The 57,671-nt window shown below is 33.5% G+C and carries 46 protein-coding genes (1 of these 46 running past the window's edge); 29 read left to right on the forward strand and 17 right to left on the reverse strand.

Features of this window, described 5'->3' with window-relative positions:
- Positions 1 to 185: 185 nt before the first annotated feature.
- The 5 genes from APR43_RS09705 to APR43_RS09725 all read left to right on the forward strand — a co-directional run bounded on the left by APR43_RS09705 (position 186) and on the right by APR43_RS09725 (position 5,039).
- Positions 186 to 674: a nuclear transport factor 2 family protein gene (locus APR43_RS09705; RefSeq protein ID WP_053469927.1), complete on the forward strand. Its 489-nt coding sequence runs from the start codon at positions 186 to 188 to the stop codon at positions 672 to 674.
- A gap of 263 nt (positions 675 to 937) precedes the next feature.
- On the forward strand, positions 938 to 2,320 hold the full coding sequence (locus APR43_RS09710; protein ID WP_053469926.1) for an ammonium transporter: 1,383 nt from the start codon (positions 938 to 940) through the stop codon (positions 2,318 to 2,320).
- Positions 2,321 to 3,153: 833 nt separating this feature from the next.
- The gene (gene trmB / locus APR43_RS09715; RefSeq protein WP_053469925.1) at positions 3,154 to 3,831 is read left to right on the forward strand and encodes a tRNA (guanosine(46)-N7)-methyltransferase TrmB; all 678 of its coding nucleotides are present in this window, start codon (positions 3,154 to 3,156) and stop codon (positions 3,829 to 3,831) included.
- A 40-nt stretch (positions 3,832 to 3,871) separates the two neighbouring features.
- The gene (locus APR43_RS09720) at positions 3,872 to 4,510 is read left to right on the forward strand and encodes a LysE family transporter (protein ID WP_053469924.1); all 639 of its coding nucleotides are present in this window, start codon (positions 3,872 to 3,874) and stop codon (positions 4,508 to 4,510) included.
- Between the two features lie 202 nt (positions 4,511 to 4,712).
- Positions 4,713 to 5,039, forward strand: a complete 327-nt coding sequence (locus APR43_RS09725; RefSeq protein WP_053469923.1) for an MGMT family protein — start codon at positions 4,713 to 4,715, stop codon at positions 5,037 to 5,039.
- Between the two features lie 221 nt (positions 5,040 to 5,260).
- On the opposite strand, the gene APR43_RS09730 is transcribed toward APR43_RS09725, so the two are convergent.
- Together APR43_RS09730 and APR43_RS09735 are read right to left on the reverse strand one after the other, a co-directional pair.
- On the reverse strand, positions 5,261 to 6,586 hold the full coding sequence (locus APR43_RS09730; RefSeq protein ID WP_053469922.1) for a sensor histidine kinase: 1,326 nt from the start codon (positions 6,584 to 6,586) through the stop codon (positions 5,261 to 5,263).
- A 207-nt stretch (positions 6,587 to 6,793) separates the two neighbouring features.
- Positions 6,794 to 8,149, reverse strand: coding sequence for a sigma-54-dependent transcriptional regulator (locus APR43_RS09735; protein ID WP_053470134.1), 1,356 nt, complete (start codon positions 8,147 to 8,149; stop codon positions 6,794 to 6,796).
- 158 nt (positions 8,150 to 8,307) lie between these two features.
- On the opposite strand from APR43_RS09735, the gene APR43_RS09740 reads away from it, so the two are divergent.
- The 3 genes from APR43_RS09740 to APR43_RS09755 all read left to right on the forward strand — a co-directional run bounded on the left by APR43_RS09740 (position 8,308) and on the right by APR43_RS09755 (position 13,004).
- Positions 8,308 to 9,552, forward strand: coding sequence for an efflux RND transporter periplasmic adaptor subunit (locus tag APR43_RS09740; RefSeq protein WP_082356341.1), 1,245 nt, complete (start codon positions 8,308 to 8,310; stop codon positions 9,550 to 9,552).
- 181 nt (positions 9,553 to 9,733) lie between these two features.
- Positions 9,734 to 10,441 carry an ABC transporter ATP-binding protein gene (locus tag APR43_RS09745; protein ID WP_053469920.1) on the forward strand — a complete coding sequence of 236 codons (708 nt, stop codon included), beginning with the start codon at positions 9,734 to 9,736 and terminating at the stop codon, positions 10,439 to 10,441.
- Between the two features lie 136 nt (positions 10,442 to 10,577).
- On the forward strand, positions 10,578 to 13,004 hold the full coding sequence (locus tag APR43_RS09755) for an ABC transporter permease (RefSeq protein ID WP_053469918.1): 2,427 nt from the start codon (positions 10,578 to 10,580) through the stop codon (positions 13,002 to 13,004).
- 64 nt (positions 13,005 to 13,068) lie between these two features.
- Here the strand turns inward: APR43_RS09755 and APR43_RS09760 are convergent, their stop codons facing one another.
- Positions 13,069 to 14,688, reverse strand: coding sequence for a murein L,D-transpeptidase (locus APR43_RS09760; protein WP_053469917.1), 1,620 nt, complete (start codon positions 14,686 to 14,688; stop codon positions 13,069 to 13,071).
- 417 nt (positions 14,689 to 15,105) lie between these two features.
- On the opposite strand from APR43_RS09760, the gene APR43_RS09765 reads away from it, so the two are divergent.
- From APR43_RS09765 to APR43_RS09780, 4 genes are all read left to right on the forward strand, one after another.
- Positions 15,106 to 16,236: an Mrp/NBP35 family ATP-binding protein gene (locus APR43_RS09765; protein WP_053469916.1), complete on the forward strand. Its 1,131-nt coding sequence runs from the start codon at positions 15,106 to 15,108 to the stop codon at positions 16,234 to 16,236.
- Between the two features lie 75 nt (positions 16,237 to 16,311).
- On the forward strand, positions 16,312 to 16,551 hold the full coding sequence (locus APR43_RS09770; protein WP_053469915.1) for a NifU family protein: 240 nt from the start codon (positions 16,312 to 16,314) through the stop codon (positions 16,549 to 16,551).
- A gap of 217 nt (positions 16,552 to 16,768) precedes the next feature.
- The gene (locus APR43_RS09775) at positions 16,769 to 17,248 is read left to right on the forward strand and encodes a hypothetical protein (protein ID WP_053469914.1); all 480 of its coding nucleotides are present in this window, start codon (positions 16,769 to 16,771) and stop codon (positions 17,246 to 17,248) included.
- A 58-nt stretch (positions 17,249 to 17,306) separates the two neighbouring features.
- Positions 17,307 to 17,624 carry a 2Fe-2S iron-sulfur cluster-binding protein gene (locus tag APR43_RS09780; protein ID WP_012023404.1) on the forward strand — a complete coding sequence of 106 codons (318 nt, stop codon included), beginning with the start codon at positions 17,307 to 17,309 and terminating at the stop codon, positions 17,622 to 17,624.
- Positions 17,625 to 17,806: 182 nt separating this feature from the next.
- Here the strand turns inward: APR43_RS09780 and APR43_RS09785 are convergent, their stop codons facing one another.
- The 4 genes from APR43_RS09785 to APR43_RS09800 form a co-directional block, all read right to left on the reverse strand.
- On the reverse strand, positions 17,807 to 18,796 hold the full coding sequence (locus tag APR43_RS09785) for an aspartate-semialdehyde dehydrogenase (RefSeq protein ID WP_053469913.1): 990 nt from the start codon (positions 18,794 to 18,796) through the stop codon (positions 17,807 to 17,809).
- Positions 18,797 to 18,918: 122 nt separating this feature from the next.
- A complete protein-coding gene (locus APR43_RS09790; RefSeq protein WP_053469912.1) occupies positions 18,919 to 19,626 on the reverse strand; it encodes a hypothetical protein in 708 nt (235 codons plus the stop codon).
- 101 nt (positions 19,627 to 19,727) lie between these two features.
- Positions 19,728 to 20,108, reverse strand: a complete 381-nt coding sequence (gene mscL, locus APR43_RS09795; protein WP_053469911.1) for a large conductance mechanosensitive channel protein MscL — start codon at positions 20,106 to 20,108, stop codon at positions 19,728 to 19,730.
- A gap of 68 nt (positions 20,109 to 20,176) precedes the next feature.
- Positions 20,177 to 22,645 carry a bifunctional UDP-N-acetylmuramoyl-tripeptide:D-alanyl-D-alanine ligase/alanine racemase gene (locus APR43_RS09800; RefSeq protein WP_053469910.1) on the reverse strand — a complete coding sequence of 823 codons (2,469 nt, stop codon included), beginning with the start codon at positions 22,643 to 22,645 and terminating at the stop codon, positions 20,177 to 20,179.
- A gap of 328 nt (positions 22,646 to 22,973) precedes the next feature.
- Between APR43_RS09800 and APR43_RS09805 the strand changes: the two genes are divergently transcribed.
- Positions 22,974 to 23,579: a hypothetical protein gene (locus APR43_RS09805; protein WP_053471480.1), complete on the forward strand. Its 606-nt coding sequence runs from the start codon at positions 22,974 to 22,976 to the stop codon at positions 23,577 to 23,579.
- Here the strand turns inward: APR43_RS09805 and APR43_RS09810 are convergent.
- Positions 23,574 to 24,281: a porin family protein gene (locus tag APR43_RS09810; protein WP_053471481.1), complete on the reverse strand. Its 708-nt coding sequence runs from the start codon at positions 24,279 to 24,281 to the stop codon at positions 23,574 to 23,576. The two genes, APR43_RS09805 and APR43_RS09810, sit on opposite strands and share 6 nt — an antisense overlap.
- 214 nt (positions 24,282 to 24,495) lie before the next feature.
- Between APR43_RS09810 and APR43_RS09815 the strand changes: the two genes are divergently transcribed.
- The 4 genes from APR43_RS09815 to APR43_RS09830 all read left to right on the forward strand — a co-directional run bounded on the left by APR43_RS09815 (position 24,496) and on the right by APR43_RS09830 (position 30,971).
- Entirely contained in the window at positions 24,496 to 24,849 is a 354-nt protein-coding gene (locus APR43_RS09815) for a hypothetical protein (protein ID WP_053471482.1), read from the forward strand.
- Positions 24,850 to 25,000: 151 nt separating this feature from the next.
- Complete coding sequence (locus tag APR43_RS09820; protein ID WP_053471483.1) at positions 25,001 to 27,208, forward strand: TonB-dependent receptor; 2,208 nt, start codon at positions 25,001 to 25,003, stop codon at positions 27,206 to 27,208.
- Between the two features lie 259 nt (positions 27,209 to 27,467).
- Positions 27,468 to 29,576: a prolyl oligopeptidase family serine peptidase gene (locus APR43_RS09825; protein WP_053471484.1), complete on the forward strand. Its 2,109-nt coding sequence runs from the start codon at positions 27,468 to 27,470 to the stop codon at positions 29,574 to 29,576.
- A gap of 402 nt (positions 29,577 to 29,978) precedes the next feature.
- Positions 29,979 to 30,971 carry a Gfo/Idh/MocA family protein gene (locus tag APR43_RS09830; RefSeq protein ID WP_053471485.1) on the forward strand — a complete coding sequence of 331 codons (993 nt, stop codon included), beginning with the start codon at positions 29,979 to 29,981 and terminating at the stop codon, positions 30,969 to 30,971.
- Positions 30,972 to 31,284: 313 nt separating this feature from the next.
- Here APR43_RS09830 and APR43_RS09835 read toward each other — a convergent pair whose 3' ends face one another.
- Positions 31,285 to 32,256 (reverse strand): outer membrane beta-barrel protein, encoded by a 972-nt coding sequence (locus tag APR43_RS09835; RefSeq protein WP_053471486.1) that lies wholly within the window; start codon positions 32,254 to 32,256, stop codon positions 31,285 to 31,287.
- A gap of 177 nt (positions 32,257 to 32,433) precedes the next feature.
- Positions 32,434 to 36,972 (reverse strand): DNA polymerase III subunit alpha, encoded by a 4,539-nt coding sequence (gene dnaE / locus APR43_RS09840; protein WP_053471487.1) that lies wholly within the window; start codon positions 36,970 to 36,972, stop codon positions 32,434 to 32,436.
- Positions 36,973 to 37,307: 335 nt separating this feature from the next.
- Between dnaE and APR43_RS09845 the strand changes: the two genes are divergently transcribed.
- The 6 genes from APR43_RS09845 to leuB all read left to right on the forward strand — a co-directional run bounded on the left by APR43_RS09845 (position 37,308) and on the right by leuB (position 44,731).
- Positions 37,308 to 38,111 carry an SDR family oxidoreductase gene (locus APR43_RS09845; RefSeq protein WP_053471488.1) on the forward strand — a complete coding sequence of 268 codons (804 nt, stop codon included), beginning with the start codon at positions 37,308 to 37,310 and terminating at the stop codon, positions 38,109 to 38,111.
- Between the two features lie 71 nt (positions 38,112 to 38,182).
- Complete coding sequence (locus APR43_RS09850) at positions 38,183 to 39,100, forward strand: helix-turn-helix domain-containing protein (protein ID WP_053471489.1); 918 nt, start codon at positions 38,183 to 38,185, stop codon at positions 39,098 to 39,100.
- A gap of 518 nt (positions 39,101 to 39,618) precedes the next feature.
- Complete coding sequence (leuC, locus tag APR43_RS09855; RefSeq protein WP_053471490.1) at positions 39,619 to 41,013, forward strand: 3-isopropylmalate dehydratase large subunit; 1,395 nt, start codon at positions 39,619 to 39,621, stop codon at positions 41,011 to 41,013.
- 165 nt (positions 41,014 to 41,178) lie between these two features.
- The gene (leuD, locus tag APR43_RS09860) at positions 41,179 to 41,775 is read left to right on the forward strand and encodes a 3-isopropylmalate dehydratase small subunit (RefSeq protein WP_053471491.1); all 597 of its coding nucleotides are present in this window, start codon (positions 41,179 to 41,181) and stop codon (positions 41,773 to 41,775) included.
- Between the two features lie 257 nt (positions 41,776 to 42,032).
- On the forward strand, positions 42,033 to 43,556 hold the full coding sequence (locus tag APR43_RS09865; RefSeq protein ID WP_053471492.1) for an alpha-isopropylmalate synthase regulatory domain-containing protein: 1,524 nt from the start codon (positions 42,033 to 42,035) through the stop codon (positions 43,554 to 43,556).
- A gap of 113 nt (positions 43,557 to 43,669) precedes the next feature.
- Complete coding sequence (gene leuB / locus APR43_RS09870; protein ID WP_053471493.1) at positions 43,670 to 44,731, forward strand: 3-isopropylmalate dehydrogenase; 1,062 nt, start codon at positions 43,670 to 43,672, stop codon at positions 44,729 to 44,731.
- A 139-nt stretch (positions 44,732 to 44,870) separates the two neighbouring features.
- Here the strand turns inward: leuB and APR43_RS09875 are convergent, their stop codons facing one another.
- Together APR43_RS09875 and APR43_RS09880 are read right to left on the reverse strand one after the other, a co-directional pair.
- Positions 44,871 to 45,230: an RNA recognition motif domain-containing protein gene (locus tag APR43_RS09875; RefSeq protein ID WP_053471494.1), complete on the reverse strand. Its 360-nt coding sequence runs from the start codon at positions 45,228 to 45,230 to the stop codon at positions 44,871 to 44,873.
- Between the two features lie 120 nt (positions 45,231 to 45,350).
- Positions 45,351 to 45,854, reverse strand: a complete 504-nt coding sequence (locus APR43_RS09880) for a DUF6252 family protein (RefSeq protein ID WP_053471495.1) — start codon at positions 45,852 to 45,854, stop codon at positions 45,351 to 45,353.
- Between the two features lie 190 nt (positions 45,855 to 46,044).
- On the opposite strand from APR43_RS09880, the gene APR43_RS09885 reads away from it, so the two are divergent.
- The 4 genes from APR43_RS09885 (at position 46,045) to APR43_RS09900 (ending at position 48,551) form a co-directional block, all read left to right on the forward strand.
- Positions 46,045 to 46,617, forward strand: a complete 573-nt coding sequence (locus tag APR43_RS09885; RefSeq protein ID WP_053471496.1) for a 30S ribosomal protein S16 — start codon at positions 46,045 to 46,047, stop codon at positions 46,615 to 46,617.
- A gap of 15 nt (positions 46,618 to 46,632) precedes the next feature.
- Positions 46,633 to 47,157, forward strand: coding sequence for a ribosome maturation factor RimM (gene rimM / locus APR43_RS09890; protein ID WP_053471497.1), 525 nt, complete (start codon positions 46,633 to 46,635; stop codon positions 47,155 to 47,157).
- Positions 47,158 to 47,352: 195 nt separating this feature from the next.
- Positions 47,353 to 47,679, forward strand: coding sequence for a four helix bundle protein (locus APR43_RS09895; protein ID WP_053471498.1), 327 nt, complete (start codon positions 47,353 to 47,355; stop codon positions 47,677 to 47,679).
- Positions 47,680 to 47,843: 164 nt separating this feature from the next.
- Complete coding sequence (locus APR43_RS09900) at positions 47,844 to 48,551, forward strand: tRNA1(Val) (adenine(37)-N6)-methyltransferase (protein WP_053471499.1); 708 nt, start codon at positions 47,844 to 47,846, stop codon at positions 48,549 to 48,551.
- Here the strand turns inward: APR43_RS09900 and APR43_RS09905 are convergent.
- The 4 genes from APR43_RS09905 to APR43_RS09915 form a co-directional block, all read right to left on the reverse strand.
- Entirely contained in the window at positions 48,548 to 49,843 is a 1,296-nt protein-coding gene (locus APR43_RS09905; protein ID WP_053471500.1) for an HlyD family secretion protein, read from the reverse strand. The two genes, APR43_RS09900 and APR43_RS09905, sit on opposite strands and share 4 nt — an antisense overlap.
- Positions 49,844 to 49,845: 2 nt before the next feature.
- A complete protein-coding gene (locus APR43_RS09910) occupies positions 49,846 to 52,038 on the reverse strand; it encodes a peptidase domain-containing ABC transporter (RefSeq protein ID WP_053471501.1) in 2,193 nt (730 codons plus the stop codon).
- Positions 52,039 to 52,510: 472 nt separating this feature from the next.
- Positions 52,511 to 52,672: a hypothetical protein gene (locus APR43_RS24455; protein ID WP_165590685.1), complete on the reverse strand. Its 162-nt coding sequence runs from the start codon at positions 52,670 to 52,672 to the stop codon at positions 52,511 to 52,513.
- Positions 52,673 to 52,714: 42 nt separating this feature from the next.
- Positions 52,715 to 54,277: a vitamin K epoxide reductase family protein gene (locus APR43_RS09915; protein ID WP_053471502.1), complete on the reverse strand. Its 1,563-nt coding sequence runs from the start codon at positions 54,275 to 54,277 to the stop codon at positions 52,715 to 52,717.
- Between the two features lie 259 nt (positions 54,278 to 54,536).
- Here APR43_RS09915 and APR43_RS09920 point away from each other — a divergent pair, with 259 nt between their 5' ends.
- Positions 54,537 to 54,683, forward strand: coding sequence for an rSAM-modified peptide (locus tag APR43_RS09920; protein ID WP_088636405.1), 147 nt, complete (start codon positions 54,537 to 54,539; stop codon positions 54,681 to 54,683).
- Between the two features lie 44 nt (positions 54,684 to 54,727).
- Here APR43_RS09920 and APR43_RS09925 read toward each other — a convergent pair whose 3' ends face one another.
- Positions 54,728 to 56,488 carry an AraC family transcriptional regulator gene (locus APR43_RS09925; RefSeq protein WP_053471503.1) on the reverse strand — a complete coding sequence of 587 codons (1,761 nt, stop codon included), beginning with the start codon at positions 56,486 to 56,488 and terminating at the stop codon, positions 54,728 to 54,730.
- A 170-nt stretch (positions 56,489 to 56,658) separates the two neighbouring features.
- Between APR43_RS09925 and APR43_RS09930 the strand changes: the two genes are divergently transcribed.
- Positions 56,659 to 57,671 carry the 5' portion of an acyl-CoA dehydrogenase family protein gene (locus APR43_RS09930; RefSeq protein ID WP_053471504.1) on the forward strand. It continues 169 nt past the right edge of the window, so only the first 1,013 of its 1,182 coding nucleotides appear in the window; the start codon lies at positions 56,659 to 56,661; its stop codon lies beyond the right edge, outside the window.

Genomic DNA, 57,671 nt, shown 5'->3' on the forward strand with positions numbered 1-57,671 from the left:
TTTGTCATTTCGACGAAGGAGAAATCTCCGTAAGCAACTCCGCCCCCTAGAATCCAATCTTTGTCGAGCTTCTCGTGGAGATTTCTCCTTCGTCGAAATGACATAAAATGAGAAAAATTGGTTAAACCTGTAAAATCCGTGCGCCATCAAAAATTCCTTATCTTTAATCTCAAATAAAATCTCTCATGAAAAAAACAATTCTACTACTTTTATTCGTTGCTTCTTTTGCAAATGCTCAAACCGACAAAGACAAAATCAACCAAACTCTTGATGCGTGGCACAAAGCTGCTGGCGAGGTAAAATTTGATACTTATTTTAGTGCTTTGGCAGATGATGCAATTTACATAGGAACTGACGCAACCGAAAACTGGACGAAAAAAGAATTCTCAATCTGGGCAAAACCGTTTTTTGACAAAGGAACAACCTGGAATTTTAAAGCACTTGAACGTCATATCTTTTTTGACAAATCAGGAAAAATAGCTTGGTTTGATGAATTATTAGATACACAAATGAAAATCTGCCGTGGTTCTGGAGTTTTGGTAAAAGTGGGCAAAGAATGGAAAATTCAACATTATGTATTATCAATGACAATTCCGAATGACGAAGTTGATGCCGTAACCAAAATAAAAGCACCAATTGAAGATGCTTTGATTGCGAAGCTTCAAAAAAAATAAACATTTTTATGCTTTATTCTTATAAACATAACTTTTATAGGACTTTATAAGCATCGGTATCAAATTAATTATAATATAATTGACAATATTGGGTGTGTTTTGGAATAGTAAAATGAAAAACTATTAAAAAAGCGATCGGTATTTTACAAAATCAACTAAAATCAAAACACAACCACTATTTTAACAGCCCCTGAAATCTAAATATTTAATTTTTTTTAACTTTGACCCCAAAAAAAATAGGGTTCAATAAAGTATTTGAAAAAATGAAAATAGAGAAACGCTGGATCATTTCCTTTATCATTATCAGCATCGTTTGTATTATTGGGGCTTTTTGGCCAAATGTTACTGAAAATAGTTATGTATTGTCTGAATTTGGCACAACCGATCACATCGTTCCTGCGGATGTTGCCTGGATGTTAACTTCTTGTTGTCTGGTTTTAATCATGACGCCGGGATTATCTTTCTTTTATGGTGGAATGGTAGGCCGTAAAAATGTGATTTCGACAATGCTGCAAAGTTTTATCTGTCTGGGTGTGGTAACACTTTTATGGGTTGTTGTCGCTTTTAGTCTTGCATTTGGTGAACCTGTAGGTTTTGGTTCTGGAGATCACTTTTATAGTTTCTTCGGAAATCCAACCACTTTTGCCTTTATGGATTATGTAAATATCCTGCCTCATAAAAAATTGGCAAGTACAATTCCTTTTATGTTGTTTGCCTTGTTCCAAATGAAATTTGCTATTATCGCTCCGGCAATTATTACAGGTTCGTTTGCAGAACGTGTTCGTTTTATATCGTATTTATTATTCATCAGTTTGTTTACCATTTTTATTTATGCGCCTTTGTGCCATTCTGTTTGGTATCCAACAGGAGTTTTAGGAAGTTATTTTGGCGTAAAAGATTTCGCAGGAGGAACCGTAGTTCACATGAGTTCTGGTTTTGCAGCTTTGGCGGGCGTTTTAGTTTTAGGAAAAAGAAAAAACAGTCAGCATATTCCAACCAATATTCCGTTTGTATTATTAGGAACTGGAATGTTATGGTTTGGCTGGTTCGGATTCAACGCTGGTTCTGCGCTTGCTGCCAACGGAACTGCTGCTATGGCTTTTGCAACTACTACAACTTCATCGGCGGCAGCCATGTTAACCTGGGTTTTCTTCGATAGAATGAACGGTAGAAAAGTTTCTGCTCTTGGAGCTTGTATCGGAGCTGTTGTTGGTTTAGTTGCCATAACGCCAGCCGCAGGATTTGTTTCAGTTCCAGAAAGTATGTTCTTCGGATTCATTACCGCTTTGGTTTCAAACTCTGTTGTAAATTGTCGTTTATCAAAAAGATTTGATGATACGCTTGATGTTTTTGCCTGTCACGGCGTTGGAGGAATTATGGGAATGATTTTAACTGCGATTTTTGCGCATGGCGAAAATGCAAGTTTATTACACGGAGGCTGGAATGTATTTGCACATCATATGATGGCTTTAGTTCTGGTTTCAATCTTTACTTTCTTTGGGGCTTATTTCTTATTTAAAGTAACGAATTTCATTATTCCGCTTCGTGTTTCTGAAGAAAACGAACACATCGGGCTTGATTTATCGCAGCACGACGAAACATTAGATCCAAAATTAAAACCAATTACAGAACCGCATTACGGTTGAAAATAAAGTTTTGCCACGAATTTCACGAATTTTCACGAATTAATTTAATCAGTATGATCGAAAAAAAATTAGTGGAAATTTGTGTAATTCGTGGCAAACAATCTAAAAAATAAGTCCCTACACGACATTTTTATTACTATCACATTTTTTCTACCAATATAATCTCTCCGAGATATACAAGATTAGTGCTTAGAAAAATCTTTTTAATCCCAATAATCTGTGGCAAAAATTAATTCGTGAAAATTCGTGCAATTCGTGGCAAACAATCTAAAACGTATAGTCCCTACTGGACATTTTTATTGCTATCACATTTTTTCTACCGATATATAATCTCTACGAGATAAAAGATTAATGTTTAGAAAAATCTTTTTAATCCTAATAATCTGTGGCAAAAATTAATTCGTGAAAATTCGTGTAATTCGTGGCAAACAATCTAAAAAACATAAGTCCCTACGGGACATTTTTATTTATATCACATTTTTTCTACCAATATATAATTTCTCCGAGATAAAAGATTAATGTTTAGAAAAATCTTTTTAATCCCAATAATCTGTGGCAAAAATTAATTCGTGAAAATTCGTGCAATTCGTAGCAAACAATCTAAAACATAAATCCCTACGGGACATTTATATTACTATCACATTTTTTCTACCGATATATAATCTCTCCGAGATAAAAGATTAATGTTTAGAAAAATCTTTTTAATCCCAATAATCTGTGGCAAAAATTAATTCGTGAAAATTCGTGTAATTCGTGGCAAACTTATTTTAAACCTAATTCAACTATTTTCATTCGTTTATATTCCTTAATTTTGCTGAAAATTTTTGTAAAAAGTGGGAAGTAAAAATAAACTAAAAAGATTCAGAGAAAACGAAACATTTCAAAACGTTTTTCAACCAACAAGAGAAGAAGTTGTAGGCAATTTAATGCCTTTGAGAGGAAAATGGAATTCGGATTTCTTTAAAAATGATAATCCTCTGGTTTTAGAATTAGGATGCGGAAAAGGTGAATACTCAGTTGGATTAGCAGAAAAATATCCCAACAAAAATTTTATCGGAATTGATATTAAAGGTGCGCGTTTCTGGCGTGGTGCTAAAACTGCTGTTGAAACCGGACTTCATAATGTTGCTTTTGTTCGTACTCAAATCGAACTTATCAATCATATTTTTGCTGAAAATGAAGTGGATGAAATCTGGATTACTTTTCCGGATCCACAGATAAAATACAAGAGAACAAAACACAGAATGACCAATTCTGAGTTCTTGAAATTGTACAAAAAAATCCTTAAAAAAGACGGTGTCGTAAATCTTAAAACCGACAGCGAATTTATGCACGGTTATACGCTTGGACTGCTTCACGGAGAAGGCCACGAAGTTTTGTATGCGAATCATAATGTATACAGAAATGAAGGAAGCCCGGAAGAAGTTACTGCTTTTCAAACATTTTATGAAAAACAATATTTAGAAATTAACAAGGCAATTACGTATATTCGTTTTAAAATTAAAGACTAATTTAATTTTAAAAAAATCTTTTAATCGCTTAAACAACTGAATGGTATATCTTACTCCATTACTTTCAGGCTTTATTGCCGCTGCAATTGGGATTATTCCGCCGGGATTAATCAATATGACGGCAGCCAAAATAAACCTGAAAGAAGGAAAAAAGAATGCTTTATGGTTTGTTATTGGAGCGGTTTTAGTGATTTTTTTTCAGGTTTACGTCGCGGTTTTATTTGCGCAGGTAATCGACAATCGTCCGGATGTTGTTACTTTATTACGTGAAATAGGTTTTGTTATTTTTTCGATCTTAACGATATACTTTTTGTTTATTGCCAAAGAACCAAAAACCAAAAAGAAATCGAAGATTAAAAAGAGTAGTAAAAAAAGCCGTTTCTTTCTTGGAATGCTGCTTTCTGCATTAAACTTTTTCCCTATTCCGTATTATGTTGTCGTAAGTGTGACTTTGGCTTCGTACAATCTTTTTGTGTTTGAAAACAGCATTATTTTTACTTTTGTTTTAGGATCTATTTTGGGTTCATTTGCTGTTTTATACAGTTATATTGGTTTCTTTGAAAAGATCGAAAAGAAAACCGATTACTTAATGCGAAACATGAATACTATTATTGGAAGCATTACGGGATTAGTTGCCGTTGTGACGCTTTTTAATATTTTGAATTACTATTTCGGGTAAAATTTATAGGCCACAGATTTAACGGATTAAAATGATTTTTTTTTACTTTGGGGTTAAATATTTTACACGGATTTATTTAGAAGAACTAAAAGGATTTTAAAAAAAATAATCTGTTTAAATCTGCAAAATCTGCGAGAAACTTAATTTTTTATAGACCAAGAAAAATCATTTTAATCCGTTAAATCTGTGGCAAAAAAAAATTATGGCTGAGGAAAATTTTTTCGAAAGAGTTTATGTGATTGCCAGACAAATTCCGTTTGGGAGAGTAACTTCTTATGGCGCAATTGCAAAGGCTTTGGGAACCGCACGTTCTGCACGAATGGTAGGCTGGGCAATGAATGCGTGCCATAATATGGACGATGTTCCTGCACATAGAGTCGTAAACCAAAAAGGTCTTTTGACAGGAAAACACCATTTTGACGGAACTAATTTAATGCAGCAGCTTTTAGAAAACGAAGGCATTAAAGTGGTAAACAATCAAATTGTCGATTTCGAAAAACACTTTTGGAAACCTGAAGTGCAGTACTAAAATTTTTCACCATATAAGTGATATAAGTTCATTTTAGAGCTTCCTGCAAGGTTTCTAAAACCTTGTAGGTATAAATATCTTTTAACTAATTACCTATAATTGGTAACTATAAAATACCTACAAGGTTTTAGAAACCTTGCAGGAGACGCGAAGGAAACTTTGTCAAAGTTGAATACTAATACTTCTTTTTAAATGAACTTATATCACTTATATGGTTCATATCAAATAAGGCAGATCACAAAGCTGGTTTTATCTTCATCGGTTTGGTAGCTTAGGTAGCCGCCATGCGCTTCGATAATGTTTTTAGAAAGCGTTAAACCAATTCCGGCGCCGTCTTTTCTGGTGGTGAAAAAAGGAAGAAATATTTTGTCCTGAATTTCAGGGTCGATTCCTTTTCCGTTATCCGAAATTGAAATGAAAAAACGATTGTTTTCCGTATAACTCGACAAATACATTTTCTTTTCGTTTTTCTCTTTTAGAGCATAAACACTATTGGTAATCAAATTAATAATTACCTGTTCCATTTGGTTTTTATCAATCATAATAGAACGTGAACTGTGAATATCGTTTATCAATTCGATATTTTCCGCTTTCAAAATCGGACTCATAATTCGGAGGCAGTCTTCAAAAAGAGCATTTATCGGAGTCATTTGTTTCGTCGGTGTTGGCAGCATGGCAAGTTTACGGTAGTTTTCTACAAAAACCTGCAAATGATCGCTTCGGTTTATTATGGTCGAAATACTGCTTTTGATGTCGTCAAAATCATCTTCTTCTAAACTTTCCTGATCGACAATATGGAGTAAATTCTGCGAAAGCGCACGAATTGGCGTTAATGAATTCATTAATTCATGCGAAATAATCTTCATCAAATTAATCCACGCTTCTTTTTCTTTTTTCTCAATAACACGCTGAATACTGTCTAATAAAATGATATAATATTCTTTATTATAAGTTTGTGTTCGCGAAGTCTGTAGCATAAAAGTCTGCAAATCCTGTTCTTCAATTTTAATTGAAATTGCCGATTTTAATTCGCTGAAATCTGTTTTTTCAATTTCATTGCAAAGTGAGGGCAGGTAATTTTTAAGGTATTTCCAATGACTTACTTTTGGAACTTTAAATAAATCTGAGAAACAGTCATTCATCAAAAATATATCCCAGTCTTCGTTTCCTTTTTCAAGAATTAAAGCTGCGGTGTCAATATTATTTAAAAGCGAACGGTAAATCATTTCTTTCGATGTCTGTTCTTGCTGTTGTACTTTTAAATATTCATATAAAAGATACAGGCTTTTAAAATTGTCTTTTTTATTCTCTTCGGGGAAATTGGTAGAAAAATCATTCTGAAGAATCGAAAGCAAAGTTCTGTCGTAAAATTGGAGTTGGTTTTTTACATAAAGATACATTTCGGCTAAAAATATAAAAGCAAAAAAGCCAACCAAAAGTGCATTATAATAGAACATTTTATAGATAAGAAAAACGCAGACAAAAAAGAGAATCATTACAAACAAGACTCTCACAAATAAAGCGTTATAAAATTTCCAGTTTTTCATTGTTTTTTTTTATTTGCCACAGATTAAAAGGATTAAAATGATTTTTTATACTTTATCTTGAAATCTTTAGTTTCCCACAGATTCTGCAGATTTTGGGGATTAATTATAATTCATTTTTATCAGCTAAATCTCCAGAATCTGCGAGAAACTAAAATTTAGGTAAAAGAAAAATCTTTTTAATCTGTAAAATCTGTGGCCAAAATTATCTTAGTTTTTCAAATCGTATTTTTCAATTCTTCTGTACAAAGCGGCTCTTGATAAACCTAATTCTTCGGCGGTTTTTGAGATGTTTCCGTGATGTTTAAAAAGCGCTTTCTCGATTGCTGTTTTTTCCATTTCAGATAACGGATTATCATCATTTTCATGAATTTCTTCAAAATCGAGAATATCTAAATCGGTTACAGAAATCGTGTTGTTTTCGGCTAAAATAAGGGCGCGTTCTATTTTATTTTCCATTTCACGAACATTTCCTTTCCACGGATACTTTTCCAAATATGGCGCGACATTTTCTTCAAAATGCCATCCCGAAGCTTCGGGACCATGATTGTATTTTTCGGCGATATTTTCAAGAATAAAATTTGCCATCGGGACAATATCATCTTTTCTTTCGCGTAACGAAGGCAGATTTATTTCCATTGTATTAATTCTGTACAGTAAATCTTCTCTAAAGGTTTTATTTTTCACCTCAGCTTTAATATCATTATTTGTTGCCGAAATTATTCTGACATTTAAAGGTCTTGGTTTGCTTTCGCCTAAACGTGTAACGGTTTTAGTCTGCAGAACGTGCAATAATTTTGATTGTAAATGAAGCGGAATATTCCCAATTTCATCCAGAAAAATGGTTCCGTTCTGCGCCATTTCAAATCTTCCAGGCGTATCGGTTTTGGCATCTGTAAAAGCGCCTTTTGCGTATCCAAAAAGTTCGCTTTCGAATAAATTATCACTTAAAGATCCTAAATCAACATGAATAAAAGGTTCTTTTTTTCGTACCGAATTTTGGTGGATAAACTCTGCAAAAACATATTTTCCGGTTCCGTTTTCGCCTAAAATCAAAACATTTGCATCTGTTTTAGCTACTTTCTCAGCAATAGAATACGCTTGTTTTATCTTTTGAGATGTACCTACAAAATATCTTTTTTCTGTTTTTTCAACAACTTGTTTTTTGCTGTTTTTTCGGCTTTCGGCAACAGCCTTATCAATTGTTTCGAGTAATTTTTCGTTATGCCAAGGTTTTAAAACATAATCAAAAGCGCCAATTTTTATTCCTTCAACCGCTGTATCAATTTTTCCAAAAGCGGTCATTAAAATGACAATTGTATTTGGTGAAAGGGTTTTTACTTCTTTCAGCCAATGAATTCCTTCTCGTCCGTCTTCAAAACCAATTCTATAATTCATGTCCAGCAAAACGACATTAATTTCGTTTTCGCTCAAAATTGAAATGATTTTTTTGGGATTGTTTGTTGTAAAAATCGTTTCAAAATGTTTTTTAAGAATCATTTTTGCCGAAAAAAGAATTTCTTCCTGATCGTCAACGACTAATATTTGGGCTTGCTTTTTTCTCATACTGATATTTTTTGTCCGATTTTGAACGGTCAACTGTTCATTATCGAACACTTTGTTTTTGGATGTTTTTTAAAGCCTGTTTAAAATCAGGGCTTTGCAAAAAATAAATTTTATGGCACAGTATTTACCTATTGATTATCAGTAAATTATTTAAAAAAATGGACACGATAATTCCTCGTAAAAATAGAAAATTTAGATATCTCACAATAGCAATTGGAGTTTTTTTAGCTTTGGCCGCAATTCTCTTTTTTTCTTTTAATTCAAAAAGAAGTTTAAATGTAAAAGCCGAGGAACTTTCGATTCATAAAGTTGAAAAAGCTTTTTTTGAAGATTTTGTGGTTTTTCAGGCAAAAGTTGAGCCGTTAAATGTAATGCTTGTAAACGTTACAGAAGGAGGATCTGTAAAAGAGATTTTTGTAGAAAACGGCGCAATGGTTACAAAAGGGCAATCGCTTGCTCGTTTATACAATCCAAATACAGAACTGAATTATCTGACTCAGGAAACTGCTATTATCGAGCAAATTAACAATTTAAACACAGGAAAACTAAACATTAGAAATCAGGAATTGAATTTGACTAAAGATTATGTTTTAATCGAACATGATTATAATGATGCTAAAAGATTGTATGATTTAAATGCAAAATTGTTTGCCAAAGATGTGATTTCAAAAAACGACTGGAATACTTTTAAGGAAAGTCTTCGTTTTCAGGAAGAACGCAAAAAAACAATTCAGCAAAGCATTCAAAAAGAAAAACAATCGAATCAATTGCAGATTTCTCAAATTAACCGTTCGATTCAAACAATGGAAATGAGTTTGGAGATTTTAAGAAACAATAAAAAGAATTTTTTGATTACTGCTCCAGAATCTGGCCGACTGACTTCTTTTGAACCGGTTTTAGGAAAAACGTTTCAGGCTGGAGAAAGCATTGGGAAAATTGATTCTAAAAAAGGATATAAATTATCTGCCGATGTTGATGAGTTTTATTTGGAAAAAATTCGCGAAGGTTTAAAAGGTCAGGTTGAATTTAAAGGAAAAACACTGGAAGTTATTGTTACTAAAGTAATTCCGGAAGTTAAAAACGGGCATTTTATTGTAGAATTAGCTTTTACATCTAAAGAAGAGATTGCTTTGCAGGACGGTTTAAGTTTTGGAGTAAAGCTGATTTTATCTGAGAAAAATAAAATTCTGGTTGTACAAAAAGGAAGTTTTAACCAAGAAACTGCAGGAAAATGGATTTTTGTAGTAAAAGGAAATAAAGCCGAAAGAAGAAATATAAAATTAGGAAGAGAAAATCCTTCGTATTATGAAGTTCTGGAGGGTTTGAAAGAAGGCGAATCTGTTGTGATTTCTTCTTATTCAGATTATAAGGATATTGAGGAACTTTCGATTCAGTCGCAGTAATTAGTTTACAGTCGCGGTGTTCAGTCGCAGTTTAGCAAATGTCTGCCACGAATTTACACTAATTATTATACGCATTACGAAAAATTAATTCGTGAAAATTCGTGGAATTCGTGGCGAAACCAAAATATAAAAACATCAATCATCAATCAAAAAACGTAATTAATAACTAATCTTTTAAAATATGATAACGATACAAAATTTAACCAAAGTATTTAGAACAGAAGAAGTTGAAACTGCTGCTTTAAGCGGTATTAATTTAGAAATTAAAAAAGGGGATTTTTTAACTATTATGGGGCCTTCTGGCTGCGGGAAATCTACTTTACTAAATATTATCGGGCTTTTAGACAGTGCAACTGACGGAAGCTACAAATTATTAGATCAGGAAATGATTCATTTAAAAGAGAAAGGAAGAGCTGCTGTTCGTAAAGAAAACATTGGTTTTATTTTTCAAAACTTCAACTTGATCGATGAACTTTCGGTTTATGATAATATCGAACTGCCTTTGCTTTACAACAATGTAAAAGCATCAGACAGAAAACAAAAAATTGAAGCTATTGCTGAGAAACTAAATATTTCACATCGTTTGAAACATTTTCCGCAGCAGCTTTCAGGAGGTCAGCAGCAAAGGGTTGCGGTTGCAAGAGCTTTAGTTAATGATCCTAAAATTATACTTGCCGATGAGCCAACAGGAAATCTGGACAGTAAAAATGGTAATGAGGTAATGGAACTTTTAACTGATTTACATGCTAAAGGTGCTACAATTTTGATGGTTACCCACTCTGATTATGATGCTTCTTTTTCGCAAAGAACGATTCATATGAAAGACGGTGTTATATTCTCTGAAAAATTAAATCAACGCAATGTTGATGTTTTTATGGACGCTAAATAATCGAAAAAATGATAAAATTTGTTATTACTGCAATCTTAGTTCTGGTGGGATTTGTTTGCAAAATTTTTACCCTTCTATAAAAGGCAAAACAGCCTTTAGACCAAAAAATAACTAACGTAATTATAAAACTTATACCATGATTTTTAACTGGTTTAAAATATTTATTTATCATTTAAGGCAAAGCAAATTGTTTTCGCTTTTAAATGTTTTAGGATTGAGCATTGGGGTTGCCAGCGTGATTTTTGCCATTTTATACTGGAATAATGAGCACGCTTACAATCAATGGAATCCGGAGAAAGAAAATGTATATCAGGTTCTGAATAAAATAGGAAGAACCGGAGACACCTGGGCTACAAGTTCAATTCCGTTTGGACAAACCTGCAAGGCAACAATTCCTGAAATTGAGCAGATTTCCTTTATGCATAATTGGTATAACGAAGCTGCTATAAAGTATCAGAACAAAAAAGTAATCGATAAAAAGATAACAGTAACGGATAATAACTTTTTTGATTTTTTTCCTTTTCCAATTATAAAAGGTGCTAAAAAAGATATTTTAAAAGATAAAAACAGCGTTGCTATTTCTGAAGAACAGGCTAAACTGCTTTTTAATAATGAAGATCCTATCGGAAAATCCATTACTTACAATGATAAGTCCTATATCGTAAAATCTGTTTATCGCATTGTGACACCTTCTTCTATTGAACCTAACTATGTTTTTGGTGACATTGTGCGTGAAAGTGATATTAACAGCTGGGGTAATTTTAATTATGGTTTGATGATTAAAATTAAAAAAGGTGCTGATCCTGTTTCGGTTTTGAAGAAAATGCATAACGTAAATTATGTAAACAGAACTCTAAAAGATGCTAAAGAAAGCGGACAGACGGTTGAGCAGTACATCAAAGAAAATGGAGAAATAGAGATTATACTTGACCAGCTGAAAACGCTGCATTTACATGGCACAAAAACTTCGGGATCTGCTACTCCGGAGTTTAAAGGAAACCTACAGCTTATTTATATTATGGCTGGTTTATCAATATTAATTTTAGTTTTATCATTGGTAAACTATATTAATCTTGCCACAGCTTCTGCCATAAAACGTGCTAAGGAAGTTGGTGTTCGTAAAATTGTTGGTGCTTCAAAAAACCAAATTATAGCGCAGTTTATATTCGAAACAACAATAATTGTAATGTTGTCTATTTTGTTTGCTTTGGCAATTGTTGAACTTTCTCTTCCGTATTATAATTCTTTTTTAAGAAAGACTTTGACTATGAATGGCGGTGAATTTTACCTGCAGCTCATTTTGATTTTTGGATTAGTAATCATTCTTGCGGGTATATTCCCTGCCATTTATATCTCAAATTTCGAAACTTTAAAAGTTTTAAAAGGTAATTTCTCCAGAAGTAAAAGCGGTATCTGGATTCGAAATTCGATGCTTATTTTTCAATTCGGAATTGCAACATTTTTTATCATTGGTGCTTTGATCGTAAATTCTCAGGTAGATTATATGATGAATAAAGATCTTGGTTTTAATGGTAATCAGGTTATCAGAGTTCCATTTAATCATAACGATTATAAAACAAAGGGTGAAAAATATCAATTAACAAAACAAGAAGTTCTTAAAATATCAGGCGTTCAGGACGTTTCTACTTTTGCCGGTACATTTGGTAACAGTACTAATTCTAGTTCTGGTTTTACGCACAATGGTGTTTTTGTTCAGCCGCGAAATGTTGAAATGGATTTTGGTTTTCTTGATATGATGAAAATTAAAGTGGTTGAAGGTCGTGATTTATCTCCAAAATTTGCATCAGATACTGTTAGCAACTGGCTTATAAATGAAACACTGGCTAAATCATTAGGACTTAAAAATCCTATAAATACGGTGATCACTTCTGGCTGGGGAGATGAAAAGGGAAATTTAAAGTTTAAAGTTGTTGGAATTGTAAAGGATTTTCACATTACGGGATTGCAGAATAAAGTTCCGCCAATGATTTTTGTTAATCTTAAAACATTGAAATGGAATAACTTTGATAATGTATATATAAAAGTTTCTCCAAATAATTTATCTGAAACATTAGAAAAATTAAAAACATATTGGGAGAAAAATGTAAATCCAGATTATCCTTTTGATTATGAATTTGTAAACAAAGGATTTGCAAAAACTTATGAGCAGCAAGTCAAACAAAAAGATTTGTTTTTTATCCTGAATCTGGTTGTAATCACGATTGCTATTTTTGGACTGTTTGCTTTGGCATCATTTTCGATGGAAAGAAGATTGAAAGAAATTGCGATTAGAAAAACACTTGGCGCAGAAACTGATGTTTTACTGAAAGAATTATCTAAACAATATATTCTTTTCTGTTTAATGGGATTTGGAATTGGAATTGTTCCGGCTTATATTTTATTGCAAAAATGGCTGGAGGATTTTGCTTTCAGAATTAATGTTTCGCCCGTTCCGTTTAGTATTGCGCTTGTTTCGCTGTTAGTTCTTACTTTGCTGATTGTTTTGGCAAAAGCGTATCAGGTAACCAAAATAGACGTTTTAAAATATTTAAAATACGAATAAACTTGTAGACCATTTTTTTAAAAGAATCCCCGTCAGATATTAGAATCTTGACGGGGATTTGTTTTTATTTTAAGGCAACCGGATCAGCATACAGCAGTTTATCTAAACGTTTATCGCGGTCATAAACATCTGGATAGAAGCCAATTTCGCCGTCATCGTTTACCCAGGCGGTAAAATATCCTATATAAATTGGAATTTTATTTTTGAGCATGCAGGTAGTTTCTTTTTCGCCGCTCATCGCCTGATTAATTTTATCAACCGGCCATTCAGGATTGTCTTTTAAAATTTCTAGTGCCAGTTGTTTGGCTTCTTTTACATTAATACAGCCGTGGCTGAAAATTCGTTTTTCAAATTCAAATAAACTTTTTGCAGGTGTATCGTGCAGGTAAATATCATTTGGGTTTGGAAACATAAATTTGACTAATCCCAAAGAATTGTCCGGACCTGGTTTTTGTCTTACATGGCCTCCATTCCATTCCATATTATGATCAGCGAGATAGTTTTTATCTTCGGCTATTTTCAGTTTTAATTCATTTTGAATAATGCTTGTTGGAACATACCAATACGGACTAAAAACAATTCGGTCGATATTACCGCTAAAAATCACCGTTTCTGTCATTCGCGTTCCCACAAAAACATCCGAAACCAAATCATATTTTCCATTCTTTACATAAACCAGTCTAAACGACGGAATATTTACCATTACATATTCATCTGCTTTTGCCAGTTTAGTGGGAATCCATCTGCAGCGTTCCATGTTCAGCATAATGGTGCGGATTCTGTTTCCAATTGGCTCGTTCATCTGATCAATTTGTTCTTTTGTAAAAGTATAATTCAGTTTGAGTCCATATCGTTTTTTGTATTTTAAAACGGCGTCCATCATTTCCTGATCATAATATTGACTTTTAGAATCTTCTTTTAAATCACCAACTACAAACAAACGTTCTCTAATTTGCTGGATAACTTTTCCGCTGTCTAAAGGTTTTAGCTCCTTAAAGTTTGCTTCGTCAATCTCGATTTTTTTCCAAAGACCGTTTTTTTCAATATTTCGATATCTCTGTAAAACATCCTGAAGTTTATAATATTGGCCAAAAAGAAGGTTTTCATCCTTATTCAATCGGTTGGGATCACCCATTAACGAATCTAAAATTCGATCGTACGAAATTGTTTTGGCTGGAAGATACCAGCCAATTTTTTTCAAAGTCTCTGCATCCACTCCGGAATATACATTACTGGCATAAAATACATACATATTTGACAACAGCAGTTCTGTGTCTATTTGCGGCAGTTTATTTGAAACATTTTCATTAAAAACATTGTCAACCAAGTCCATATAAGGCATTTCGGCATTGATTCCCTGCTCTTCTAAAAGGCTTACTTTATGATATAATAAGGCGCCAAATTCGCTGATACTTTTATCATCATGCCAAATAGTGTTATATGCTTTCTTTTTATAAAGATCTTCAACGTCTTTTTGATATTTTTTTAGTTTGGGATACTTCGCATAAAAGTTATTTATTGAAGCGGCATCAATTGTTCCTAAAACGAATTTGTTTTTGAGTTTAAAAATGTTTTCAAACTCAGAATTTTCATTTTTAATTTTCGATGTATGGCTTGCCGCATTAATAGAAAACATTAAAAAACTACAAGCAATAATTACAGTAAGAGAAGTAAAATTTCGCATATTTTTAAGGTTTAAATTTTTAATATTAAATCATTTAAAAAATATCGAAAACTCATAACGAAGCTCCAAAAATAAGTTTTCATACTTTTTTGTACTATTTGGAAATCTTAGATTTAAGGCACTCAAATTTAATCAAGATATTTGACAATTCTTACATTTACTGCTGTAAATTTCATACATTTTAGTATTCGTTATAATTATAAGAAATCATTACAGAATAAGGTTTCAAAACCTATTTTTGAATTTTAATGGTTTTAAATAATCAGGATTCATCATTTTGGCTAATCTCAATATCAATAAATACAATTTAAAAGGGTTTAAATCCGAACTTAATCTGTTATCTTTGCAGTCTGAAATCAGTTTAAATTAATATAGATTTTTAAATCGGTTTCTTTCCATATATAATAGCACAATAAAATGAAATTAGATAGAAAAGAAATTCTTAAAGCTTTAGAAACAATCACTATAGCTGGAGAAGGAAAAAATATGGTCGAAAGCGGTGCGGTTGCTAACGTACTTACTTTTGGCGACGAAGTTGTTGTTGATTTAGTATTGCATACGCCAGCGATGCATATTAAAAAAAGAGCTGAAGACGATATTAAAAAAACGATTCACGAATTAATATCTACCGATGCTAAAATTAAAGTAAATATTAAAGTTGAAACTCCGGAGAAAGCCGAAATTAAAGGTCGTGCTATTCCGGGAATTAAAAATATTATTGCCGTTGCTTCCGGAAAAGGAGGAGTTGGTAAATCAACCGTTACTGCAAATATTGCCGTTACGCTTGCAAAAATGGGTTTTAAAGTTGGAGTTTTAGATGCCGATATTTATGGGCCTTCTATGCCAATTATGTTTGATGTTGAGAATGAAAAACCGGTTTCGATTACTGTTGACGGAAAATCGAAAATGAAACCAATTGAAAGTTATGAAATTAAAATGCTTTCTATTGGATTTTTTACAGCACCAAGCCAGGCAGTAATCTGGAGAGGTCCAATGGCTGCAAAAGCATTAAACCAAATGATCTTTGATGCAGACTGGGGAGAATTAGATTTCATGCTTCTTGATTTACCTCCGGGAACTGGAGATATTCACCTTTCTATCATGCAGTCTTTACCTATTACGGGAGCTGTTGTAGTAAGTACACCGCAGGCTGTAGCTCTTGCCGATGCTAAAAAAGGAGTTTCGATGTTTATGCAGGATAATATTAATGTTCCTGTTTTGGGAATTATCGAAAACATGGCTTACTTTACACCTGAAGAATTGCCAAATAATAAATATTATATCTTTGGACAAGAAGGTGCAAAAAATCTTGCAGCAGATTTAGATGTTCCGTTTTTAGGGGAAGTTCCAATTGTACAGTCTATTCGTGAAGCGGGAGATTACGGACGTCCTGCAGCTTTACAAACTGCATCGCCTATTGAAGCTGTTTTTGAAGAAATCACCAGAAACGTAGTTCAGGAAGTAGTAAACAGAAACGAAAGTCTTCCTGCTACTGAAGCCATTAAAATTACAACTATGGCAGGCTGCTCTGCAGTTAAAAAAAATTAAATAATTAGATAATGAGATAATACGGCAATTAGATAATTATCTAATTGGCACATTTTCACAATTGACACATTAATTATGACAACAGAAGAATTAACAAATAATGTTTTATTGGCCTTAGACGAAATCAGGCCATTCTTAAAGTCTGACGGCGGAGATATTTCGCTAATTTCTATAGATGACGATAAACATGTAAAAGTTCGTCTGGAAGGCGCATGCATAAGCTGCAGCGTAAACCAGATGACACTTAAAGCCGGAGTAGAAACTACTATAAAAAAATATGCACCGCAAATTGAAACTGTGGTAAATATCATGTAACAAAAAACGATATTTTTCCTGTTGTTTTTGATTTGTTGAATTAACAAGAATAATAGGCCTTTAAGTGGAAAGATTTATAAAAATTCAATAAACCAGCTCGATTATTGTGGTTTTTTGAGGATTTCATAAAAAACAATATAAAGATTTAAGAGTTTTAGTTAACTATTTGTTACATTTTTAACTTAAATTTGTGACATAACCCTTAATCTTATATTTTATGAAGAAATTTTACACTCTATTTTTGTTAGTGTTTTTTGCGTCAGGCATTTATGCGCAAAATAAAACAGTTGTTGTTGACAAAGCTTGGATAAGCGAAGCCGAAGAATGGTCAGATTTTACATACTCAGGAAAAATTGTATTTTCAATTAACCCTGCTGATGTACCTGGAACTTTAAGTATTGGGAATTATGATTTCTTGTACGATTTTGTTGATGGAAAAGGAAAATTTTCAAACAAAGCTACTTACAGTTCAGCGCAATTTTCTAATCCGAGAAAGGTTTCTGCAACGACAGACAAACAAGGAGTTTTAAACTCTACTTACGAAGGCACATTAATTTTTCAATCTGACAGAGATTATTATTCAGTAGTTGCTGTTATTACAATTCTTGAGAAAAGCGATACTATTTTAGGCGTAAAAATGCGTCTTAAAGAAAGCAACGGAAAAGAATACGCTTTTAGCACAAAACCTACGAGTTAGTATAAATACGAGGATTTTTTCACGTTATAAAATCCTACCAATAAAATTCCAATAATAAATGGATGTATTAATAAAGATTAAAGATCGAGAAGGAGTTATACACGAATTACAGGCTCCGACTGATATGGCAATGAATATAATGGAGTTATGCAAGGCATACGAACTTCCTGTTGAAGGAACCTGTGGAGGAATGGCCATGTGTGCTTCCTGCCAGTGTTATGTTCTAAATGATGTTGCGTTACCAGAAATGGGAGATGAAGAAGAGGCTATGCTTTCGGAAGCGTTTTATGTTAAATCTAATAGCCGTTTAGGCTGTCAGATCCCAATTACTGAAGAATTAGAAGGACTCGAATTAGAACTGGCTCCTGAATATTAAAAATACAAAAGCGAGAATCAAATTGGTTCTCGCTTTTTTTATCGTTACGATTTAAACCTGACAGGTTTATAAAAACCTGTCGGGTTTCTGTTCTCTATACACAAACAAAAGGCATCAAAAAAGCCGTAATTACATTGCTGCAATTACGGCTTTTTCTTTATAACAATTTTCTTTAATCTCTATTATACCAAACCTGCTGCGATTAAATATTCAGCAATTTGAATCGTGTTTGTTGCAGCACCTTTTCTTAAGTTATCAGCAACGATCCATAGGTTTAATGTGTTTGGCTGGCTTTCATCACGACGGATTCTCCCAACAAATACATCATTTTTACCTTCTGCATATAATGGCATTGGGTAAGTAAATGTATCTAAATTATCCTGCACCACTACTCCATCAGTATTGTGTAGAATTTCACGAACTTCATTTACTTCAAAATCATTTGTAAACTCAACATTTACTGCTTCGCTATGTCCACCCACAACCGGTACACGAACTGCAGTAGCTGTAACTCTGATAGTGTTATCACCAAGAATTTTTTGAGTTTCACGTACTAATTTCATTTCTTCTTTAGTGTATCCGTTATCTTCAAAACTATCGCAGTGAGGAATTGCATTTCTGTGAATTGGATATTTGTAAGCCATTTCACCCTGAATTCCTGCGTACTCGTTTTCTAATTGTTTCACCGCTTTTACACCAGTTCCTGTAATAGATTGGTAAGTAGAAACGATGATTCTTTTAATGTTGTATTTTTTATGCAAAGGAGCCAAAGTCATTACCATTTGAATAGTAGAACAGTTTGGATTTGCAATAATTTTATCTTCTTTTGTTAATATAGATGCATTAATTTCTGGAACTACTAATTTCTTAGTCGGGTCCATTCTCCATGCAGATGAATTGTCAATAACAGTTGTTCCGGCTGCAGCAAATTTTGGAGCCCATTCTAAAGATGTATCACCACCAGCAGAAAAAACTGCGATATCAGCTTTCATATCTACAGCGGTCTGTAAACCAACAACTTTATATTTGGTTCCTTTATATTCAATTTCTTTTCCTACTGATCTTTCAGATGCAACAGGAATTAATTCTGTAACAGGAAAATTTCTTTCTGCTAAAACTTTAAGCATTACTTCGCCAACCATTCCGGTAGCACCTACAACTGCAATTCTCATTATTTATATTTTTAAATAGCTATTAATCTAATTTTACTCTGCAAAAATAGTTATAATAGAAACGAAAACAATACGCTTCACAAAAAATAACAAAATGTTATAAATTAAACAAGGTGTTTTATTTAAGAATAAAAAATTACTATTCCATCCCTAATGTTTTCAATCTTTCTACTTAATTCTACAGCATTAAATAATATAGACTCACTATTACTCACCAACCTTTCATCTTCCATTGCAGAATCAAAATGACTTTCTACAACGTTATTCAATAACTCGTTTTTTTCAAGATTTTCAATAGTAACAATTAATTCATTTTTTTCATCAAGATTATCACATTCATTAAGTTGTATTTTACTATGTAGAAGCATAATATATTCGAGTTCTCGTGTAAACTCGTCTCTTTCTATATTCATCCTATCTCTTTCATCATAATTCCAACTTGAATAATCTACTGATTCAGAATCACCAAGACTTAAAAGAAAAAGACTTGCACAGCCATGTGATATATCATGTATTAATTCGAAACCAAATTCATGCATTTTTTTTACGAATCTCTCGTTTTCTGGATTATAACCCCACCCAACAGATACTTCATAAATATAATTTTTAATATCATTTAATTCATCTCTATTCAATAATAACGTATCCTCTTTAACTTTCTGAATTATAATACTTGCATCAGTTGCAGAATATGTATCCCCTTCCTTAATGTTTTTCTCAATCAAGTAGTTTCTGAAAAAAGCATACTTATCTTCTTCTTTTTCTAGCTCAATAAACTTAGCTTTTAAAATATCTCTTTTTAAAAGATAAAAATCTACATGACAACCCATAAATTAGTTCTTATTTTTTTCTAATCTGAAAGAAAACAGATTAAAAAAACCGCTCCAATCAAGAAGCGGTTAAGTTAGACTTAGTGTAGCGGTATTATATCTTATTTATTTTTTAATAAATCTCTAATTTGAGTAAGCAGTTCTTCCTGAGTTGGTCCGGCTGGTGCAGCGGGAGCAGGATCTTCTTTCTTTTTAAGATTGTTTATTCCTTTAATAATCAAGAATAAAACAAAAGCAACGATTATAAAGTTAATTACTGCCGAAAGAAACAAACCATATTTTACACCTCCAAAAGCCGTCAGTTCTTCAATAGTGGATAAATGTGCCGCATCTAATGCCGGTTTCAATATCAATGGCGTTATTACATTTTCAATTAATGAGCTTACAATTTTACCAAAAGCTGCTCCAATAATCACACCGACAGCCAAATCGACTACGTTGCCTTTCATTGCAAATTCCTTAAATTCTGAAAATACACTCATAATTATTTCTTTTAGTTTATAAATTAATTATACCGAAAATACGTAATTTTCTTTAGAGTTTCCAAAATCTATCTAAAAAATACTCGTTTCACACGCTGCGAAATACTTGTCATTATTTCATAAGGAATGGTTTTTAAAGCTTCGGCCATTTCGATAACGGTTGGGCTTTCGCCGAAAATAATTACCGAATCGCCTTCTTTACAATCAATATGACTTACATCAACCATTAACATATCCATGCAGACACTTCCTACGATATAGGCTTTTTGATTTTTAATGGTTACAAAACCAACCTGATTGCCCCATAATCTCGAAATTCCATCTGCATAACCAATTGGGATTGTGGCAATTTTGGTTTCTTTTTCGGCCATAAAACGACGCCCGTAACCTACGCTGTCGCCAGTTGGAATAGTGCGAACTTGTGAAATAATAGATTTTAATGTACCTACATTTTCCAAATATTTCTGCTCTAACGGATCGTTTGAAACGCCGTATAAACCAATTCCTAAACGAACCATATTATATTGTGCATCTGGGAAATTACTAATTCCGGATGTATTTAAAATATGGCGAATTGGGTTTATGTTTAATTCCGACATTAATTTTGAAGATAATTTCTCAAATAAATTAATCTGTTGAATGACAAAATCATAATGGTTCATGTCGTCACTTGTTGCCAAATGCGATAAAATACTTTGAACACGAACGGTTGAATTTCCTTTTAAAGTTGCAATTAATTCATCGATTGTATTGTCTTCAAAACCTAAACGATGCATTCCGGTGTCGACTTTGATATGAATTGGAAAATCTTTTAAATTCTTTTCTCTGGCAATTTTCAAAAAGGCATTTAATCCTTTTATACTGTAAATTTCAGGTTCTAATTTATATTGAATTATCGACGGAAAACTGGTCGATTCAGGATTCAAAACCATAATTGGCAATTTGATTCCGCCGTTTTTCAGCGAAATTCCTTCATCGGCGAAAGCCACACCTAAATAATTCACTTTATTATGTTCGAGTAATTTTGCAATTTCAAGTCCGCCGTTTCCGTAACCAAAAGCTTTCACCATCACCATGATTTTTATATCGTCGGCTAGTTTTGATTTGAAGTAATTTAAATTATGATTGATGGCGTCAAGGTTAATTTCGAGAACTGTTTCATGCGTTTTTTCTTCTAGCAGCGAAACAATTTCTTCAAACTGAAATGACCTTGCTCCTTTTATTAAAATGGTTTCGTTATTGAAATTCAAGTTTTCAATTTCGGCAATAAATTCTGCCGTATTTCGAAACATCGTGCTGTTTGGGAATTTATCTGCAAAAGATGAAATCGTAGTTCCAATTCCGATAACGCGGTTGATTTTATTATCCGAAATTAACTGTGCAACTTTAGAATAGAGTTCTTCATTTGAAAATCCACTTTGAAAAATATCTGATAATATGACCGCTTTTGAAGCATTTTTTTTCTGGCTTTCTAAAAAGTCTAAAGCAATTTTCAGCGATTGAAAATCCGAGCTGTAACTATCATCAATTAAACTGCAATTGTGAATTCCGTTTTTAACTTCAAGACGCATTTCGACCGGATAAAGCAGTTTTACACGATTTTGAATAACCTCAAAATCATAGTTAAAACGCAGTAAAACCAATAAGCAGGAAATGGTATTTTCTATAGATGCAGAATCACTAAACGGAATCTCTAAATTGTAAACTTCGTCTTTATATTGGTATTTAATGATTGTCGAATCGTTTTTAGTTTCTTTCATCAGAATAAAAACATCGGCAGTAGCGTCTGTAAAACTCCATGAAAATAAAGTTCTGTTTTGAAGTGGATATTCGACAGAAAAATCTAAAAGACACTGATCTACCAATTCATTTTTTTGATAAATGATTACGGCTGATTTTTTGAAAAGCAATAATTTTTCTTTGATTTTTTGTGTCAGATTTTCGAAACCTTCATCGTGTGCAGAACCTATACTGGTTAAAACACCAATATTTGGTTTGATGATTTTTTCGAGGTTAACCATCTCGTTAACTGTCGAAATTCCGGCTTCGAAAATTCCTAAATTATGTTTCTCATTTATGGCAATAACAGAAAGCGGAACGCCAACTTGCGAGTTATAACTTTTTGGGCTTCGGATAATATTATAGTCGGGACTTAAAAGGAAATTCAACCATTCTTTCACGATGGTTTTTCCGTTGCTTCCGGTTAAACCAATTATAGGAAAGTCGAATAAATCACGATAATAACCCGCCAATTCCTGAAGGGCTTTGAGCGTATTTTTTACGACAAAAAAATTGGCTTTTCCTTTTACATTTTCGGGAATATACTGAACGACAAAATTCTGAACGCCTTTTTCTATCAATTCGGAAATATACAAATGAGCATCATTATTGACTCCGGAAAGGGCAATAAACAATGTTTTAGACCCGTTTTGTAAAGAACGGCTGTCGATCGAAATATGATCTACAAAAATATCAGAATCTGAACCTATCCATTCGGCGTTAAAAACTGGGATTAGGCTTTTTAAATTTATGCTCATTTAGTAATTTCTTTTTGTCAAATTTAAAAAAAGGTTTGCCATGAATTCATTTTTAGATGTAAAAAAGAGTTTGCCACGAATTACACTAATTTCCACGAATTATATTATTTGTTGAATGCTCAAATATTAGCCACAGATTAAAAAGATTCTCACAGATTAGAAATCCTTTTAATCCTTTTAATCTGTGGCAAAAAATTAAAAAAATAATTCGTGGAAATTAGTGTAATTCGTGGCAAAAAAATATGCTAATAATTTGTGAAAATTTACGCAGTTAATTGCAAAAAACATTAATTCCTTATATTTGTTCAATACCACAAAATAATACGTTTTGAAAAAAATACTTCCATTATTCTCCTATATACTCCATCCGATTTTTATATCGATGTACGCTACATTATTATACCTTTATTGTAAGGATGATATTTTTACAACGCAGGAAAAATATTTTGTTCTGTTTCAAATTTTGGTTATTACCATTATTGTTCCCATTCTGTTTTTCATGCTGTTACGCTCAACCGGACACGTAAAATCGATGATGCTTCCGGAAAACTCTCAACGTCGCATTCCGCTTATTTTACAATGCTTTTTATATATTTTATTAGTAAAAAGAAGTATTGTAATTATCCGTTATCCTGAATTGCATTTCTTTTTTCTGGGTGCGCTATTTAGTACAATATTAGCCTTGGTATGCTCGCTTTTTAAAATTAAAGCCAGTCTGCATATGACCGCTATTACAGGGTTTACAATCTTTGCAATTGGATTAAATATTCATTTACAAATGCACAATCCGTATTGGGGTGCGTTGTTAATTTTATTGTCGGGAATTGTGGCTTCATCCCGATTAGAAATGAATGCTCATACACCAAAAGAAATATCAATTGGTTTGTTAATTGGTGTTTTGCCTCAGGTATTATTTTTGTATTTGTGGTTATAAAATGTAGAATATCAATCCTGCATTGAGCGTTTTCATGGTTACTTTTTCTCCACTTAATGTGGTAACACCATCTTTAAACAGCGGACTCAAACCATAATACAAATAAACATTCCAGGTATTGTAACCCGCAGAAATATACGGCCCGTATTGGAATTTATTAATGGCATCATTATTATTTATACGATATGTATTTTCGCCATCGTCTAAAATAGAAGTACTAGAAAAGATATAACTTAATTTTACTCCGCCATAAATTCTCCAGAATTTTGTGCTTTCATAAGTCGAATTACGCCATCTAAATTCTATTGGAAGTTCTACAGAATATTGTCTGTATCGATTTGAAGAAATTTCTCCGGCATCTACAACATTATAAACTACGGCTCCGTTTCCATCTTTTGAAATACCAAAATTTTGATAGTAATTTTGATAACTCAATCCTAAACCAGCTGCAATAGAAACTGTTCTGGTTTTATTGATTGGCATGTCGCGCAAAAATCCGCCCGAAAGTCCAAGGGAAAATTTGTTCTGTTTGAATTTTTGAGGAATATCTGTAAACATATTATAGGTTACAGAAAAATAAAACTGATCTTCTCTGTACAAAGAATCTATTTTAACTATAGGTTTTATTTCTGCTTTGACATCTTCTTGCGAAAAAGCATTAAAAAAAGAAACTAAAAACAAACAGCTAAATAGAAATCGCATATAATTTTTTGAGTTTAAAAGAGGTTCTGTAAAATAAACGCTTAATCGAATCGATTTATTTCACTTACAAATATAATATAATGATAGTTCAGGTAGCGATTAGAAAGCAATTATTCTGTTTTTGATGACGAATATTTGTGTTTGCTGAACTTTTTTCAAAGAATCTGCATTAGAATTCAAAAAATGAATTTGATCTTTTATACCTTTGTCCTGTATGAAGAAAAAACAGCTCATATTAAGTTTCTCTTTTGCTGTCACAATATTGTTCTCGATATTGTTTCAGTCTATACACAGTTATGAGCATATTGTAAAACAGCTTTCAGAAAAACAATGTCACCACAATTATAATGATCCAAGTGGCGAAATAACGCATCAGCACCATAATTACGACCTTTGTTATGTTTGTAATTTTGCTTTTGGAAGTTATATTGTTCCTGAAACTTTTTCTTTTCAATTTCATTCTTTCAGCAGTGAAATCCCTTATTTTTTCCCGCTGTCAGAAAAGATTTTCTCCGTTTCAACAACTTCGTATTTATTACGAGGCCCTCCCGCTGCTATAGTTTCTTAATAATTCAACATCTCTTTTTTTAAAATCTAAATTCAAAACAACTTTGAGTTTCCTAATCCTGTTTATTAAATTGGGATTAGAATACTTTACTGTTCGTTTAGGTTTTTCATTTAAAAGAAGAAAATCCATTTAACTATAGCAAAATTTTCAAATGAAAAAATTAATAATTGCCCTTGTTTTAGGGTTTTCGGGCTTGCTTTCTGCCCAAAATTCGGTTTCAGGAACAGTAACTGATAATCAAAACCAGCCATTACCGGGCGTTTCTGTTTACGCTCAGGAATTGCATAAAGGAACAACGACTGATGCAAACGGAAAATACGAATTAAACAATCTTCCAAACGGGAATTTACGCCTGTCTTTTTCTTATGTTGGATATGCTACTCAAAATAAAAACATCTTAAAATTAGTAAAACAAAATACTGTTGACGTAACACTCGAAGAATCTATTTTAGAAATGGATGAAGTTGTGGTTTCTACGCCTTTCAACAAATTGCAATCGCAAAACGTAATGAAAATCGAGCATGAAAGCATTAAAACTTTACAGCAAAAAGGGACTTCAACTTTAATTGAAGGTTTAGCTACAATTCCCGGAGTTTCGCAAATTTCTACCGGAACATCTATTGGTAAACCGGTTATTCGCGGGTTGAGCGGAAACCGTGTTTTAGTATATTCTCAAGGCGTTCGTATCGAAAATCAGCAGTTTGGAGACGAACATGGTTTAGGCTTAAACGACGCCGGAATTGAAAGTGTTGAAGTTATTAAAGGCCCGGCATCGCTATTGTACGGTTCTGATGCTTTAGGAGGAGTTTTATACTTTAATCCTGAAAAATTTGCTGATGCCGGTACTTTTAAAGCTAATTTCAGTCAAAAATATTTTACAAATACGGAAGGAAGTAATTCTTCTATTGGATTAAAAACGTCTACTGATAACTGGAAATTTTTGGCGCGCGGAAGTTACAACACCCATTCTGATTATAAAATTGCTGATGGTGACCGCGTAACAAACTCTCGTTATAATGAAACGGATTTTAAAACTGGGATTGGCTACAGTAATTCAAGTTTCTCAAGTGTTTTAAGATACAATTACAACAAACTGGATATTGGGATTCCTGAAGATGGAATTGCAGAACAATCTTCAAGCAAAGACACGCAGTTTCCGAGACAGGGAATTTTTAATCATTTATTGAGTTTAAACAATGTGATCTTTTTTGAAAACTCGAAACTTGATGTTGATTTAGGTTATATTTCAAATGACAGAAGTGAGTTTGAAGACAGTAACAATGCTTCACTTCACATGAAACTGAATACTTTGAATTACAATTTAAAATATCATTTTCCTAAATTCGGAAAAATTGAAACGATTGTAGGTGTTCAGGGAATGCATCAAACGAATAAAAATTCGGGAGAAGAGTATTTAATTCCTGATGCAACTACGAATGATTTTGGTGTTTTTGGAACTGCAAATTACGAATGGGATAACAGCGTTTTACAAGCCGGATTACGTTTTGACAATAGAAACGTTACTTCTGATGCGCACGGAATTGAAGGCGAAGAAGGTTATTTTTTACCTCTTGACAAATCTTTTGACAGTTTTAATGCTTCTTTAGGATATAAAACAAAACTGGCTGAACCGCTTACACTTCGTTTAAATGTTGCAACCGGATTTAGAGCGCCAAACTTAGCGGAGTTAACTTCAAACGGGGTTCACGAAGGAACAAATCGCTATGAAATTGGAAATGCTGATTTGAAAACGGAACAAAACGTTCAGACTGATTTAAACTTAGAATACAAAAACACGCATTTTGAATTTTTCGTAAACGGATTCTACAATCACGTAAACAATTATATCTACACTTCGCCAACTGGAGAAACGCGTGACGATAATGATGTTTTTGCTTATGTTCAGGATAATGCACAATTGTACGGAGGTGAAGCTGGTATACACTTTCACCCGCATCCTTTAGACTGGCTGCATTTTGAAACTAGTTTTGAAACTGTAACGGGTAAAAAAGATAATAACGATTACCTGCCGTTAATTCCTGCCAACAACTGGAATAATACGCTTAGAACTGAATTTAATATCAAAAACTGGTTAAGTGAAGGTTTTGCTTCATTAAACGTTTCTTCAACTTTCAGCCAGGATAATGTGAGCGGTTTTGAAACGGCTTCTAAAGGGTATACTTTGGTTAATTTAGGTTTTGGAGGAACGATAAAATTGGGTAAAACGGCTTTTGATATCAACCTGAACGGAAACAATTTATTCGACAAAAAATACATTGCGCACCTTTCAAGATTAAAAACAGACGGAATACCAAATATTGGCAGAAACATTGTTCTGGGCGTTAATTTCAATTTATAATTTTATTTAACCGCAAAGAGCGCAAGGAGTTTTCGCAAAGTTCGCAAGGTTTTATTTAAGCTTTGTGATTAGAAAATATCCTATAGTATTTGAAAAATCTCGCAAAGACGCAGAGACGCAAAGTTTTAAAATTCTTTGCGACTTCGCGTCTTTGCGAGATTAAAAACATTGCGTACTTTGCGAAAAGACTTTGTGTCTTTGCGGTTAAAAAATATCTCACAAAAAGTGCTATTTTTGTTACAACTGTTAATCAAAAACTATGAAAAAAACCTTTCTTATAATGGCAATTACAACTGCAGGAATTTCATTTGGACAAAATAAGATTCAATACCCGGAAACTAAAAAAGGAGAAACTTTCGACGTATATTTTGATACCAAAGTAAGCGATCCGTATCGTTGGCTTGAAGATGATAAATCTGCTGAAACCGGGGCTTGGGTAAAGGCTGAAAATGAAGTAACTTATGGATATTTAGATAAAATTCCGTTTCGCGAAGAGCTTAAAAAGCGAATGGAAAAACTTTGGAACTACGAAAAAATAGGCGCTCCGTTTAAAGAAGGAAAATCTACTTATTATTACAAAAATAACGGACTTCAAAATCAATCTGTTGTTTACAGAAAAGATCAAAGCGGAAAAGAAGAAATTTTTCTGGATCCGAATACTTTCTCGAAAGACGGAACTACTTCTCTTGGCGGTTTAGATTTTTCTAAAGGTGGAAACAAAGCGGCTTATTCTATTTCTGAAGGAGGAAGCGACTGGAGAAAAGTGATTATTATTGATGCTTTATCTAAAAAAGTTCTGGAAGATACTCTTGTTGATGTAAAATTCAGCGGTATTTCATGGCTTGGAAATGAAGGTTTTTATTATTCTAGTTATGATAAACCAAAAGGAAGCGAGCTTTCTGCAAAAACAGATCAGCACAAATTGTATTTTCATAAGTTAGGAACTTCTCAAAAAGAAGATAAAGTAATTTTTGGTGCAGATCAAAAAAGAAGATATGTTGGCGGTTATGTGACCGAAGACAATCATTATTTAGTAATTACAGCTGCTAATTCGACTTACGGAAATGAACTTTATATTAAAGATTTAAAAACACCAAACAGTCCGATTATTACCATTGTAGACAACTTCAACAGTGATAATAATATTATCGAAAATGAAGGAAGTAAATTGTTTATACAAACGGATTATAACGCTCCTAACGGCCGTGTGGTTTCGGTAGATTTCAGTAATCCAAAACAGGAAAACTGGAAAGATTTTATTAAAGAAACAGAGAATGTTTTATCTCCATCTACAGGCGGCGGCTATTTCTTTGCCAATTATACAAAAGATGCTGTTTCATTGGTTTTACAATACGATTACAGCGGAAAACTAGTTCGCGAAATTAAACTTCCTGCTGTTGGAACTGCCGGAGGATTTGGCGCAAAAAAGGAAGAAAAGATTTTATACTACAGTTTTACAAACTATACAACTCCGGGAACCATTTTTTCTTTTGAACCAAAATCTGGTAAATCAGAAGTATATCAAAAACCAAAAGTTGATTTTAAAAGTGAAGATTACGAGTCTAAACAAGTTTTCTACACTTCAAAAGATGGTACAAAAGTTCCGATGATTATTACGTATAAAAAAGGAACAAAATTAGACGGTAAAAACCCAACGATTCTTTACGGTTATGGCGGGTTTAATATTAGTTTGACTCCTGCATTTAGTATTTCGAATGCGGTTTGGCTGGAAAACGGAGGCGTTTATGCAGTTGCCAATTTAAGAGGCGGCGGTGAATATGGTAAAAAATGGCACGATGCAGGAACAAAGCTTCAAAAGCAAAATGTATTTGATGATTTTATCGCTGCTGCAGAATATCTAATTGCTCAAAAGTATACTTCATCTGATTATTTAGCGATTCGCGGAGGATCTAATGGTGGTTTATTAGTGGGTGCAACAATGACTCAGCGTCCTGATTTGATGAAAGTAGCTTTGCCTGCGGTTGGTGTTATGGATATGCTTCGTTACCATACTTTTACAGCTGGTGCGGGTTGGGCATACGATTACGGAACGGCTCAGGATAACAAAGAAATGTTTGAATACTTAAAAGGATATTCACCTGTTCAAAACGTTAAAAGCGGTACTAAATATCCGGCAACAATGGTTACAACCGGAGATCATGATGATCGTGTTGTTCCGGCGCACAGTTTTAAATTTGCTGCTGAATTACAGGATAAACAAGCGGGAGAAAATCCTGTTTTAATTAGAATTGATGTAAAAGCGGGTCACGGCGCAGGGAAATCTGTTGCGGCTACAATCCAGGAGAATGTAGACATCCAGGCTTTCACTCTTTATAATATGGGATTTAAAGCTTTACCTAAGAAGTAAGACTTTAAGTTAAAATTTTATAGCCACGAATTTACTTTTGTGAATTCGTGGCTATTTTTTTGCCACAGATTAAAAGGATTAGATGGATTTTTAAAATCTGTGTGAATCTTTTTAATTTGTGGCTTTATTAATTTGTTTCACGCAGATTTTGCAGATTAAGCTGATTCTATGTGTAAAATAAATCTGTGGAATCTGCAAATCTGCGGGAAAAAATAATTCGTGAATTTGTGTCTATTTTTTGCCACAGATTAAAAGAATTAAAATGATTATTATATATGCTTTTATTATTAATCTGTGAAAATCTATTTAATCTGTGGCAAAACTTCAAAAAATAATTCGTGGAAATTAGTGCAATTCGTGGCAAACCTTTTTTTAAATTTGAATAACTAAAATAACCAAACGATGAAAATTATAAAATGGGGAATTATAGGCTGCGGGAACGTAACGGAAGTAAAAAGCGGACCAGCTTTTCAGAGGGCTCCGAATTCTGCTTTGGTTGCTGTGATGCGAAGAGATGCAAAGCTTGCCGAAGATTACGCCAAACGCCATAACGTTCCGAAATGGTATTCGAATGCAGTCGATTTAATAAACGATCCTGAAGTTGATGCGGTTTATATTGCTACGCCGCCATCTTCTCATAAAGAATATACTCTTTTGTGTGCCAAAGCCGGAAAACCTGTTTATGTTGAAAAACCTATGGCTTTGACTTTTGAAGAATGTAATGAAATGATCAGCGCCTGTAAAGAACATAATGTTCCTTTATTTGTTGCTTATTACAGAAGAGGCTTACCACGCTTTTTAAAAATAAAAGAAATAATTGACAAGGGAAAATTAGGAAACATACGTCATGTAAATACTGTTTTATATCATCCTTTTGAAGCTCGTTACGACGACGAAATTAATCTTCCGTGGACAGTTTTACCGCATATTTCAGGTGGTGGGATTTTTGTTGATCTGGCTTGTCATACGTTAGATTTTCTGGATTTTGTTTTAGGTCCGATAAAATCTGTTCGCGGACATGCGACTTCTCAATTGCAGGCTTATCCTGCAGAAGACTCGGTTTCGATGTCGTTTTTATTTGCAAACGGAATTCACGGATCTGGTTTGTGGAATTTCGCCAGTTTTGAGCGTTATGACAATACTGAAATTGTGGGCGATAAAGGTAAAATCTCGTTTTCAACTTTCGGAAATGATCCAATTCATATTCAATATGCAAATGGCAAAAAAGAAAGTATTACAATAGAAAATCCGCTTCATATTCAGCAGCCTTTTATAGAAACTGTAATGGCTGAGCTTTTAGGTAAAGAAGGTGCTTCTCCGTCAAAAGGAATTTCAGGAGCAAGAACGACCTGGGTTATTGATGAAGTTTTAAAGGAGTTTAGGAATTCGAAATAATTTCAATTGCCTCCAGCTTTAGCTGGAGGATAAAAATTAAAACATATTCAAAGGCTTTAGCCAAAAACGTTTGTTTGGCTAAAGCCTTTTTAAATTCAATTCTATCAACCTCCAGCTAAAGCTGGAGGCAATTGAATAAATCTTGTCATTTCGACTAAAAGGAGAAATCGCACTAGAAACTCGACAAAGATTGGCGATTCTCTTTGTGGATTCCCGAGTGCGATTTCTCCTTTCAGTCGAAATGACAAAAAACAAAAAGGATATTCTTTCGAATATCCTTTTCTTCAAAAAACTATAAAACGTCTATAAAAAATTATAGGCTGTATTTTAAACCTACAGTTAATCCTAAACCAGAAATTCCAACATAAGAACTCAATTCGTCCATTTTGTCATTTGGTCTTGTTGTATCAGCTGTATCAGTTGTAGCAGTGTTTGGATTAAATAAAGGGTTATTAGAATTTACATCTAATCTATCGTGATATACAGTATATCTCTGTGATGTATTTCTAGTTGCTAAAGCATCCTGTCCGTTTACTGTATATTCTATAGTTTCTTTAGTTTTACCATGAACAGTAAAGTTACGGTATTCTAATTCTGCAAAAGCAGAAATGTGTTTTCCTAATTTATAAGATGTTCCTAAAGTCGCCATAAATCCAAGAGTCGGATTTGGTTTTACTACATCTTTAGAATAAATATTTGTTGTGCTTACAACATTATTCCCTACATAAGATGTAAGTTCTCTATCCGTTTTAATATCTAATGTACCATGAATTGGAACAATAACCCCAACTTTAGTATATGGTTCAAAACCATGAGCTTCACCTAAAAACATTACAATTGCCGGAGCGATATCAAAAGCTTTGATTTGTCCATTAGCCTCAAAACTAATGTAAGTTGCAACATTATTAGCTGGTGTATATGAATAAAGTCTATCAGTAGTTTGAGCCATTGTTTTGCTATTACTAATGTAGTAGTTAGCTCCTAACTCAACTCCTAAACGTGTAGAAAAACGGTATCCTGCAGTAATTCCACTTCTAAAACCTTGTCCAAAAGAACCTGTAATACTTTCTCTTGATACTAATTTATTATTTGCTAATGTTCCTGAATAAACATCTCTGTTTGGTGCCTGGCCTCCTACTTCTGGAAACTCAGTTGAAGCAGTTTGGTTGAAATATGACCCACCCAATTTAAAGTACCAGCTTTCTGGTTTGTCCGCTTTTTCTGTCTGCGCCATAGTAGCCATAGAGCAAACTAATAATCCTAATAAAAATAGGTTCTTTTTCATAATTCTGATTTAATTAATTTATACAAACTTAGAATTTTTTAACATATTCTTATAATTTGCATTGTTAGACTTGGAACGAAATCGTTGTAATTTCGGGCAATATTACTAAAAAAGTATTATGCATGCATAATTTTAACACTAAAATTTTAGATTCTATTAAATTTTAACTGTTAAAATTTAGTTCAGCTTAAAATTTATCTGCATTTTCTCTAATTCCTGAAGAAGTTCTGCCGAAATCCTAATTTTTAATCTTCTGCTTGGCATCGTTAATTTGGTTACAACTTTCACTTCTTCGACTTCTTTTACTTCCTGCATTTTAGCTTCTCCGGCAACAGTTTCATTATCATCATTTTCATCTTCAAAAACGGCATCTTCACTGTCTTCAAATTCACTTGTGGTTTCAACCTCAACTAAACGCTTGACATTTTCAATTTCCATGATGTCAAAACTCACGGTATTTTCGCCTTTATTTTCATTAAATAAATGACTTAATTTATGAATAAAATCAGGCTGAAGATCTTTGATATTTAATAAAAGAATCAATTTTTTAGCAAAAGCTTCTAAAATATCCTGAAGCTGTCGTACCTCAACAAACTGCATTCTAGGTTCTGATTTTTTACCTGTATCATGATTTACCCAGCCGTCTTTTATCAAAATTTTCAGGTAAGCAAAATTATTCTGAATCAGGAAATGGCGGAATTTTAAGTATTCTTCACCAAAAATTTTAAACTCAAAACTTTCATCATAGCCTTCTAAGTTAAATACCGCCCAGCCTTTTCCATTTTTGGCTACACGATGCTGTACGTTATTAATGATTCCGGCGAAGTTTAAATTTTTACCTACATATTCATTCATACTTTTCAAGGCCTCTAATCGAGCGTTGCAGAAGTATTTCATTTCAAATCTAAAATCATCAAGCGGATGTCCGGAAATATAAATACCTACAACCTCTTTTTCTTTTGCCAGTTTTTCCATTGTACTCCAGTCTTCACATGGCGGTACAACAGGTTCTGCAATTTGTACTTCGCTGGTTTCTCCAAATAAACTTACCTGCGATGAGTTTTCATTTTCCTGAAATTTTGATCCGTAACGCATCGCTTTTTCGTAGAATGTAATTCCATCGCCATCATCATGAAAATACTGCGCTCTGGTTGTTCCTTCAAATGAATCAAAACCTCCGGCAAGTGCTAAGTTTTCAATTGCTTTTTTATTGGCTGCACGCAAATCGATTCGTTTCGCCAAATCAAAAATTGACTTATACCTTCCATCTTTTCTGTTTTCAACAATAGTTTCAACAGCTCCGGAACCAACACCTTTAATCGCTCCCATTCCAAAACGAACAGCGTAATTATCGTTTACCGTAAATTTATAGTATGATTCATTTACGTCTGGACCCAAAACCTGCAATCCCATACGTTTACATTCTTCCATAAAAAACGAAACTTGTTTGATATCGTTCATGTTATTCGAAAGTACCGCTGCCATATATTCGGCCGGATAATGTGCTTTCAAATAAGCCGTTTGATAGGCAATCCACGCATAGCAAGTCGAGTGTGATTTGTTGAAGGCGTAACTCGCAAAGGCTTCCCAGTCTTTCCAGATTTTCTCCAGAATTTTGGCATCGTGACCTTTTTGTGCTGCTTGTTCAACGAACTTCGGCTTCATTTTATCCAGTACGTCTTTTTGTTTTTTACCCATCGCTTTACGCAAAACGTCGGCCTCACCCTTTGTAAATCCTGCCAAAGACTGAGACAAAAGCATTACCTGCTCTTGGTAAACCGTAATTCCGTAGGTTTCTGATAGATATTCCGCACAGGCATCTAAATCGTATTTGATTTCCTCGTCACCGTTTTTTCTTCGAACGAAAGACGGAATATATTCCAAAGGTCCCGGACGATACAATGCATTCATGGCAATTAAATCTCCAAAAACTGTTGGTTTAAGGTCTTTCATGTATTTCTGCATTCCGGGCGACTCGTATTGGAAAATTCCAACGGTTTCACCTCTTTGGAAAAGCGCATACGTTTCTTCATCATCAATTGGAAACGTGTCTGGATCCAGATCAATTCCTGTTCTGTATTTTACCAGTTTTACGGTATCTTTAATCAGCGTAAGGGTCTTCAGACCCAAGAAGTCCATTTTCAGCAATCCGGCACTTTCTGCAACCGAGTTATCAAACTGCGTTACATATAAATCAGAATCTTTTGCTGTCGTTACGGGAACGTAATTCGTAATATCCGATGGTGTAATGATTACCCCGCAGGCGTGAATTCCCGTGTTACGCATCGATCCTTCAAGGATTTTTGCCTGCTGAATGGTTTCTCCTGCCAAATCACCTTCATTGGCAATGGCGATTAATTCTTTTACATTATCAAATTCGTCAGAACGAAGCGCTTTTTTAACTTCCTCTTCACTCTCTGAAATAAAACGCGCCAAATTCCATTTTGACGGCATCATTCCCGGAATCAGTTTCGCAATTCTATCGGCTTCAAATAATGGTAAATCCAATACACGAGCCGTATCACGAATAGCTGATTTCGTCGCCATTTTACCATAAGTGATAATCTGCGCCACCTGTTTTTGACCGTATTTGTTGATTACATAATCCATTACACGTCCACGACCTTCATCATCAAAGTCAATATCAATATCGGGCATCGATACACGGTCAGGATTTAGGAAACGCTCAAAAAGTAAATCGTATTTAATGGGGTCAATATTGGTAATCCCTAGACAATACGCAACGGCAGAACCCGCTGCAGATCCACGTCCGGGACCAACCGATACGTCCATTTTTCTGGCCTCGGCAATGAAATCCTGTACAATCAAAAAGTAACCCGGATATCCTGAATTTGAAATCGTTAATAATTCAAAATCCAGACGTTCCTGAATAGATTCTGTAATTTCTCCATATCGTTTTGCGGCACCAACCATTGTAAGGTGTCGCAGGTATTTATTTTCACCTCGAACCCCTCCGTCCGCTTCATCTTCAGGAACTATAAATTCTTCCGGAATATCAAACTTTGGAAGTAATACATCTCGGTAAAGCGAATATCCTTCAACCTTATCAATAACTTCCTGAATGTTGATAATCGCTTCGGGCAGATCAGAAAAGAGTTTTTTCATCTCCTCTTCTGACTTGAAATAGTATTCCTGATTTGGAAGTCCGTAACGGTAACCACGCCCGCGTCCTATAGGTGTTGCCTGCTTTTCACCGTCTTTTACACAAAGTAAAATATCGTGCGCATTGGCATCTTCTTTATTTAAATAATAGGTATTGTTGGTCGCAATTAATTTGACATTGTGTTTTTGCGAAAATTCAATCAGGGTTTTGTTGACACGATTTTCATCTTCCTGATTGTGGCGCATTACTTCCAGATAGAAATCTTCGCCAAATTGTTCTTTCCACCAAATCAAAGCATCTTCGGCTTGGTTTTCACCAATGTTCAGGATTTTACTCGGAATTTCTCCGTATAAATTCCCAGACAAAACCATTATGTCTTCTTTGTATTTTTCGACTATATTTTTGTCAATTCTCGGAACATAATAAAATCCTTCGGTATAAGCAATCGAAGCCATTTTAGCCAGATTATGATAACCGGCTTTGTTCTTAGCCAATAAAACAACCTGATAACCGTTATCTTTTTTGCTTTTGTCTAAATGGTTTTCACAAATATTAAACTCGCAGCCTACGATTGGTTTTACTTCTGTTTCTGTCGGTTCTTCTCCGGCTTCAACCAAAGCTTTGTTTTTTCCTGATGCTGCTTTGTTGTGGTTCATAACGGCGCTCACAAAGTGAAAAGCTCCCATCATGTTTCCGGTATCAGTCATGGCAACGGCCGGCATTCCGTTTTTGGCTGCAGCCGCCACAATATTTCCAATTCCAATAGTAGATTGTAAAACCGAAAACTGCGTATGATTGTGTAAATGTGCAAATTTTGCCGCTTTAAAATCTGCTTTATCAGATTCTGAAACGGTAGTTTGGCTATCGTCAATTTGTAATGCTTTAAGCTGTTCTCTGATTTTATCAGAAGCTGCTTTTAAGTTGATGTGTTTTAAACCAATAAGCTTAAACGGCTCCGAATTTCTTTCCTGAAAGTCTTTGAAATAACCCTGCGGAACGTCTAATTCTTCTTTTGTAAAAACTTCTCTTCTAACCAATTCCAGGAAACAACGCGTAGTTGCCTCAACGTCGGCAGTTGCGTTGTGCGCTTCCGCAAAAGGCTGGTCAAAAAGATAGCTGTGTAATTCGGTCAAAGTTGGAAGTTTGAATTTTCCTCCACGACCTCCGGGAAGCTGTAATAATGAAGCCGTAACTTCGGTACAAGTATCCAAAACAGGCATTGAACTCATTTGAGAGTCAACTCCCATTCTATGGAATTCGGCTCCCATAATGTTAACGTCAAAACCTAAATTCTGTCCAACAATAAATTTGGTTTTGCTTAAAGCGATATTGAATTTCTCTAAAACTTCTGCCAGCGAGATTCCATCGGCTTCAGCCAATTCAGTTGAGATTCCGTGGATACGTTCGGCATCATACGGAATATTAAATCCTTCTGGTTTTACCAAATAATCCTGATGCTCAATAAGCTGTCCCATTTCGTCATGTAACTGCCACGCAATTTGTATACAGCGAGGCCAGTTATCAGAATCGGTTATTGGGGCATCCCAGCGTTTTGGTAATCCGGTTGTTTCGGTATCGAATATTAAATACATAGAGTTGTAAAAAAGTCAAATTTTAAAGTTCCAAATTCCAAGTCTTTCATATTGCAAAATACTGACAATATGAAACATAACAAAATACGAAATGAAAAATGGAAGAAGTTCAAATTTACGCTTTTTTTTAAGCGAAAGAAAAACGAAGTTATCAACAAAAGCATAATTAACATCTTTGTTTTCTAAACATAAAAAGAACCGAATTTGATTCTTTTTTTCTTAAAAAACTCCGATTATTCATTTTGGATACTCATTAGACCAAAATGAACACTTTTAAGCTGTACTGTATGCTGAACTTTGCTTCATCAAATTATAACAATTAAAAAATAATAATCATGAAAACAATTTTTATCACAGGCGCATCATCAGGTTTAGGAAAAGCAACAGCAAAATTATTTCAAGCAAAAGGCTGGAATGTAATTGCAACAATGAGAACTCCAGAAAAGGAAACTGAACTTGCTGGTTTAGAAAATGTAACGCTTTTACCTTTAGACGTTACGAATTATGACCAAATACAAAGCACGGTTCAAAAAGCTATTGCATTAAGCGATATTGATATCGTTTTTAATAATGCCGGATACGGATTAATTGGCCCTTTGGAAAGTTTTAACGATGACCAAATCACGAAACAATTAAACACTAATTTATTAGGAACCATTCGCATAACGAATGCTTTTATTCCATATTTCAGAGAAAAAAGAAATGGATTATTTATCTCAACTACTTCAATTGGTGGATTGATTTCTTTTCCTTTAGGTTCTGTTTATCACGCAACAAAATGGGGATTAGAAGGCTGGAGCGAAAGTATGGCTTATGAATTGAATCAATTTGGAATCAATATTAAAACAGTTTCTCCAGGTGGCATTAAAACAGAATTTTTACACGGTTCTCTTGATACCGGAGTTAAACCTGAATACCAAGCAATGGCAGACAAAATGTTCGAAAATGTAGATGTAATGTTTGAAATGGCATCGACTCCAGAACATATTGCCGATGTTGTTTATGAAGCTGCTACAGACGGAAAAACAAAACTAAGATATGTGGCGGGAGAAGATGCAAAAGCACTTTACCAACAAAGACTGGAACAAGGTGACGAAGTTTTTCGCGCTTCATTTGGCAAACAATTTTTGGGAGCCTAATTTATTACTAATACCGCTCAGGTTTTGATGATCTGTGCGGTATTAATTTTCATTTTTTATACCTTTATATCATGGAAAAGAAAAACAATACTCCAACCAAAATTTCCTCTGTATCGCAGTTTCATACTTTATTTGATCTGCCAAAACCACTGCATCCTATGATCAGTTTGGTTGATAATAAAATACTGGCTGTTAAAGCGGAAACGAATAACTATTTTTTACTCGATTTTTATAAAATATCTTATAAATATTCTACTAATGGCAAAATGGGTTACGGTCAGGGTTATTATGATTTTAACGAAGGCGGTTTAATGTTCACTTCTCCCAACCAATTGATTTTTACTGATAATGAAGAAGGAACCGAATATCACGGTTATACTTTGTTCTTTCACCCTGATTTTATTAGAAATTATCCTTTAGGGAAAAATATCAAAAAGTATGGTTTCTTCTCCTACGATACTAATGAAGCACTGCATCTTTCTGACAGCGAAAAAACAACTATTATAGGTTTATTAAATAGCATTGACAATGAACTTCATACGGCTATTGACGAAATGAGCCAGGATGTTATTATTTCCTATATCGATGTTTTACTGAATTACAGCAATCGTTTTTACAAACGTCAATTTATTACGAGAAAAACGGTCAGCAATGATTTATTACTTAAAGTAGAAAATACTTTAAATGATTATTTCAATAATGCCGAAACCTTAAAAAGAGGTCTGCCTACAGTAGATTTTCTTGCTTCACAAGTAAATGTTTCCAGTCATTATTTAAGTGATATGCTTCGCAATTTAACGGGACAAAATGCACAGCAGCACATTCATTCGAAACTAATAGAAAAATCAAAAGATTTCCTGATGACGACAAATCTTTCGGTAGCAGAAATTGCCTATCAATTGGGTTTTGAATATCCTCAGTCATTTAGCAAACTGTTTAAAAAGAAAACCAATCTTACTCCATTAGAGTTTAAAAACTCATTGAATTAATCTTCAAAATTATTCTCTTCAAAAAAGCCCTTTTTCTCTTAAAAAAGCATAAAATTTCATAAAAATATACTTCTTGGATGTCGTAGTATTTAGATGGTTTATTGAATCTAAATAACGTCATAAAAACTCTTTTAAAAGCCTTCAAAAACCACCAAAGCGTTCTTTTTGCAAAGAAATCAAAACTAACAATTATTACTATTTTTATTCATTTTGTTAGATTTTTTCAATTAAATTCTTATATTTTATAGTGATTTTGAAATAAATTTGCAAACTATTAAAACAAAAAACAATCAAAGAAAATTAAAGTCGAAAAAGAAAAACAAAGTCATTTTCTAAATCATTTTTCTGCCAAAATTGAAGCTGCAAAAGCGGTTTAGCAATTTGTATTTTAGTTTGGGTATCGTATATAATGAAATATCGAAATTGACGCTTTTGTATCTTTTTTTACTTTTGTTTTGCTATTATAATGAACAGGAAATTGCTGTGGTTATAGAAATTACAATTAAAAAAAATAAAAAATGAGTAAGACATTATTTGACAAAGTATGGGATTCACATGTAGTGCGTAAAATTGAAGATGGACCAGATGTGTTTTTTATTGACCGCCATTTCATTCATGAAGTTACGAGTCCTGTTGCTTTTTTAGGATTAAAATCAAGAGGCGTTAACGTTTTATACCCACAACGTACTTTTGCAACTGCAGATCACAATACCCCAACTATAAACCAACATTTACCAGTTCAGGATCCTTTATCAGCAAATCAGCTTCAGGCTCTTGAAGATAATGCGGCAGAATACGGAATCTCGCACTGGGGATTAGGTCATCAAAAAAATGGTATTGTACACGTAGTGGGTCCTGAAAACGGAATTACTTTGCCAGGTGCTACTATTGTATGTGGTGATTCACATACGTCTACTCACGGTGCTTTTGGAGCAATTGCTTTTGGTATCGGAACTTCTGAGGTTGAAATGGTACTTTCTACTCAATGTATCATGCAGCCTAAACCAAAGAAAATGCGTATTAACGTAAATGGTCAATTAAGCAAAGGTGTTGGTCCAAAAGACGTTGCGCTTTATATTATTGCTCAGTTAACTACTTCTGGAGGAACAGGATATTTTGTTGAATATGCTGGTGATGTTTTTGAAAACATGACTATGGAAGGTCGTATGACAGTTTGTAATTTAAGTATCGAAATGGGTGCTCGTGGAGGAATGATTGCTCCTGACCAAACTACTTTCGATTTCCTTGAAGGAAGATTATACGCTCCAAAAGGTGAAGCTTGGACAAAAGCTGTTGAATACTGGAAAACTCTAAAAACGGATGCAGATGCTGTTTTTGATGCTGAATTAAACATCAAAGCTGAAGATATCGAACCAATGATTACTTATGGTACTAACCCTGGAATGGGAATTGGTATCACAAAACATATCCCAAGTGCAAAAGAAGTTGAAGGTGGTGAGGAAACTTACAAAAAATCTTTGGCTTACATGGGCTTCCACGAAGACGACGTAATGATTGGAAAACAAATTGATTATGTTTTCTTAGGAAGTTGTACAAACGGACGTATTGAAGATTTTAGAGCTTTCGCTGAAATTGTAAAAGGAAGAAAAAAAGCAGATAATGTTACCGCTTGGTTAGTTCCGGGTTCTCACGTTGTTGAAGCTCAGATTAAAGAAGAAGGTATTTTAGATATTTTGACTGAAGCTGGTTTCGTATTACGTCAACCGGGTTGTTCTGCTTGTTTAGCAATGAACGACGATAAAGTTCCTGCAGGAAAATATGCGGTAAGTACTTCAAACAGAAACTTTGAAGGTCGTCAAGGTCCTGGTTCAAGAACACTTCTTGCAAGTCCAATTATGGCTGCTGCCGCTGCTGTTACCGGAAAACTAACAGACCCGCGCGAGTTATTTTAGATTGGAGATTTTAGATTTCAGATTTCTCACTTTGTGAAATCTTCATCTAAACTTCTTCAAATAAAATTGATCAACATTATTTAATACAAAACATTTTTAGGTTCCGAGTTTAAGTTTTCAAAAGAAAATCTAAAATCTAAAATCTAAAATCTAAAATTCCAAAAAATGGCATACGATAAATTTACTATACTTACCAGCAGTGCAGTGCCACTGCCAATTGAAAACGTTGATACAGATCAAATTATTCCGGCTCGTTTCTTAAAAGCTACAAAACGTGAAGGTTTTGGAGACAATCTTTTTAGAGACTGGAGATATAATGGAGATGATACTCCAAAAGCTGATTTCGTTTTAAACGATTCAACTTATTCTGGAAAAATTCTTGTTGGAGGAAAAAACTTCGGTTCTGGATCTTCAAGAGAGCACGCTGCTTGGGCAGTTTACGATTACGGTTTTAGAGCTGTGGTTTCTAGTTTCTTTGCTGATATCTTTAAAGGAAACTGTTTGAATATTGGTGTTTTGCCAGTACAAATCAGCCCGGAGTTTGCTGAAACTATTTTCAAAGCAATTGAGGCTGATCCTAAAACAGAATTAGAAATCAATCTTCCAAACCAAACTATTACTTTATTGTCAACTGGTCAGCAAGAATCTTTTGCTATCAACGGATACAAAAAGAACAATATGATTAATGGTTTTGACGACATTGATTATTTACAAAATATTAAAGAAGAGATTGTGGCTTTCGCCGATAAACTTCCTTACTAATAGAAATCTCATTCAGGATATTAGACCCGACAGGTTTCAAAAACCAGTCGGGTCTTTCTAAATTAAATGAGAAAAAATAGAACGTGGATGAAACAGATTTGCTATGGCAAAAACGCAGGTTAACGCGGATTTTTATTTTACTTAATACTAAAAATCCGTTTTTATCAGCGTCTTCGCAAAGCAAATCCGTAAAATCAGCGTCAAAATTAAAACATGGATATCAATAAAAATCCAACGTTAGAAATTACAATATCAATATGGAAAAAAGAAAAATTGAAATAATGGATACGACACTCCGCGATGGTGAACAAACCTCAGGAGTTTCATTTTCTGCTGCAGAAAAACTAACCATTGCGCAATTGTTGCTGGAGGAATTAAATATTGATAGAATCGAAATTGCTTCAGCGCGTGTAAGCGAAGGAGAATTTCAAGCCGTAAAAGGCATTACTTCATGGGCAGAAGAACGCGGTTATATTGACCGAATAGAAGTCCTTTCGTTTGTTGACGGCGGGGTTTCGATCGACTGGATGAAAAAAGCCGGTGCCAAAGTACAGAATTTGTTGACCAAAGGTTCAATGAATCACTTAACCCATCAGTTAAAAAAAACACCCGAACAGCATTTTTCTGAAATTGCTCAAATCATTGCTTTAGCAAAAGAAAACAATATTGAAACGAATGTTTATTTAGAAGACTGGAGCAACGGAATGCGAAATTCTCCTGAATACGTGTTTCAATTCCTGGATTTCTTATCTACGCAGCCAATAAAAAGAATTTTACTTCCGGATACTTTAGGAGTTTTAATTCCGTCTTTGGCTTTTGAATTTATTTCTAAAATCAGAGCAAAATATCCAAACATCCATTTTGACTTTCACGCTCATAACGATTACGATTTAAGTGTTGCCAATGTTATGGAAGCTATTAAAGCGGGTATAAACGGACTTCACGTTACGGTAAACGGAATGGGAGAACGTGCCGGAAATGCACCGCTTGAAAGTACGGTTGCTGTTATAAACGATTATCTGCCAGAAGTAAGCATCAATATTAAAGAAACTTCTTTATATACGGTAAGCAAATTAGTGGAAACGTTTACCGGATACAGAATTCCTGCGAACAAACCAATTGTGGGCGATAATGTCTTCACGCAAACTGCCGGAATCCACGCTGATGGTGACAACAAAAACAACTTATATTTTAATGACTTACTTCCGGAACGTTTTGGAAGAAAAAGAAAATACGCTTTAGGAAAAACTTCGGGAAAAGCTAATATTGAAAAAAATCTTCAGGAATTAGGTTTAAAACTAAATCAGGAAGATTTGAAATTGGTTACCCAAAGAATCATCGAATTAGGCGATAAAAAAGAAACTGTTACGAAGGAAGATCTTCCATACATTATTTCTGATGTTTTGGACAGTCATACTTACGAAGAAAAAATAAAAATCGAGTCCTATATATTAGTACACTCAAAAGGAATGCGTCCGTCAACGACCTTATGCTTAAAATTTGGCAGTGAAATCATCGAAGAAAATGCGCAGGGCGATGGTCAGTTTGATGCTTTTATGAATGCTTTATCAAAGATTTATAAAAGTAAAAAACTTACGCTTCCTAAATTAATTGATTACGCAGTAAGAATCCCGCCCGGAAGTAGTTCTGATGCCTTGTGCGAAACTATTATCACCTGGGTAAACAACGGAAAAGAATTTAAAACAAGAGGATTAGATTCAGATCAAACTGTTGCCGCGATTATCGCAACACAAAAAATGTTGAATGTAATTGCCGATTAGAGGTACAAAGGTTCAAAGGCGCAAAGGAACAGAGGTTTTTAATCTTGTTCTCAAACCTTTGAACCTTTGAACCTTTGCCACTATGAACCTTAAAAATAATAAATACTTAAAAAATGAAATTTAACATAGCCCTTTTAGCAGGAGACGGAATTGGTCCTGAGGTAATAAATGAAGCTGTAAAAGTATCTGATGCTATTGCAAAAAAATTCAATCACGAAATCACATGGACTCCTGCTTTGACTGGAGCTTGCGCAATTGACGCAGTTGGAGTTCCTTATCCAGATGAAACACACGAAGTTTGTATGAAAGCTGATGCCGTTTTATTTGGAGCAATTGGTCACCCAAAATACGACAATGATCCAAGTGCGCCGGTTCGTCCAGAACAAGGTTTATTGTTGATGCGTAAAAAATTAGGTTTATTTGCTAATGTACGTCCAACTTTTACTTTTCCTTCTTTAATTGATAATTCACCTTTAAAAAGAGAAAGAATCGAAGGAACTGATTTAGTTTTCTTAAGAGAATTAACTGGCGGAATTTACTTTGGAGAAAAAGGAAGAAAAGATAACGGAGATACTGCTTTTGACAATTGTGTTTACACACGTGCAGAAGTACAGCGTTTAGCTAAAAAAGGTTTTGAATTAGCTATGACGCGTAGCAAAAAATTATGTTGCGTTGATAAAGCAAACGTTTTGGAAACTTCACGTTTATGGAGAGAAACAGTTCAGGCTATGGAAAAAGATTATCCAGAGGTTACGGTTTCTTACGAATTTGTTGATGCTGTTGCAATGCGTTTGGTTCAATGGCCAAACTCTTATGACGTATTAATTACTGAGAATTTATTTGGAGATATCTTAACTGACGAAGCTTCTGTAATTTCAGGTTCAATGGGATTAATGCCTTCTGCTTCTGTTGGAGAGCATACTTCTTTATACGAACCAATCCACGGATCTTATCCACAGGCAACTGGATTAAATATTGCTAATCCATTAGCTACAATTTTATCTGCAGCTATGATGTTCGAAGATGCATTCGGACTAAAAGAAGAAGCTGAAGCTATTCGCGCTGTTGTAAACAAATCTTTAGAACAAGGAGTTGTTACCGAAGATTTAGCCTCAAAAGGATCAAAAGCTTACAAAACAAGCGAAGTTGGTGACTGGTTAGTTGCTAATTTATAATAACAACAAATCGTAGAGGTGCACAGCAGTGCATCTCCTCGGTATGTTAGACGCACTGCTGTGCGCCTCTACAGAAAAAATATCACAAAAAAAAGGGATCAACTTTCGTTGATCCCTTTTATATATTTAGAAAAAAATATTAATATCCTCCTCTGTTACCACCACGGTCATTTCCACCACGGCTGTTTCCTCCACCATAACCTCCGCGTGAATCTCCACCACGGCTGTTATTGTTGAAGCTTCTTCTTTCACCTTCAGGTTTTGGTTCAGATTTATTAACTACAATCGAACGACCTTGAACAGTAGCTCCGTTCAATTCATCAATTGCTTTTTGAGCTTCAGCATCGTTTGGCATCTCAACAAAACCAAAACCTTTGCTTCTTCCAGTAAATTTATCAGTGATAATTTTAACTGAATCTACTGCTCCGTAAGCCTCGAAAGACTCTCTTAAATCTGCTTCCTCAATACTGAATGGAAGGCTTCCAACAAAAATGTTCATATGTACTTATTTATAATAATGTAGCAAATGTAGTCTTATTTTTCTGTAATCTACTATATATTAGTTTATTTATGTTTTTATTTTGATTTTGAAAATCAGCTGGTAAAAACATCGTATTTACTAATTTTCTACAACATCATCTTGAAAAAGACCAGCTGCTTCAATTGGAACTTTATAAAAAACACCTTCTGTAAAGTTAATTTTTGGATTCTCGGTATCGCTTTCATCTTCATTTATTGCCGTAAATTTAAATGTTCCCGAAATAGTATTAGTATCTGTATCGTACTCTGTAATAACAATTTGTCCGTTACCAATGTTTGTTCCTGTAGAAAATGAAGACAATTCAGCCGGCAGCGTATTTTCGTAAGATGCTTTTGAAGTTTCATTAACTCCTAAAATAAAAGTTTGTTCTGCAGAAGAAGCCGTTTGCAAAATAACATTTTCATATCCTAAAGATCCTTCAATAACAACAGTCCCGTTTGCACCAAAATAAGCTTTATAAGTTTGAGCTCTCCAGAAAACATTATTTTTCAGCGTTTGAAAAGCAGGATTATTGAATTTTATATCTTCTGTACAAGATGTAAGCAGCACTAAAAAAAATAAGAAGTAAAAATATTTTTTCATATATTAAGATGAATTTAATGCAAAAGTATCGCATTATGAGGTAAATATTTAAATTTTAAAGTCAAAAAAAAGCTAAAAATCTGTCTTAAATATATTTAATACTTTTTGAAACGGATAATTGATAAAAAAATTATATCTTTGCGCCCTTAATTAACAGAGGTCGAGTACCTCAAAATTTAATCATAAGATTATGTCAGTAAAAATTAGATTACAAAGACACGGTAAAAAAGGAAAACCTTTTTACTGGGTTGTAGCTGCAGATGCACGCTCAAAAAGAGATGGTAAATACTTAGAGAAAATCGGTACTTACAATCCAAACACAAACCCAGCAACTGTTGAGTTAAACCTTGACAGCGCAGTTAAATGGTTACACAATGGTGCACAACCAACTGATACTGCAAGAGCAATCCTTTCTTACAAAGGTGCTTTATTGAAACACCACCTAGATGGAGGTATCCGTAAAGGAGCTTTAACTCAAGAACAAGCTGATGCTAAATTAGCTGCTTGGTTAGAGGCAAAATCTGGAAAAGTTGATGCTAAAAAAGATGGTTTATCAAAAGCGCAAGCTGATGCTAAAGCAAAAGCTTTAAAAGCAGAAAAAGAAGTTAACGCTAAACGTTTAGCTGCTGCAGCTCAGGCTGAAGCTGATGCTATCGCTGCTGCAACTCCTGCAGTTGAAGAAGAAGCTGCTGAAGTAGAAGCAGAAGCTGCTACTGAAGAAGCTCCTGCTGCTGAAGAGAATAACGAAACAACTGAAGCATAATTTTAGCTAGCGAGAATGCGTAAAGAAGAATGTTTTTATTTAGGTAAAATCGCTAAAAAATTTAGTTTCAAAGGTGAAGTTCTGATCTATTTAGACACAGACGAACCTGAGTTATACGAAAATCTGGAATCAGTGTTTGTTGAACACAACAAACACTTGGTTCCTTTTTTTATTGAAACAAGTTCTTTACACAAAAACGACTTTCTTAGAGTTCGTTTTGAAGATGTAAATAATGAGGAAGAAGCTGATGCACTTGTTGGCAATGCTATTTATCTTCCTTTAACTATGTTACCAAAACTTTCTGGTAACAAATTTTATTTCCACGAAGTTATTGGTTTCGAAATCGAAGACCAGCGTTTAGGTGTTTTCGGTAAAATTACTTCAATTAATGATTCTTCTGCACAGCCTCTTTTTGAAGTTTTAAATGGTGAAGTAGAGATCTTAGTTCCAATGATCGACCATTTCCTGGTTAAGATTGACCGAGAAAATAAAAAGGTTATCATGAACCTTCCTGAAGGATTGGTTGAGATGTACTTGTAAATTAAATTCCAAATTTTAAAATTCCAAATTCCAAAACTGAAAGATTAAATCTCAATTTTTGAAATTCCAAATTCCAAGAATACAGAACACTTATATAATTATATTTTTGAAGGAAAAAACTTATATTTAAATTGTTTTAACTATTTTTAAGCCCAATATTGGAATTTGGTATTTTAAAATTTTGAAATTAAAACTATGAAACCATACGATTTAGAAGAACGAACATTTTTGTTTGCAAAAGACTGTAGAAATTATATTAGAAGTTTATCAAAAACAACATCAAATATTGAAGATGGTAAACAATTAATCAGATCATCTGGCTCTGTTGGAGCTAACTATATTGAAGCAAACGAAAAACTTGGGGACAAAGATTTAGTTTTTAGGCTCAAAATATCCAGAAAAGAAGCTAAAGAATCTAAATATTGGTTAAGATTACTTCACGAATTAAATCCAGATCAAAGATCAGCTTCCGACTCACTATTATTCGAAATAGAAGAATTAAGAAAAATTTATCTGCAATAATTACTAAAACTGCAAAGCAATAAATGACAATTTAATCTTATTTTTGCGGTTCTAACTACATAATTAAATCCGTATTGCATTTGGAATTTGGAATTTCTTTTTTTTGAAATTTCCCTTTTTTCAGTTTTGGAATTTGGAATTTAAAAATATTGGAATTTTAATTTATGTTTTCATTCAAGCAATTTTCTGTAAAACAAGACAAAACAGCTATGAAAGTAGGCACTGACGGCGTTTTACTTGGTGCTTGGACTCCCATTCAACATAATCCTTTCAGCATATTAGATATTGGTGCAGGAACTGGCATTATTGCTTTAATGCTGGCGCAGCGAACTCATGCCGAACAAATTGATGCGCTTGAAATTGATGAAGATGCATACGAACAAGCCGTCGAAAATTTTGAAAATTCTCCTTGGGGTGATCGTTTATTTTGTTTTCATGCCGGATTAGATGAATTCATTGAAGAACCGGAAGACGAATACGATTTGATTGTTTCAAATCCGCCTTTTTATGCCGAAGATTATAAAACGGAAAATGAACAGCGAGATTTAGCACGTTTTCAGGATGCAATGCCATTTGAAGAAATCGTTGAAGCTGCTGATTTACTTTTATCTGAAAACGGAATTTTAGCCATAATTCTTCCTTACAAAGAAGAAGAAAAATTTATCGCTTTAGCAAAAGAAGCTGAATTGTATCCTATAAAAATTACACACGTAAAAGGAACTCCAACTTCATCAATTAAAAGAAGCTTATTGGCTTTTAGCCGAAATGAAACTGCTGAAATCGAAATCGATGAGTTAACAATCGAAATTGACAGGCATGTTTATACACCAGAATATATTGAGTTGACGAAGGATTTTTATTTGAAATTCTAAACTTGTTCAAAAATACTTTTAAACTGATACAAAATTCTTTCTATTAAGCGTAAATCTTCGGTTACGATTTCGGCACTTCCCTTCATTTCCTGCTGAAACAGAATTTGTTTGTTATAAGAAGTTTTTAATCCGTCTGGCAGAGCAACATCTATCAGTAGATTTCCATCTTTGTCCGGTACTAAAGAAATATTCTGAATCTTTCCTTTTAAAACCCCAAATTCCCTGTCTGGAAAATTAGCCAGTCGAATATTGACTCTCTGCCCTGTTTTTATTTTTCCTGAGTTTAAAGCCGGAGCTTTTACTTTTCCTATAAAACCATTTTTAGCATCGGGAATAATAGAAAAGACATTATCACCCAAATTTATGGTTTGGTTTTCTGTCCAAACCTGTAAAAAAGTAACCTTCCCGCTAATGGAAGATTTTAAGGCATAAGCCAGTTCCCAGTCTTTTATCACTTTTTTTAGCTGATAAAACGACTGCGCCATGTTTCTCCCCAGATTAACCTCTTCTTTAGTACTGTTTGCCTGCGAACTCTGACTTGATTTTGTATTATCTATAAGAGAAGACCTCAATTGAGAAATCGAGGATAATAAGCCTCTATAACTCTTTTGTGCTTGAAGAAAACTTAGTTTTTTAACTTCCATTTCCTGAGCCGAAATGATGCCTTTATTGAATAATATTTCAAAACGGGCCACTTCATTCTTTTGAAGCTGGAGTTCACTTTCGTTAAGTGTTTTTTGCTGCTGCAAAATTTCTAATCTTTCTTTTATTTGGATTTTTTCAGAGATCTGCGCTCTGTTTTCAATTGCAAAAGGCTGCAGGTCATGATTTAATTCCTGTGCCTGATAATCTTTTTGAAAAACAGCATAGGCACTTTCTATTTCTCCCAGCTGTGTATTTTTTAATTTTGAAAACGGAAATTCTGCTTTTGGGTCATTAATATTATAATTATCAACGATACTTTTCAAAAGAAAAACATCGTTGTAATTTGCCGTATTTTCTATAATTGCGAGTGTACTGTTTTTAGATACAATCGATTTATTTTTAACTAAAATAGCTTCAATACGTCCAGATGATTTAGCAACAATTTTCTCTGGCGGAATATTAGTTGTAATCACAATTTCGGTATTGACAACATCCGGGTATTTTATAAACCAGGAAACAAAAAAGAGCATCAGTATGATTACGAAAATCAAAACCGTTCCCCAGCGGATCATCCAGTGCGGCACTTTGGTGAGAATGTCCTGAACTTCCTCACTTCTTAATTCGAATGTACTATTATCTTCTTCCATGATTAATTTCCTAACTGCAATTGATTTTTAACCAATTCAAAATAATTTCCTTTCTGTTCCACCAATGAGGAATGCGAGCCTATTTCGATAATTTTCCCTTTTTGTAAAACCACAATCTGATCTGCATTCATAACAGTACTTAACCTATGCGCAATTACAATTACAGTTTTGTTTTTAAAGAAAATGTCCAGTTTCCGCATAATCTCTTTTTCATTATTAGCGTCTAAAGCTGATGTGGCTTCGTCAAAAAATAATATTTCCGGATTTTTGTAAACCGCTCTCGCAATTAAAAGTCTTTGTTTTTGTCCTGTACTCATTCCTGTTCCTTCTGCTCCAATTTTAGTATTGTAACCAAGAGGAAGTTCGCTAATATATTCTTTAATATTGGCAACATCTGCAGCATAAACCAATCGTTCTTTATCCACTTTATCTACTCCAAAAGCGATATTATTAGCTATTGTATCACTAAAAATATAACCTTCCTGCATTACAGCTCCAATATTGGATCGCCAGGCTTTCTGCGAAATGTTTTTCAACTGTGAGCTGCCAATATTGATTTCGCCTTTTTCAGGCTCATAAAACTTAAGAAGCAGTTTCATTAAAGTAGTTTTTCCGCTTCCGCTCACACCCACTATTGCAGTTACTTTATTAGCCGGAATCACAAGACTTAAATCATCTAAAACCGGAATATCCGATCCTAAATAACGATATGAAAGGTTTTTAATTTCAATATTAGAATCATACGGAACATCATTTGTTTGATGAACTTCCTGCTGGGTTTCATCTTCCTTTTCATGAATTTCAGATAATCTTGCCAGAGATATTTTAGCATCCTGCAATTCTCGCACAAATTCAATAAGCTGTGTAATTGGGCCATTTAAACTTCCTACTATTGAACTTATAGCCAGCATCATTCCTAACGTTATCGAGCCGTCGATTACCAATTTTGCAGATAAAAAAATGATAAAGATATTTTTTAACTCGTTGATTACGGAAGATCCTATAGATTGTGTCTGCTCTAAAACCAATCCTTTTATCGAAACCCGAAACAATCTCGCCTGTACATATTCCCAGCCCCAGCGTTTTTGTTTTTCGGCATTATGGAGTTTTATTTCCTGCATACCGTTAATGAGTTCCATTACTTTGCTTTGTTCCTGAGAAACTTCAGCAAAACGCTTATAATCTAAAACTTCTCGTCGTTTTAAAAACAGTGTAATCCATCCAAAATAAAGAATACTGCCCGCAAAAAATACTAAGAATATCTTTAAATTAAAGTAGGCCAAAACACCACCCAAGACAAACATATTGATTACAGAGAACAGCACATTTAAAGATGATGTGGTCAGTATTTTTTCGATTCTGCGATGATCGTTGATACGCTGCATGATATCTCCTGTCATCCTCACATCAAAAAACGAAATAGGCAGATTCATTAGTTTAATAAAGAAATCTGAAATTAGAGAGATATTTATTCTGGTTGAAAGATGCAGTAATATCCAGCCTCTGATAAGCTCGAGACCAGTTCTTCCGGCAAAGAGAAACAGCTGCGCAAAAAGAATTAAATAAATGAAATGGATGTTCTGATTTTGAATTCCCACATCGACAATACTCTGGGTCAAAAACGGAAAAATAAGCTGCAGTAAACTACTCGCCAAAAGTCCAATACTCAGCTGAATTAAAAAGGATTTATACCGAAGTACATATTGAGACAACATTCCAAACCCTAAACCTTTATTGTCTTCTTTATCAAATTCTGACTGAAAGAATTTTGGTGTAGCTTCTATAAGTAAAGCAATGCCTTCTTTAGTAGAATCATCGGCATTGTTTCCAATCCAGAATTTAAGAAAATCTTTTTTATTATATTCAATTAATCCAAAACCAGGATCTGAAATATAGTAAGTTCCTTTTTTTATTTTATAAAGTACAACGTAATGATTTTTGTTCCAATGCAGGATACATGGCAGAGGTGCTTCTTCGAGTCTTTCTGCATTTAACTTTACACCCAGAGTCCTAAAACCAATTTTCTCGGCAGCATCGCTTAAAAAAAGCAAATTACTTCCTTCACGAGTTGTCTCGCTGCTGTCGCGCAACTCCTGAATGTTGATTGTTTTACCATAATGTTTGGCTATAATCTTTAAACATGTAGGTCCGCAATCTTTAAAATCTGCCTGTTTATAATTGATGAATTTTTTCAATTCTGATATTTGGGTTTATTTTACAGCAATATTATACAAAATTTCTTAAAAATATAAATGAAGGTTTAATTAAATAGGATAATTAAGGTTTTTTACAATTAAGCCTGATACAAAATAAGAAAGATTTATTTTTCGCAGTCTTATGTTGATGACAAAAAAAAAGAGAGAATTTCTTCTCTCTTAATATTCAATTATATTTTAGTAATACCAATTTCTCTAGGAGATGGCACTTGATCAGCCCTAACCAAATAAAACCGATCCAAGTGACCAATTATCCTGAGAATCCCGACACCAATCATCAATGTTGGGATAAATTGCTCAATGTTCCACGATCGAGCGCCTACAAATTAAAAAAAACATGACTAAATTTTAAAAAGGCTTTATTGTATATTACTTTAAATAATTTAAAAAATTGGCAGCAAAGTCAATTAACTTCTTTGCTGAATTCTACTCTAACAATAACCGTACTGTTTTAATTCAATTCTGAAAAAAACTCTGTACAATCATCATAAACTATTATCGAATTTGCATCACATTTAGATGATATTTCTTTACTAAAGATATCAATTATAGTTTTTTGCTCACTAGCACTTATTTCTTGTGTGCCTTCCAGGTTTAATATATTTTTTAGCATAACTGTAAATTTTAATTGTTAGAGAATTTATCAAATGTCAAACTAGGCAATTCTTTCTAGTACTGTTGTTTCTTTTTCCTCGACAAAATCGTTTAAAAAGTATTTCAATTCGCTTAATTCGTATTCATTAGGAAACAATCTTTCGTTAACAATTTTTATCGGAGTGTAATTAAAGTTGTTTTTAGAACACCACTCATATTGTTTGTTTATTTCCTGATTTATCATCATGCTGACATTATCAACATTCCATTTTTTTAACCATTTTTTCAAACTCATTTTTTTAATATGCCAGTCTGAAATGGCTTCAACTGTTTTTCCCGGAGTTGATCTGTTTATTGTTAAAAGTCTTTCAACAACTGCTTTATATGGATTGTCTGCATTTTCAGGATTAATGTTGAATAAAACACTTAAATATATTTTATCCGGAAATTTTAAAACTAAGTCAAAAGCTTCCTGAAACGTTTTATGACAATGAACACAACTCGGACTTATAATTATGGCCAGTTTTACAACAGCACTTCTGTTTCCAAAATTTAATCCTCTTAAATCTTCAAATCCATTTTGATGCGAAACTTTTTTAGATAAAAAATTCAGCAGTGAATAGTTTCTTTTAAATTTTTTAAGCTCCTTTAAAGAGTTTTCATTATTTAGAACATCTTTAGCAATTGATTTTACAACAAATGCAATTGGTATTAAAAGAATTAAAGAAAATAAAAACGGAAAAATAGTACTGAAACTAAAACTTAATGTAAACAAGTCTGATGAAAACCAAATTATACTTTGTGTAAATATTAAAAAGGAAACCATTAAACACATTACGCACCATCTTTGAAGTTCAAATTTTTGAATCCAAATTGAGGATACAATTATTGGAATCGCCAATAGACTTAAAAATCCAACAAAAATTGACGAGTTAGCAGGTTGTACTAATATTGAAATAAAACTTGCTCCAAAAAACAAAAGCGGTAAGTCTGAAAAACTAATCCATCTATTTTCATAATTCTCGCTAAAACTCAAAACAGAGTTACAAGAAGAATTTGTACTTAAATTGCAAAAGTTTGTAATAAGATTGTTCTTAAAACCAAGTTTTTCCTGAACAATTAAAATACTCACAATTAATCCTAAGGCTGATGTCAGCAAAAACACAGTGCTAAAAATACTGTATGAACTGTAAAAAAATGATAATCCTGCTACTAGTATAAAAGGTATAAGATATTTTAACCAGTTTAATTCAACTTTTAAATTTTCTCTTGCTACTACATTATTCGGTTCAATTGCAACAATTACTCCATTCCAGTCTAAAAGAAATTTCTCGTATGAAATTTTTTGAACACCTTTTTTAATTGTATTAATTCTAACAAAATCTTTTGCCTTTTCAACTAAGATTAATTCCTCTTTAAAATAAGCTAAAAAGTTTGTTGGTAAATCAACTATTTGTTCCTTTGGAACTCTTATTGCAGCATTCTCAATCGACAACAAATCAAACGAATCTGTTATCGCAAATAAACTTGGATAATTAGGGTGTGAAAGAAACAAGTCTTTAAACTCGTTTTTCACATCCGAATATCTGTTTATTTGTAGAAATTTTTGGATAAGTTTTAGCATCTTTGAAACCTGTTTTAAATCGAATTACAGTACAAATATTGCTGTTTTTATTCGAAAAAAATTTCTCAAAGCACACATTTTATATATTATACTACATACAATTTATAAATTATAGTAGTTATAATCTAATCATAAATAACTGATTTACAATTAATTAATCTTTTATTGGTTTCAAAAAAGAGTTCAAAACCCAATTCTCGATCAAGAGGTTTGCATTTTCTTTAGTTTTGATAAATCAGTAACCGTAACATGTAAAAAGATGGCAAATATTAAATTAAATTTCGAAGATTTTGAGACAGAAAAGTTATCAAAAAATCAACAAAAAATGGTAGTAGGAGGAGATCCAATACCGCCGGGTAGTGCACCTGTTGATCCTGGAAAAGGTGGAGGAAGTGGTACTACATAAAATTTGAACCTTATTATTAAGTGTAAATCACTAATAAATAAATTCTAAATGTTATTCGCAAATTGAGCTGGAGATACTCCAGTTCTTTTGCGAAATGACTTAGCAAAAGATACTGCATTTTTAAAGCCCACACTTTCGGCAATAGCCTGTGTTGAATATTTTCGATACATATGGTTTGTGATCATCTCATTAATCACATAATTGATTTTTAATTCATTTGAATATTCCCCAAATGATTTACCAAATCTCTTATTTACAACATAAGATAAATAGGTTGTATTTGTTTTTATCTTTTTTGCAACATACGACAGCGTAAAATCGGCATTTAAGTATTCTAGTTTATTTTCAAGAGCTAATAGTTTTTCTACTATTTTATTCTCTTTTGCCTCATCAATACTTAGCGTAACATTCTCTTTTTTGAGATGAATTTCTTCCAGCTCAAACATTTCCTCTTCAAGTATTTCTTCCGGCAGAATCTCAGAATTATTTTTCTTCTCAATATTTGCTTTAAATTCTTCTATTAAAGCATTCATTTTTTTATGTGCTTTGTTTTTATCCCTTATATTTTTAATTAATAAAAAGACAATTGCCACAAATAATAAGACATAAAAAACTTTTAAACCTCTGCTTAGAAAAACTTCATTTTTATATTTTTTCTCTATACTAACCATTTCATCTGTTAAATCATCAACACCTTGCTTATAGTTAACTTCAAGGGCTTCTGTATTTAACTTTGCTTCAAATTTTTCATAATTATCCAAATAAATTCTCGAATGCTTATAAGCAAGTTCCGGTTTTTTCTGAATGTTATAAATTTTGGCCTGATAAAAATTAGATTTGAGATAATCTATTTCATTGACTTTTGTTATTTCTGAAAGTGAATCGCATTTTTTAAAGAAAACAAGTGCTTTATCATACTTTTTTGTAGTGAAATAAACATCTCCCAGATTATAATTTGCAACGCATAAAATGTCTTTTTGATTGTTTTGATTCGACAAAAACACAACATCATAATAAGTTTTTTCTGCGTTTTTGTAATCTCCTTTCCAATTATAGATATTACCCAGGCTCAATTTTGCCTTTATTTTATTCTCAGCAAAGTTTTGGGAGTAATTTATAGATTTTTTATAAAAATATTCTGCAGAATCCAGCAAGTGTTTTTTACTTACATTTTTCATGTAGTAGCTTTCATAAGAGCTTCCTAAACCAGTATTGACATTACTTTTATAATTCAACAGCTGTTCTTTGGTAAAAACACTTTCATTTTGGTCAATAAAATCATTAAGCTGCTTTAAATTCCTGATGGCCAGTTGATAATTCCCAACTCCTTCATTAATTAATGCAATATTAGCTTTGAATTTAAATATCTGTTTGACATCATTAATCTGCATAGAAAGCTTAATTCCCTGCTGATAAATTTCAAGAGCTTTGCTAAAATTCCCTCTTTTCCATTCAGATAAGCCTCCATAATTGTATATATAGGACTTTAGTTGTGTTTTATCTCGGGATTCCGGCATTTTTTCTAAGTAAAAAAATGCTTTTTTATATTTTTCCTGAGATTGTTTTACATCTCCTTTCATTTGCAGCAGGCTTGATATCGCTGCATTTGCAAAAGCTAAATGTTTATTATTATTAGATCGTGCTAATTGATTAGCGTATACAAGGGCGCTATCGACATTTGCATTAAAGTTTAGTCGAATTTTATCCTGCAATATAAGATACTCCTCTTCAGTCAGTGCATTTATGTGTTGTGCAAATGCAGTATTAATAACAAAAAAAAGTACAAAAGAGATGATCAGCCTCATTCAATTTATGTTTTTTTGGAATCTCAAAATTAGGTTATAAATTATCAATAAACTAAAATTAATTTACCTTATTTGTGATTATTTTTTAACTAATGTGTAAAAATATAACAATTTAACTTTGTTTTGTTATATTTTTATTGCGTAAATTTGTTTTGTAAAATTACTCAAAAATGAAACCAGACTTATTTCAAGCTCCAGATTATTACAACCTTGACGATTTGTTAACAGACGAACATAAATTAGTTCGAGAATCTGCACGTGCGTGGGTTAAAAGAGAAGTTTCTCCTATTATTGAAGAATATGCTCAAAAAGCAGAATTTCCTAAGCAAATTATAAAAGGACTTGGAGAAATTGGCGGATTCGGGCCGTATATTCCTGTTGAATATGGAGGTGCCGGTTTAGATCAAATTTCTTACGGCTTAATTATGCAGGAAATTGAAAGAGGAGACTCTGGTGTAAGATCAACTTCATCAGTACAATCTTCTTTAGTAATGTACCCAATTTGGAAATACGGAAACGAAGAACAACGTATGAAGTATTTACCAAAACTGGCTACTGGTGAATATATAGGATGTTTTGGATTAACAGAACCAGATCACGGTTCTGATCCGGGAAGTATGATTACCAATTTTAAAGATATGGGAGATCATTATCTTTTAAATGGTGCCAAAATGTGGATTTCAAATGCTCCCTTTGCAGATATTGCTGTTGTTTGGGCAAAAAATGAAGAAGGAAGAATTCACGGTTTAATTGTAGAACGCGGCATGGAAGGTTTTACAACTCCAGAAACTCATAATAAATGGTCGCTTCGCGCCTCTTCAACCGGAGAATTAATTTTTGATAATGTAAAAGTTCCAAAAGAAAACCTTTTACCAAATAAATCTGGTTTAGGAGCTCCGCTTGGCTGTTTAGATTCAGCACGATACGGAATTGCCTGGGGAGCAATTGGAGCAGCAATGGATTGTTACGATACTGCTTTAAGATATGCTAAAGAAAGAATTCAGTTTGGAAAACCAATTGGAGGAACTCAATTACAGCAAAAAAAATTAGCCGAAATGATTACCGAAATCACAAAAGCACAATTATTAACCTGGCGTTTAGGCGTTTTGAGAAACGAAGGAAAAGCTACAACAGCTCAAATCTCGATGGCAAAACGTAATAATGTAAATATGGCGATTCAAAT

The sequence above is a fragment of the Flavobacterium sp. NLM genome (genome assembly GCF_002210235.1).
Lineage (GTDB): Bacteria > Bacteroidota > Bacteroidia > Flavobacteriales > Flavobacteriaceae > Flavobacterium > Flavobacterium panici.

Coding starts and splice junctions, on each gene's coding strand:
- APR43_RS09705 (WP_053469927.1), top strand. CDS start 186: ATGAAAAAAACAATTCTACTACTTTTATTCGTTGCTTCTTTTGCAAAT.
- APR43_RS09710 (WP_053469926.1), top strand. CDS start 938: ATGAAAATAGAGAAACGCTGGATCATTTCCTTTATCATTATCAGCATC.
- APR43_RS09720 (WP_053469924.1), top strand. CDS start 3,872: ATGGTATATCTTACTCCATTACTTTCAGGCTTTATTGCCGCTGCAATT.
- APR43_RS09725 (WP_053469923.1), top strand. CDS start 4,713: ATGGCTGAGGAAAATTTTTTCGAAAGAGTTTATGTGATTGCCAGACAA.
- APR43_RS09730 (WP_053469922.1), bottom strand. CDS start 6,586: ATGAAAAACTGGAAATTTTATAACGCTTTATTTGTGAGAGTCTTGTTT.
- APR43_RS09735 (WP_053470134.1), bottom strand. CDS start 8,149: ATGAGAAAAAAGCAAGCCCAAATATTAGTCGTTGACGATCAGGAAGAA.
- APR43_RS09740 (WP_082356341.1), top strand. CDS start 8,308: ATGGACACGATAATTCCTCGTAAAAATAGAAAATTTAGATATCTCACA.
- APR43_RS09745 (WP_053469920.1), top strand. CDS start 9,734: ATGATAACGATACAAAATTTAACCAAAGTATTTAGAACAGAAGAAGTT.
- APR43_RS09755 (WP_053469918.1), top strand. CDS start 10,578: ATGATTTTTAACTGGTTTAAAATATTTATTTATCATTTAAGGCAAAGC.
- APR43_RS09760 (WP_053469917.1), bottom strand. CDS start 14,688: ATGCGAAATTTTACTTCTCTTACTGTAATTATTGCTTGTAGTTTTTTA.
- APR43_RS09765 (WP_053469916.1), top strand. CDS start 15,106: ATGAAATTAGATAGAAAAGAAATTCTTAAAGCTTTAGAAACAATCACT.
- APR43_RS09770 (WP_053469915.1), top strand. CDS start 16,312: ATGACAACAGAAGAATTAACAAATAATGTTTTATTGGCCTTAGACGAA.
- APR43_RS09775 (WP_053469914.1), top strand. CDS start 16,769: ATGAAGAAATTTTACACTCTATTTTTGTTAGTGTTTTTTGCGTCAGGC.
- APR43_RS09780 (WP_012023404.1), top strand. CDS start 17,307: ATGGATGTATTAATAAAGATTAAAGATCGAGAAGGAGTTATACACGAA.
- APR43_RS09785 (WP_053469913.1), bottom strand. CDS start 18,796: ATGAGAATTGCAGTTGTAGGTGCTACCGGAATGGTTGGCGAAGTAATG.
- APR43_RS09790 (WP_053469912.1), bottom strand. CDS start 19,626: ATGGGTTGTCATGTAGATTTTTATCTTTTAAAAAGAGATATTTTAAAA.
- mscL (WP_053469911.1), bottom strand. CDS start 20,108: ATGAGTGTATTTTCAGAATTTAAGGAATTTGCAATGAAAGGCAACGTA.
- APR43_RS09800 (WP_053469910.1), bottom strand. CDS start 22,645: ATGAGCATAAATTTAAAAAGCCTAATCCCAGTTTTTAACGCCGAATGG.
- APR43_RS09810 (WP_053471481.1), bottom strand. CDS start 24,281: ATGCGATTTCTATTTAGCTGTTTGTTTTTAGTTTCTTTTTTTAATGCT.
- APR43_RS09815 (WP_053471482.1), top strand. CDS start 24,496: ATGAAGAAAAAACAGCTCATATTAAGTTTCTCTTTTGCTGTCACAATA.
- APR43_RS09820 (WP_053471483.1), top strand. CDS start 25,001: ATGAAAAAATTAATAATTGCCCTTGTTTTAGGGTTTTCGGGCTTGCTT.
- APR43_RS09825 (WP_053471484.1), top strand. CDS start 27,468: ATGAAAAAAACCTTTCTTATAATGGCAATTACAACTGCAGGAATTTCA.
- APR43_RS09830 (WP_053471485.1), top strand. CDS start 29,979: ATGAAAATTATAAAATGGGGAATTATAGGCTGCGGGAACGTAACGGAA.
- APR43_RS09835 (WP_053471486.1), bottom strand. CDS start 32,256: ATGAAAAAGAACCTATTTTTATTAGGATTATTAGTTTGCTCTATGGCT.
- dnaE (WP_053471487.1), bottom strand. CDS start 36,972: ATGTATTTAATATTCGATACCGAAACAACCGGATTACCAAAACGCTGG.
- APR43_RS09845 (WP_053471488.1), top strand. CDS start 37,308: ATGAAAACAATTTTTATCACAGGCGCATCATCAGGTTTAGGAAAAGCA.
- APR43_RS09850 (WP_053471489.1), top strand. CDS start 38,183: ATGGAAAAGAAAAACAATACTCCAACCAAAATTTCCTCTGTATCGCAG.
- leuC (WP_053471490.1), top strand. CDS start 39,619: ATGAGTAAGACATTATTTGACAAAGTATGGGATTCACATGTAGTGCGT.
- leuD (WP_053471491.1), top strand. CDS start 41,179: ATGGCATACGATAAATTTACTATACTTACCAGCAGTGCAGTGCCACTG.
- APR43_RS09865 (WP_053471492.1), top strand. CDS start 42,033: ATGGAAAAAAGAAAAATTGAAATAATGGATACGACACTCCGCGATGGT.
- leuB (WP_053471493.1), top strand. CDS start 43,670: ATGAAATTTAACATAGCCCTTTTAGCAGGAGACGGAATTGGTCCTGAG.
- APR43_RS09875 (WP_053471494.1), bottom strand. CDS start 45,230: ATGAACATTTTTGTTGGAAGCCTTCCATTCAGTATTGAGGAAGCAGAT.
- APR43_RS09880 (WP_053471495.1), bottom strand. CDS start 45,854: ATGAAAAAATATTTTTACTTCTTATTTTTTTTAGTGCTGCTTACATCT.
- APR43_RS09885 (WP_053471496.1), top strand. CDS start 46,045: ATGTCAGTAAAAATTAGATTACAAAGACACGGTAAAAAAGGAAAACCT.
- rimM (WP_053471497.1), top strand. CDS start 46,633: ATGCGTAAAGAAGAATGTTTTTATTTAGGTAAAATCGCTAAAAAATTT.
- APR43_RS09895 (WP_053471498.1), top strand. CDS start 47,353: ATGAAACCATACGATTTAGAAGAACGAACATTTTTGTTTGCAAAAGAC.
- APR43_RS09900 (WP_053471499.1), top strand. CDS start 47,844: ATGTTTTCATTCAAGCAATTTTCTGTAAAACAAGACAAAACAGCTATG.
- APR43_RS09905 (WP_053471500.1), bottom strand. CDS start 49,843: ATGGAAGAAGATAATAGTACATTCGAATTAAGAAGTGAGGAAGTTCAG.
- APR43_RS24455 (WP_165590685.1), bottom strand. CDS start 52,672: ATGCTAAAAAATATATTAAACCTGGAAGGCACACAAGAAATAAGTGCT.
- APR43_RS09915 (WP_053471502.1), bottom strand. CDS start 54,277: ATGCTAAAACTTATCCAAAAATTTCTACAAATAAACAGATATTCGGAT.
- APR43_RS09920 (WP_088636405.1), top strand. CDS start 54,537: ATGGCAAATATTAAATTAAATTTCGAAGATTTTGAGACAGAAAAGTTA.
- APR43_RS09925 (WP_053471503.1), bottom strand. CDS start 56,488: ATGAGGCTGATCATCTCTTTTGTACTTTTTTTTGTTATTAATACTGCA.